Consider the following 56,995-nt stretch of genomic DNA (forward strand, 5'->3'; position numbering starts at 1 on the left):
AGACGAGCGTGACCGAGCGCGAACAGGCGCTCGCCCAGCAGTCGGCCGAAGCGCGCGCCGAGCGTCTGGCACGCGCGCGCGCCCGCGTCGAGCTGTTCGGACTCAACGGCGCGGCGCGCCCGGGCGCGCCTGGCGCGAACGGCGCCGCGGCCGGCAACCACTTTTCAACATCCACGCCGCAGCCGGCGCGGCCGCGCGTCGAGCTGTTCGGCGCGGGCTCGGCCCCGGCCACGCGGCATCCCGGCCATGACAACGCCCGGACAGTAGAGGAGGCGTGAACGCTGTGCAAAAAATCAAGGTTCTGTGCGTCGACGATTCGGCGCTGATCCGCAGCCTGATGACCGAGATCATCAACAGTCAGCCGGATATGACCGTCGTTGCGACCGCGCCCGACCCGCTCGTGGCGCGCGAGCTGATCAAGCAGCACAACCCCGACGTGCTCACGCTCGACGTGGAAATGCCGCGCATGGACGGTCTCGATTTCCTCGAGAAGCTCATGCGCCTGCGGCCGATGCCGGTCGTGATGGTCTCGTCGCTGACCGAACGCGGCAATGAAATCACGCTGCGCGCGCTGGAACTGGGCGCGGTCGATTTCGTGACGAAGCCGAAGGTCGGCATCCGCGACGGCATGCTCGACTACGCCGAAAAGCTCGCCGACAAGGTGCGCGCCGCCGCGCGCGCCCGCGTGCGTCCGGCCGCGCCCGCGCGTGCTGCCGCCGCGCCGGCCGCCGGTCATCCGGCCGCCGCGCATGGCGCCGCGCACGCACCGGCCGCCGCCGCGCCGATGATCAACAACCCGCTCGTCTCGACCGAAAAGCTGATCATCGTCGGCGCATCGACGGGCGGCACCGAAGCGATCCGCGAAGTGCTGCAGCCGCTGCCGCCCGACGCGCCCGCCGTGCTGATCGCGCAGCACATGCCGCCGGGTTTCACGAAGTCGTTCGCACAGCGCCTGAACGGGCTGTGCCGCATCACGGTGAAGGAAGCGGAGCACGGCGAACGCGTGCTGCCCGGGCATGCCTACATCGCGCCGGGCCACGCTCACCTGTTGCTCGCGCGTAGTGGTGCGAACTACATCGCGCATCTGTCCGACGACCCGCCGGTGAACCGGCATCGTCCGTCGGTGGATGTGCTGTTCCGCTCGGCCGCGCAACACGCGGGCAAGAACGCGATCGGCGTGATTCTGACGGGCATGGGCCGCGACGGCGCGCAAGGCCTGCTGGAAATGCGCAAGGCCGGCGCGTTCACGCTCGCGCAGGACGAAGCGAGCTGCATCGTGTTCGGCATGCCGCGTGAAGCAATCGCGCTCGGCGCCGCCGACGAGATCGCTTCGCTCGCCGACATGAGCCGCCGCGTGATGACGCGTCTCGCTTCGATGGGCGATCGCGTCCAGCGCGTGTAATATGCCGGCCTCGCGGGGCGCGTACTTTTTACGAGAGATCGTGGGGCTTTGTAAGGCTTGCGCGATCGATCACGATTAATTTATCTGGATAGGCACTGCGCTTGTCTGGATAATTGCCCAGGTTTTAGCCTGGAGGAATGGAACCGAGATGGACAAGGGAATGAAGATTCTGGTGGTGGACGACTTTCCGACGATGCGCCGGATCGTCCGCAACCTGCTCAAGGAACTGGGCTATGCGAACGTCGACGAAGCCGAAGACGGCGCAGCGGGCCTCGCGCGCCTGCGCGGCGGCAACTACGAGTTCGTGATTTCCGACTGGAACATGCCGAACCTCGACGGTCTGGCGATGCTCAAGGAAATCCGCGCCGACGCCTCGCTCTCGCACCTGCCGGTGCTGATGGTGACGGCCGAGTCGAAGAAGGAAAACATCATTGCCGCAGCCCAGGCGGGCGCGAGCGGCTACGTCGTCAAGCCGTTCACGGCGGCGACGCTCGACGAGAAGCTCAACAAGATTCTCGAAAAGATGGCGAAGACCGGGAGCTGACGTGAACGAGCCCATTGATGCGGCGCATGAAGGCGCCGCGGAGTCGGGCGATCTCGCGACGGACCGCATCCTCGCGCGCATCGGCCAGCTGACGCGCACGCTGCGCGATTCGATGCGCGAGCTCGGTCTCGACAAGCACGTGGAGCGCGCCGCCGAGGCGGTGCCCGACGCGCGCGACCGGCTGCGCTACGTCGCCAACATGACGGAGCAGGCCGCCGAACGCGTGCTGTCGGCCATCGAGCTCGCCAAGCCGCTGCAGGAAAAGGTCGAAGCCGACGCGAAGGAACTGTCGTCGCGCTGGGCGACGTGGTACGACGCGCCGATCGGCCGCGAGGAAGTGCGCTCGCTGATGGACGACACGCGTCAGTTCCTCGACGGCGTGCCGGAAGTCACCACGGCCACGAATCAGCAACTGCTCGAAATCATGCTCGCGCAGGATTTCCAGGATCTGACCGGTCAGGTGATCAAGAAGATCATGGACGTGGTCTACGTGATCGAGCAGCAGCTGCTGACGGTGCTGGTCGAAAACATCGCGCCCGAGCGGCGCGAGCAGTTCGCGGCGACCGCCGCGCTGCTGGCCGAGGCGCAAGCGCAGGCGAGCAGCACGGGCAGCCCGGAAGGCCTGCTCAACGGTCCGCAGATCAACCCGGAAGGCAAGACCGACGTCGTCCAGGATCAGGCTCAGGTCGACGATCTGCTGGCGAGTCTCGGGTTCTAAGGCGGACAGCCGGGCGCGGGCGCGGGCGGGACGCCGCGTCGGTCGGCGAGCGCGGGTTTGCCGCGCCGCACCTGGCGAAATTGCCGAGTGTCGGGTGTCATCGTCGACAGGCATACTTGACGGTGAACGCTGTTGTCCCGCCGCGGCGCACGCCGTGGCGGCGTCAGGCAGCGCAGCCAGCCGCTTCCCGTTCCGCCGCCGCCCTCGCTTGAGCTTGTTCGACCGGGCGCGCGCGGCGCCGTGTGCGGGAGCGTGCCACCGAGAGAGGGAGGGCCGCCTTGTATCCGCTTGCCTCGTCCGTCGCGTTCGCCGCGACCCGCCGTGCCGGTTCGCCCGGCGCGCACCTGCCTGCTGATCCGTCCGTTTCCGGTTCCTTCGCGGATTCTGGTTCCAGATTGGGTTGGGCTGCTCCGGTTTCTGTTTCGCTTCCTGTCTCGCTGTTTTCTTCGGTTTTTTCCCCGCTTTCCCCCCGGTTTTCCGCTTCGATATTGGCTGCGTTGCAGCGCGCCGTGGCCACGCTCGTCTGCGCGGCCGGGCTGCTGGGTATCGCCCAGCCGGCCAGCGCCGCGCTCGGCGGTGCGCCGATGACGACGCCGGCCGGCGCGACCGTCGGCGCGCCCAGCACCGCGAACACGGCGGTGTCCACCGTGAAGCGCCAGGCCGTGCAGGCGAGCGCGGCGGCTTCGTCCAGTGTGTCGGCGAGCACGTCCACCGGTACGTCCACCAGCGCCAGCTCGACCGCCTACACGGTGCGCGAAACCACGCTCGCCAACGGCACCGTCGTGCGCGAGTACCTTTCCTCGGCGGGCACGGTGTTCGGCGTCGCGTGGAACGGGCCGCAGCCGCCCGATCTCGCGTCGCTGCTCGGCAGCTACTTCCCGCAATACGTCGCCGGCGTGAAGGCCAATCGCGCGGCGGGCGTGCGCGGGCCGGGCGCGGTCGACAGCAGCGGCCTCGTGGTCCACTCGGGCGGCCACATGGGCGCGTTCTCGGGCGAGGCGTGGCTGCCGCAGGCGCTGCCGTCGGGCGTCAGCGCCTCCGACATTCAATGACGAACGGGAGACGACGCGTGTTCACCATCGGCTTCTCCAATCTCATTCCCCGCGCACTGCACGTCCTCGACGCGCTGCGCGCTCTGCGTACCTTGAGCGCCGGTCCGGCCCTCGCGCGCGGCGGCCTGCTGGCGGCGTGTTTCGCGCTCAGTGCGGGCCTCGCGGCCTGCGGCGGTGGCGGCGGTTCGGACAACAGCAGTTCGAGCAGCAACAGCGCCAGCGACACCTCGAAACTGCCCGCCGGCCCCACGCAGCAGCCGATCGCGGTCGGCGCGGCCAATACCGTCGGCGTGACGGTGAATGCGGGTGTCACCGGCAACATGCCGAACATTCCCACCATCAGCGTGACGCTGTGCGTGGCGGGCACGAGCACCTGTCAGACCATCAGCAATGTTCAGGTCGATACGGCGTCGTACGGGCTGCGCATCGCCGCTTCCGCGCTCAACAGCACGATGACCGGCGCGCTGCCGCTCACGACGGCCTCGGGCGGCACGCTCGCCGAGTGCACGGCCTTCGCGGACGGCTACACCTGGGGCACGGTGCGCAACGCCGACGTGAAGATCGGCGGCGAAACGGCCAGCAACATCCCGGTCCAGGTGGTCGGCGACCTCAGCACGAGCAGCGTGCCGCAAGCCTGCGCGAGCTACGGCGCCGCGCAGAACTCGCCGCAGGAGCTGGGCGCGAACGGGCTGATCGGCATCGGCGTGGCGCCGTGGGACTGCGGCTCGCGCTGCGCGACCAACGTCAACAACACGAGCAGCTACTACAGCTGCCCGAACGGCAGCAATTGCAGCACCGTCGCGGTCGCCACGGGCGCGCAGGTCGCCAATCCCGTCGCGCATTTCGCCACCGACAACAACGGCGTGATCCTGCAGATGCAGCCCGTCTCGCTGAACGGCCAGGCCAGCGCGACCGGCACGCTGGTGTTCGGCATCGGCACGCAGTCGAACAACACGATGAGCGCCAGCCAGACCTTCGCGACCGATCAGTGGGGCGACGTGGTCGGCAGCTACAAGGGGCGCTCGCTCGCGGCCTTCCTCGACTCCGGTTCGAACGGGCTGTTCTTCAACGACAGTTCGATCGGGCAGTGCGGTGGCAATCTCGGCACTTTCTATTGCCCGTCGACGCCGCTCGCGCTCTCGGCGACGCTGACCGATCTCAACAACAAGACGGCCACCGTGAACTTCAACGTGGTGAGCGCGCAGGTGCTGCTCGGCAACGGCACGAACTACGTGGCGAACGACCTCGGCGGCGAGTTCGGCTCGAACGCGAACCTCGACCTCGGCCTGCCGTTCTTCTACGGCCGCTACGTCTATTACGGCTTCGACAAGACCGCCACGGGCGGCACGCAGACGCCTTACTTCGCGTTCTGAGCGTGCCTGGCGTCCTGCGTCCTGCGCCGCCGCTGGCGGGGCGGCGCAGGGCGCGGGCGGCTGTGGCGCTCGCCCGTGTTCGCGCCCTCATTGCATCGTTTTCCCGCCGTTTGGCCGCCGTTTTCTCACCATTTGGCGGCCATTTTCCCGCCGCCGCCGCGACATCCGCGCGTCACGAATCCGCCATCCTCGCGCCGATCCGGCCCGCCTCGCGCCGGTTCCGGCCTTCCATCCAGTGAAATACCCCGGTTTCCCCGCCTTACTCCGTCAATCGCCGCTTGCCCCGCGCGGCAATAATCGCTCTCACTGAAAAAGGCTGTGCGCCGTCACCGTTGGGGTGGCGGGCCGCGTGCGGCGCCGACCGGAGCATCCGTGGCAGAGGACAGCGACCTCGAAAAAACCGAATCAGCCACTCCCAAGCGCCTCGAAAAGGCGCGTGAGGAGGGGCAGGTCGCGCGTTCGCGGGAGCTGGCTACGTTCGCGCTGCTGTCGGCGGGGTTCTTCGGCATCTGGATGCTCTCGGGCACCATCGGCGAGCATCTGCAGGCGATGCTGCGCGGCTCGCTGACGTTCAACCACGCCGACGCATTCGAGACCAGACGCATGCTCATCGGCGCCGGTGTGGCCGCGCGCGAGGGCCTCTACGCGCTGTTCCCGGTGCTCGCGCTGACCGGCGTGGCCGCCTTGCTCGCGCCGATGGCGCTCGGCGGCTGGCTCTTTTCCACCAAGTCGCTCGAAATGAAGTTCGACCGGCTGAACCCGATCTCGGGCCTCGGCCGCATCTTCTCGATCAACGGCCCGATCCAGCTCGGCATGTCGCTCGTGAAGACGATCATGGTCGGCGCGATCGGCGGTTCGGCCGTGTGGAACCGGCGCGACGAGATTCTCGGCCTCGCGATGCAGCCCGCGCCGCGCGCGTTCGCCGACGCCTTCCACCTGATCGCCGTGTGCTGCGGCACGACTGTCGCGGGCATGTTCGTGGTGGCCGCCATCGACGTGCCGTATCAGCTCTGGTCGTATCACCGCAAGCTGCGCATGACGAAGGAAGAAGTGAAGCGCGAGCATCGCGAGAACGAAGGCGATCCGCACGTGAAGGGCCGGATTCGCCAGCAGCAGCGCGCGATGGCGCGCCGCCGCATGATGGCGCAGATTCCGAAGGCCGACGTGGTGGTCACCAACCCGACCCACTTCGCGGTCGCGATCCAGTACACCGACGGCGAGATGCGCGCCCCGAAGGTCATCGCCAAGGGCGTGAACCTCGTGGCCGCGCGCATCCGCGAACTGGCGACCGAGCACAACGTGCCGCTGCTCGAAGCGCCGCCGCTCGCTCGCGCGCTCTATCACAACGTCGATCTCAATCGCGAGATTCCCGGCCCGCTCTACGGCGCGGTTGCACAGGTGCTCGCGTGGGTCTATCAGCTCAAGCGCTTCCGCGAACACGGCGGCGACGTGCCGATGGCGCCGACCGATCTCGACGTGCCGGCGGACCTCGACAAGGGCCCCGTCAGCGACGACGACGCCGCCGAAGAAGCCGACGACGCGCTCTCGCCCGAAGGCGCCACCGACGCGTCGCGCGACGGCAACACCACCGCATCGAACCCCGCAGGCCGCGCCGATACCGCGCGCGGCGGCAATGAAGGAGCAACAGAATGAACGCCCGCACCGGTTTCCTCGCGCGGCGCCCGGAGGTGCTGCAAGGCACGAATCTGCGCGCGCTGGCGGGGCCGATCCTGATCTGCATGATCCTCGGCATGATGATTCTGCCGTTGCCGCCGTTCCTGCTGGATCTGCTGTTCACCTTCAACATCGCGCTCTCGGTGATGGTGCTGCTCGTCAGCATGTACACCATGAAACCGCTCGATTTCGCGGCGTTCCCGAGCGTGCTGCTGTTCTCCACGCTGCTGCGCCTGTCGCTGAACGTGGCGTCGACGCGCGTCGTGCTGCTCGAAGGCCACACCGGCCCCGGCGCGGCCGGCCAGGTGATCGAGTCGTTCGGCCACTTCCTCGTCGGCGGCAACTTCGCCGTGGGTATCGTGGTGTTCGTGATCCTGATGGTGATCAACTTTATGGTGATCACGAAGGGCGCGGGCCGTATCGCGGAAGTGTCGGCGCGCTTCACGCTCGACGCGATGCCCGGCAAGCAGATGGCGATCGACGCCGACCTGAACGCCGGTCTCATCAACGAAGAAGCCGCCCGCAAGCGCCGTACGGAAATCTCCCAGGAAGCCGAGTTCTACGGCTCGATGGACGGTGCGAGCAAGTTCGTGCGCGGCGATGCGATCGCCGGTCTGCTGATCATGGCGATCAACATCATCGGCGGCCTGATCGTCGGCGTGGTGCAGCACGGCATGCCGCTCGCGGCGGCGGGCGAGACCTACACGCTGCTGACCATCGGTGACGGCCTCGTCGCGCAGATTCCGTCGCTCGTGATCTCGACGGCCGCGGGTGTGATCGTCTCGCGCGTGGCGACCAACGAAGACATCGGCACGCAGCTCACGGGCCAGCTGTTCACCAACCCGCGCGTGCTGATGATCACGGGCTCGATCATCCTGATGATGGGCCTGATTCCCGGCATGCCGCACTTCGCGTTCTTGCTGCTGGGCGCGGGCGCGATCCAGCTCGGCCGCGTGCTGAAGAAGAACGCCGAGGCGAAGAAGGCGAGCAGCGTGCTCGCGGACATCGCGCCGGCCGCCGTCGCGCCGGTCGAGAACACGGAGGCGAGCTGGGACGACGTCACGCTCATCGACACGCTCGGCCTCGAAGTGGGCTATCGCATCATTCCGCTCGTCGACCGCAACACCGACGGCGAACTGCTCAAGCGCATCAAGAGCATCCGCAAGAAGTTCGCGCAGGAAATCGGCTTTTTGCCGCCGGTCATCCATATTCGCGACAACCTCGAACTGCGTCCGAACGCCTACCGCATCGCGCTCAAGGGCGTGGAAGTGGGCACCGGCGAGGCGTTCCCGGGCCAGTGGCTCGCGATCAATCCGGGTCAGGTGAGCGCGGTGCTGCCGGGCATGCCGACCACCGATCCGGCGTTCGGCCTGCCCGCGATCTGGATCGATTCGAACATGCGCGAACAGGCACAGGTGTTCGGCTACACGGTGGTCGATTCGAGCACGGTGGTGGCGACCCACCTGAATCACCTCGTGGTGATGCACGCCGCCGAACTGCTTGGCCGCCGCGAAGTGCAGTCGCTGATCGAACGCGTGCAGAAGGACACGCCTTCGCTCGTCGACGACCTCGTGCCGAAGGTGATGTCGGTCACGACGCTGCAGAAGGTGCTGCAAAACCTGCTCGAAGAAGGCGTGCCGATTCGCGACATGCGCACGATCATGGAGTCGCTTTCGGAGCACACGCCGCGCCTGTCCGACGCGCACGATCTCACGGCGGCGGTGCGCATCTCGCTGGGCCGGGCGATCACGCAGCAGTGGTTCCCGGGCAGCGGCGACATGCAGGTGATGGGGCTCGACGCGAATCTGGAACGCGTGCTCTCGCAGACGCTGACCTCGGGCCCGAATCCGGGCCTGGAGCCGGGCCTCGCGCACACGCTGCTCACGCAGACCGAAGCGGCGATGCAGCGTCAGCAGGCGATGGGGCTCTCGCCGGTGCTGCTGGTGCAGCATGCGCTGCGTCCGATGCTCTCGCGCTTCCTGCGCCGCAGCCTGCCGCAGCTCAAGGTGCTCTCGTACGCCGAAGTGCCGGATACGCGCAACGTGCGCGTGGTGAACGTGGTGGGCACGAACTGAGGCTGAGTTGCGGTGGATTTTTTGAAAGCCCGCTGGGAGGTTCCGGCGGGCTTTTTTGCATTCGGACGCGGTGTTTCAGCGCAGACGCGTGTGCGCCTTGCGATACGCTTCGCGCGCCTCGCGCCTGCCGACGGCAATCACGAGCACGACGAGTTCGCCCTCGATCACGCGATAAACAAGCCGGTAACCCGACGCCACGAGCTTGATCTTGTAGCAATCGGGCAGGCCGGCGAGACGCGCCGATTCCACGTGCGGCGCGCGCAGGCGTTCCGCGAGTTTCTTGCGGAATTGCTCACGCACGGTGGCGTCGAGATGCTCCCATTCCTTGAGCGCGGACCTGAAAAACTTCAGCTCGTAGGGCTTCGAGTCATAGGTCTTCAAGTTTGACGCTCACGATTTCGTCGCCGCTGCGCGACTGGACGAGTTCGGCCAGCTCGACGTCTTCGAGCCGGTCGCAGATGGCCTCCCACTCGCTCGCGGGGATCAGGTAAGCCACCGGCTTGTTGCGGTTCAGGATGGCGACGGGGCCGTCGGCTTTCTCGATTGCAGCCATGGGATTCATCTTCAGCTCGCTGATGCCTATCGATGCTCTTGCCAGAATGCTTTCCATCGTACGGACTCCTCTTGCGCGGCGAACAAAGCGACTTCGGCGCCCAGTGACACCGATCAATCGACCTGATTATAGGTCAACTGGTTAGTCGCTTATTTGGTCGATACGGCCGCGCCGCGACTACGCGCCGCGCAACCCAGGCCACGAGCGTCCCACGCCTTGCCGCGCCATGCGCCGTTCGATCCGCGCGCCGCCGCCCGGCACCGTGCGCGCGCCCCATCCCCCGAATTACCCACATTTCCCCGTCCTGATCCACCGATCGTGAAGGGCTCACCTTCGAAATAATTCCAACATCGGAGAAGGGCATGCGCGGCGCGCGGCCCGCAGCGCTCCACAGCAATCGACCGGCGGCGCCAGGCCGCTCACCTCAATCAGGGGCTTAGCTTGAACATTCGCAAATTCATCGGTGGCAACAGCCGCGACGCTTTGCGCCTCGTGCGCGAAGCGCTCGGTGCGGACGCCGTCGTGCTGTCGAACCGCACGCTCGACGACGGTAGCGTCGAGATCGTCGCGCTCGCCGACAGCGACCTCGCGGCCATCGCGCCCGCCGAGGCTGCGGCTGGCTCGCCCCTGAGCGCGGCGTTCGGCGGTTTGCCCTTCGGCGGTTCGCAGCAAGGCTCGCAGTTGCAGGCGGCGCTGGGTCTCGCGCAAAAGCCTTCGCGTCCGGCGCTGCCTTCGGCTTCGTCGACTTCATCGGCACCGACGGCTTCGGCGGGCAATCCCTACGCGAGCGGCATGCCGGACGTGTTTTCGTCGGTGTTCGGCGCGAGCCCGGAAGTGGGCGCGGACCCGACGGCCGCAGCCGCCGACGACCACGCCGACGCCGATAACGGCGACGACGCCGGCGTCTCGCTCGCCCAATCGATTCAAGCCAAGACCGCGCCGAACGACACGCCCGAAAGCTCAGCGCAGCCGTTCGCCGCGTCGCGCGCCGCCGCCGGCCAGCACGCGCAGCAGTCGACGATGCCGCCGACCGCGCAGGCCATGCAGTCGATGCAATCGCAACACGCCACGCAGCCGTTCGGCACGCTGAAGGCCGCGCCCGCAAGCCAGGCTTCGGCGCGCGATGCCGCGTCGCTGCTCGAACAGGCGGTTTCGCAGTCGTTCCCGCAGTCGTTCCTCGAATCGAACGCGCCGCGCACGATGGCCGAGACGAATCCCTGGCTGATCGACCACGCGCGCCGCATCGCCAACCAGCAGAACGGCCAGGACACGCGCGCGCCGGGTCTGACGCCCGCCGCCGCGATGGCGCGCGGCTTCGGCACGACCGCCGATCCCGTGCATCCGGCCGACGTCGACGCCACGCAGCCCGAGTGGGCGCTCAAGGCGGCTCACGTCGCGGCGCGCCGTGCGGCCCGCAGCATCGGCCAGAGCGCCGACGCCGCCGGTCCGTGGCCCGACGAAGACGGCGCGAAGTCCGCGACCACGGCGGCGAACGTCAGCGAAGCGATTCGCGCGCGCATCGAGCAGGTCGTCAACGAAACCGTGATGAACGAACTGGCCTCCATGCGCGGCATGATGGAAGAACAGTTCGCGGGCCTGCTCTGGGGCGAGCGCCAGCGCCGCAGCCCGGTGCAGGGCGCGCTCACCAAGCAGCTGTTCGCGGCCGGTTTCTCGGCGCAGCTCGTCAAGATGATGATCGAGCGCCTGCCGGACGTGGAGACCGAAGAAGCCGGCATGGAATGGATGCAGTCGGTGCTCGAATCGAACCTGCCGGTGCTGGAGGACGAGGAAGCGCTGATGGAGCGCGGCGGCGTGTTCGCGCTGATGGGCCCGACGGGCGTCGGCAAGACCACGACCACGGCCAAGCTCGCCGCGCGCTGCGTGATGCGCTTCGGCGCCAGCAAGGTCGCGCTGCTCACGACCGACAGCTACCGTATCGGCGGCCACGAGCAGCTGCGCATCTTCGGCAAGATCCTCGGCGTTTCCGTGCACGCGGTGCGCGACGGCGCGGATCTGCAACTCGCGCTCACCGAACTCAAGAACAAGCACATCGTGCTGATCGACACGATCGGCATGAGCCAGCGCGACCGCGCCGTGGCCGACCAGATCGCCATGCTGTGCGGCGCGGGCCGTCCGGTCCGCCGCCTCCTGCTGCTCTCGGCGACCAACCACGGCGACACGCTCAACGAAGTCGTGCAGGCCTACCAGAGCGGCCCGGACAATTCGCCGCTCACCGGCTGCATTCTCACCAAGCTCGACGAGGCGACCAACCTCGGCAGCACGCTCGACACGGTCCTGCGCTACAAGCTGCCGGTGCATTACGTCTCGACGGGCCAGAAGGTGCCCGAGAACCTGTACGTGGCCACGCGCCGCTTCCTGATTCGCAGCGCCTTCTGCGTGCCGCGCGACCGCTCGCCGTTCGTGCCGCACGAGGACGACATTCCTGCATTGCTCTCCGCGCTGTCGAACCGTTCGAACGCGCAAGCACCCGAGGTCCGGTTTGGATAAGTTCGTGATCGATCAGGCCGAGGGCCTGCGGCGCCTGCTTGCGCGCGAAGGTTCGCGCGTGATCGCGGTGACGGGTGGACCCGGCGCGCCGGGACGCACGACCGCCGTGATCAATCTTGCGGCGGCGCTGACCGGCCATGGCAAGGACGTGCTCGTCATCGACGAATGTCTCGGGCAGCGCTCGGTCAGCGCGCTGCTCGGCGGCGTGCGCGGCGCGGGCAACTTCGCGGCGGTGATGCGCGGCGAGATGGGGCTCGACGAAGCCGCAGGGCGTCACGCGCTCGGCTTCCGCGTGCTGGCCGCCTCGCGCGAGCACCGCTCGCAGTACACCAGCGCGCAGCTGAACAAGGTGCTGACCGGTCCGGCCGACATCGTGCTCATCGATGCCGAGCTCGACGCCGAAGGCGCGCTCTCGCCGCTCGCGATGCATGCGCACGACGTGCTGATCGTCATGCGCGTCGCCGCGCAGGCGATCACCGATGCCTACGCATGCATGAAGCGGCTGCATTTCGCGCATGCGATCGGCCAGTTCCGCGTGCTCGCGAACCATGTCGCGAGCGCGACCGACGCGCATGCCGCGTTCGACAACCTCGCGGGCGTGGCCAGCCGCTACCTGACGGTCTCGCTCGAGAACGCCGGTTGCGTGGCCGCCGATCCGCACATGCCGCGCGCGGTGCAACTGTCGCGCTGCATCGTCGATGCGTTCCCCTCGACGGCCGCCGCGCGTGATTTCCGCCACGTGGCCGCCGAGCTGCCGCACTGGCCGATGCGTCCGGCGTTGTCGGCGCGCTCGACCACGGCGGCGGATTTCGCCGAAGCGGTGGCGTCGTCCGACGCCGAGGTCAAGGCGGCGCGCGCGAGCGCGGCGGCGGCTTCCGCTGCGGTGTCGGCGAATGCGTCGGCATCGGTATCGGCAGGACAGACCGGCACGGCGGGCGCAGCGCGCGCGCCGATCGTCGGGACCGCGCCCGCCGGCGTGGCCGCCGCCGCCGTTTCGGCGCTGGCGAGCGCACAGGCGGCAGGCGCGCAGGCAGCACAAACAACCGAATCATTCGTTTCGACCGTCACAGGCGTCCCATCCGCGCCCGCGCCGGCCCACGCCGGATGGCGGGCGGACCCGCCCGTGCAGCGCCCCGCGCCGCAGCACGCATGACGTGCGGCGGACGACAGGTGCAGCAAGGGAAAAGAGAAGCAGGAGAGCATGATGTATAACGCTCAAGGAAAAATTTCGCAGGCCGATGTCCTCGCGAAATACGCGCCGCTGGTCAGGCGTCTGGGTCTGCAGCTCGTGGCGAAGATGCCCGCGAGCGTGGATCTGGACGACCTCATCCAGGCCGGCATGATCGGTCTGATGGATGCGGCCAACCGCTACAAGGAAGACCAGGGCGCGCAGTTCGAGACTTACGCGAGCCAGCGGATTCGCGGCGCGATGCTCGACGAGCTGCGCAGCAACGACTGGCTGCCGCGCAGCCTGCGCCGCACCTCGCGCGAGGTGGAGAGCGCCGTGCATCAGGTGGAGCAGCGGCTCGGACGCTCGGCGAGCGAAACCGAGATCGCCGACCATCTGAGCATGCCGCTCGACGAGTATCAGTCGATGCTCCAGGATCTGCATGGCAGCCAGCTGATCTATTACGAAGACTTCGACCGTTCCGCCGAGGACGAGCCGTTCCTCGACCGCTATTGCGTCGATCATTCGGATCCGCTGTCGGCGCTGCTCGACGACAGCCTGCGCGGCGCGCTGGTCGAAGCGATCGAGCGTCTGCCCGAGCGCGAGAAGCTGCTCATGTCGCTCTACTACGAGCGCGGCATGAACCTGCGCGAGATAGGCGCGGTGATGGAAGTCAGCGAGTCGCGCGTGTGCCAGCTGCACAGCCAGGCGGTGGCGCGTCTGCGTACGCGTCTGCGCGAGATGTCCTGGGCCGGCACCGAGAATTGACGGCGGCGTAGTTCAGAGAGGTAAGAGCCGGAGTGCGAAAGCGCTCCGGTTTTTTTATGGGCGCGTGAATGACGGGCGCGTGAAAGAGTGAAGGCGCGAAGGCGCGCAGCGCACGCCGCACGGCAGCCCGAAAACAAAAAAGCCGAAGCAGACCGCTTCGGCTTTTTTCGTCGCTTCGCGCAGCGTCGTGCCGCGCGAATCCATCCAGGCTCAGAGGCCGAACGCAGGCAGTCTGCCGTCGGGGCCGTACAGCATCGACGCGCCCGTATTGGTCTCGCCGCGCAGGATCGCGAGTGCGCGACGGTTATGTTCCATGCGCGTGCGGATCATCATGCCGATGGTGAGGTTCTGGCGGCGTGCGCGCTCGGTCGAGCCCTTGAGCAGCGCCCATTGGCCCGCGAGACGCGTGTCGCCGTCGCAGGCCAGCTCGATGCCCTTGCGGCCGCCCGGCAGGCCGAGACCGGCCAGCTGCGCGTCGCGCACCTTTTCGAGACCGGCGAGGCGCTGCGTCAGCGTCGTCTTCTGCTCGACGATCTGCGGCAGCGAGTCCATGCCGTCGGTCGACGTGAGCGCCTTCTCCTCGAAGGCGAGCAGCGACGCGAAGGCCTCAACAGCGGCGTGTTCGTCGATCAGTGTGGCGAGCAGGGCGTCTTTCATCGGTACCACCAGTCAAAGCGGGTTGCGGGCCGGCGCCGGCGATCAGTTGCCCGTTGCCGGCTGCTTGATCAGGCCGCGCGCCGTGTCGAGAATGCCATCGGCGATCTTGCCGGTGTCGATCTGCAGCGTGCCGTTCTTGATAGCGTCCTTGATCGACTGGACGTGATCCATGTCGATGTCGGCGCTATCGTTCGACGGCGCCGAGCGCAGCGTCGAGGAAAGCGAGGAAAGGCTCACGTTGGCGTCGCCGCGCGTGCTGCCTGCCGTCGCGGTGTTCGCGGCCGGCGTGCTGCTGGCGGACGCCGTGTTGCTGGCGCCAATCGCGCTCGCGGTATCGCCTTGGCCGGTACGCGCCAGGCCGTCTTGCAGCGGACGCGCGTCGTTGCGATTGGAGGTGTCGATGTTCACGATGGGGCTTCCTGATCCGTATGCCTTTGATAACGGCGGGCGCGGCGCGAACTTTAGCGCAAATATCCCGACGTTACATGCTGTTACGTGTGCTGGCGCACATGGCCGGAGGTCCCGTTTTTCACCTTTCCGATCGCGATTTCGACCCTAAATCTGGATCTGCACGGTGGACGCGTCCTTGACGACGCCGCTGATGATTTGCCCGTTGGGCGTGCGCACGCGCACCATCTGGCCGGGCGCGGCGTTGTTGAGCACGCTGCCTTCAGAGGAAATCGTGAAATTCGTGCCCACGGCGATCACCTTGACCGTCTGGCCGATGACCACCGACGAGGCGCTGCGCAGCATGTCGGAGCGCAGCGGCAGGCCTTGCGTGATGCGCATGAGCGCGACCGCGCCGTTGGCCTGATCGGGATCGGTGATGATGGTCTGCGGCAGGCTCGCGAGGTCGCCGTCGCGCGGCACGTAGTCGGCGGCGGACAGCGCCTCGCCGGCGTTGATCTGGCGCGCGGCCACGTAATAGGTGACGTCGACCGCGACGCGGCCGACCACGTAGAGCGTCCACGGCTTCGCGCCGACACAGCGCACGCCGACGGTCGTGCGGCCCCACATGCGCGCGCCCGGCGGCATGAACGGTTCGAGCGCGGCGCAGGCCGCGAGGCCGCGCGGGAACACCGTCCCGACCGTCACGTTGACCTTGCCCGGCAAGCCCGCCGACTGCTGCTGCAGAAACGCGAGCGCGGTGGCGCGGATGCGCTCGCCGTCTTCCTGACCCGGGGGCACTTGCGCGGCTTGCGCCTGCGCCTGCGCGGCGGCGTTCATCGCGGCGGCGTTGCCGTTCGCGTTGACGGCGGCGCGCGGCGCGTAGCTCGCGCGCATGATCGCGCCGTTGGCGCGGGTGTTTGCGTTGGTATTCGCGCTGGTATTCGCGTAGGTGTTCGTTGCGTTGGCATTGACCGCTGGAACATTCGGCTGCACGACGCGCGGCGCGGCCTGCACGACCACGGGCGCGACCGCGCGTTGCGGCGTGCTCGCGGCGCCCGATGCGCCGACCGTGACGATGGTGGGCGCGTCGTTCTGCGCGGCGGCATTGCCGCGCTCGCCCGCGCCGGGAATCGTGATCATGCCGGGCTGCTGCGCCTCGGCTTCGGCGCGCGCTTGCGCGCTCGACCCGGCGTTATTGCGCGTGAGCAGCGCGGCGCGGTCGGCGTAAGCCTTCGCGTTGGCGGCCGGATCGGCGGCCCTGGCGGGCTGCGCGAGCATCGCGCTCATCTTCGCGGCATCGGAGCCCGCGCGGTCGCCGGGACCGGCGATATAGATCTGCTGGCCGGATGCCCCCGACGAAGCCGACGCATCGCTCTGCGCCCGCGCCGCCGTCGCGAAGGTCATTGCGCTGATCGCACTCATCGCGCCCAGCAAAGCCGCCGTGGCGGCCGCGAGGCGCTGCGAACGGCCGCGCGCGTGCCGGTGCGCCGTCGCGCGTCGCGCGTTCGGGTGGGCAGTCTGCGGCATCGTCGTTCTCCATCCATTGCATTGACACGCATCGCATTCTAGGCGTCGCTCCCCGCTCGCTAACGTCGAATAGAGGGGGGCTTTACCGGCTATTCGTCCGATTGGTTCTTGCGTCACCCGCCTACTATTCCTCTCCATGCGAAAAGGCCTGCGCGGCCGATCCACCGGACGGATGCGTGTTGCATGCCCGGCGCAGCCTTTCATTTCGTGTAACGGAGAACGCCCGATGCTGGACAAACTCGATGCCGAATTCGCCTTCGGACGCGAAGCGCTCGATGTGCGCGCGACGCGCCAGGCGCTGATCTCGTCGAACATCGCGAACGCGGACACGCCTGGCTACCAGGCGCGCGACGTCGACTTCTCGTCCTCGCTCGCCGGCGCGCTGCGCCAGGCTGGAGCGGGCACGTCGGGCGGCGGCGCGGCGGGCAACTTCCAGCCGCTCGTGATGGCGCAGCCCGCGGGCGTGACGACCGGCATGTCGATGGCGTCGACCGAAGCGGGCCATATGCCCGGCAACGCGAAGCTGGTCGCGACGGGCGGCCCGACCGAGGCGTATTCGAGCGCGGTGATGTACCGCAACCCGACGCAGCCCGCGCTCGACGGCAACACGGTCGACCTCGACACCGAACGCGTGCAGTTCGCGGACAACGCGCTGCACTTCGAGTCGGGCATGACCGTGCTGTCGAGCCAGATCAAGACGATGCTCTCGGCGATCCAGTCGGGCTCGTAACCCGGGCTCGCAAGCCACCAGCCGCACGCCAAGTAAGAACACACAGCAGCATTTTGTGAGGTCACCGAAACCATGCCATCCCTGATGAATATCTTCAGCGTTGCCGGGTCCGCCATGTCGGCGGAATCGCAGCGCCTGAACGTGACGGCGTCCAACCTCGCCAACGCGGACAGCACGACCGGCCCCGACGGCCAGCCCTACAAGGCCAAGCAGGTGGTGTTCGCGGTCGATCCGCTCGGCGGCGCGCGCAGCGCGTCCGGCCAGCAGGTGGGCGGCGTGAAGGTGACGGGCGTGATCGACGACCCGACGCCGATGAAGCAGAGCTACGACCCGGACAATCCCGCCGCCAACGCGGAAGGCTACGTGACGATGCCGAACGTGGACCCGGTGCAGGAGATGGTGAACATGATCTCGGCGTCGCGCTCGTATCAGGCCAACATCGAGACGCTGAACACCGCGAAGACGCTGATGCTCAAGACCCTCACCATCGGCACTTGAAGCGGCACTTGAAGCGGCACTTGAAGCGCCCCGTAATTCGGGCACGTAAAGAAGACCCCTGAACAGGCGTCCGGGGCCGCGGCGAAACGCGGCACGAGACTACACCACAGACCACACGCTACCCAGTTTAGCCGGGCGTATCCGAGGAGAACGCGTTGACTTCCAGCAGCACCACCATCGGCGGCAGCTCCGCCACCGTGTCGCAGTCCCTGCTCGACACCATGAACGGCACGTCGTCGACGTCGTCGTCGAGCAGCACGAGCGGCACCAGCGGCAGCGATCTGCAGAACACCTTCCTGCAACTGCTCGTCGCGCAGCTCAAGAACCAGGATCCGACCGATCCGATGGACAGCTCGCAGATGACCTCGCAGCTCGCCCAGATCAACACGGTCTCGGGCATCGCGAACCTGAACACCTCGCTGACGTCGCTGTCGACGCAGCTGTCGGCGGGCCAGAACGCCCAGGCCGCGCTGCTGATCGGCTCGACCGTGCTGGCTTCGGGCACGACCGCGACGGTGTCGAGCGGCTCGGCGCCGCAGCTCGGCGTGCAGCTCACGTCGGCGGCTTCGGACGTCAAGCTCACGATCACGAACTCCGCGGGCAAGGTCGTCAACACGCTCGACCTCGGCGCGCAGTCGGCCGGCACGGTGCCGATCACGTGGAACGGCACGGACGCGTCGGGCGCCACGGTCGCCGACGGCGACTACACGGTCACGGCCAGCGCGACGATCAACGGTCAGGCCGCCACGGCCACCGCGCTCGTGGCGAGCAAGGTCCAGGCCGTCATCCAGCAGCAGGACGGCACCGCGAGCCTGTCGCTCGCCAACGGCAAGACGGTCGCGCTTTCGAACGTGGCCGGCATTCTTTAAACGACAAAGCGGAGTAGAAACTCATGGGCTATCAGCAAGGTTTGAGCGGACTCGCCGCTTCGTCGAACGACCTCGACGTGATCGGCAACAACATCGCCAACGCCAACACGGTCGGCTTCAAGCAGAGCACGGCGCAGTTCGCGAACGTCTACGCGAACACCATCGCGACCTCGGTCAACACGCAGATCGGTCTCGGCGCGGCGCTCTCCGAAGTGCAGCAGAACTTCTCGCAGGGCACGATCACCACGACCGGCCAGGCGCTCGACGTCGCCATCAACGGCAACGGCTTCTTCCAGATGTCGAACAACGGCACGATCACGTACTCGCGTAACGGCGTGTTCCAGCTCAACAAGAGCGGCTACATCGTCGACGCGGCCGGCAACGACCTGATGGGCTACGCAGCCGACAGCACGGGCGTCGTCAACACGGCGCAGACGGTGCCGATCCAGGTCCCGACGACCAACATCGCGCCGGTCACGACCAGCAAGATCACCGCGCAGGTCAACCTGAACGCGCAGTCGACCACGCCGACCGCCACGCCGTTCTCCGAAACGGACTCGAACACGTACAACTACTCGACCTCGGTCACGGCGTACGACTCGCTCGGCGGCAAGCAGCAGGTCAACATGTACTTCGTGAAGAACGCGACGAGCGGCCAGTGGGACGTCTACGCGGGCACCACGGGCAACGCCTCGCTGGTCGGCTCGATGACGTACGACTCGTCGGGCAACCTGACGGGCACGACCGACTCCGCGGGCCTCGCGACCACGCTCGGCGAGCTCTCGCTGACGATCAACCCGACCGACGGCTCGGCGACCAACCAGAAGATCACGCTCGACGTCACCGGCTCGACGCAGTACGGCAGCGCCAACGGCGTGAACAATCTGGACCAGGACGGCTACCCGAGCGGCACGCTGTCGAACTTCTCGATCGGCGCCGACGGCTCGATCACGGGCAACTACTCGAACGGCCAGACGATGACGCTCGGCCAGATCGTGCTCGCGAACTTCAACAACCCGAACGGCCTGCAGAATCTCGGCGGCAACCAGTTCGCGGCGACCTCGGCTTCGGGCGTCGCGCAGGTGTCGGTGCCGGGCAGCACGAACCACGGCTCGCTCACGGGCGGCGCGGTGGAGTCGTCGAACGTCGACCTGACGAACCAGCTCGTCGACCTGATCACGGCACAGCGCAACTATCAGGCGAACGCACAAACCATCAAGACGCAGCAGACCGTCGACCAGACGCTGCTGCAGATGTAAGCGCGCCACGCCATTAACGCACCGGGCACATCATGGACCGACTGATCTATACCGCGATGACGGGCGCGAGCCAGGCGCTCGAGCAGCAAGCCGTCGTCGCGAACAACCTGGCGAACGTCTCGACCACGGGCTTTCGCGCGCAGCTCGCGAATTTCCGCTCCGTGCCGATGTCGTTCGGCGACGGCTCGACCGTCAACGACTCGACCACGCGCACCTTCGTGCTCTCGGCGACGCCTGGCTCCGACATGACGCCCGGTGCGATCTCGCGCACCGGCAATCCGCTCGATATCGCGGTGCAGGGCAACGGCTTCATCGCCGTGCAGACCGCCGACGGTAACGAAGCGTACACGCGCGCGGGCAACCTGCACGTCGACGAAAACGGCCAGCTCGTCACGGCCAACAACCTGCAGGTGATCGGCGGCGGCGGCCCGATCGCGGTGCCGCCGGGTTCGGCGGTCACGATCGGCTCGGACGGCACGGTCTCGGCGATCGCGCCGGGCAGCCCCGCGAGCGCCATCGCCATGATCGACCAGATCAAGTTCGTGAACCCGCCCGCGGGCTCGCTCACGCGCGGCGACGACGGTCTGTTTCACACCGGCGACGGCAATCCGGCCGACGCGGACCAGTCGGTCCAGATCGCGACGGAATCGCTCGAAGGCAGCAACGTCAATCCGGTGGCCGCGATGGTTTCGATGATCACCAACGCCCGGCAGTTCCAGATGCAGACGAAGCTCTTGCAGAACGCCGACCAGAACGAGCAGTCGGCGAACCAGCTGCTCAACTTCAGCTAAGACATTTAAAGGCTGCGTGCTCTATAGCAGACGCCGCGCCGGGAGAAATACACCGTGAACCGATCGCTCTACATTGCCGCCACCGGCATGAACGCCCAGCAGGCGCAGATGGACGTGATCTCGAACAACCTCGCGAACGTGAGCACCAATGGCTTCAAGGGCTCGCGCGCGGTGTTCGAGGACCTCATGTACCAGACGCTGCGTCAGCCGGGCGCGAACTCCACGCAGACCACCGAACTGCCCTCGGGCAGCCAGGTCGGCACCGGCGTGCAGCAGGTCGCGACCGAGCGTCTCTACACGCAGGGCAACCTGCAGCAGACCGGCAACTCGAAGGACGTGGCGATCAACGGCGCGGGCTTCTTCCAGGTGCAGATGCCCGACGGCACGACGCAGTACACGCGCGACGGCTCGTTTCAGACCAACTCGCAGGGCCAGCTCGTGACGTCGAGCGGCTACCAGGTGATGCCGGCGATCACGGTGCCCGCCAACGCGACCTCGCTGACCATCGGCAGCGACGGCGTGGTGACGATCACGACGCCGGGCTCGGCCAACGCGACGACCATCGGCTCGCTGCAGCTCGCCATGTTCATCAACCCGACCGGCCTGCAGTCGAACGGCCAGAACCTCGTGTCGGAAACGGCGTCCTCGGGCGCGCCCACGGTCACCACGCCGGGCCTGAACGGCTCGGGCTCGCTCAATCAGGGCTACGTGGAATCGTCGAACGTCAACGTCGTGCAGGAACTCGTCAACATGATCGAGACGCAGCGCGCGTACGAAATCAACAGCAAGGCGGTCACGACGTCCGACCAGATGCTGCAGACGCTGAGCCAGATGCAGGTCTGATGACCGCGGCATCGAAGTCAGGCAAACGGTAGCAACAGCAACACGGAATCGAAGTGGTGAGGAGCATGGGCCAGTCCGTTCAATTCAACTTTCGCGCAGGCGCGCGGCGTCAGGCGACTTACGTCGCCGTGGCGGCGGTCGCGCTCGCTGCGCTCTCGGGCTGCGCCTATATCCCCAACCGGCAGCCGATCGTGCAGCAGCCGATGACGGCGCTGCCGCCGGCGCCGCCCGTCAACAGCTCGCCGGGCTCGATCTACAACCCCGGCTACGTGGGCCGTCCGTTGTTCGAGGACCAGCGTCCGCGTAACACCGGCGACATCCTCACGATCGTCATCTCCGAAAACATCAACGCGACGAAGTCCTCGGGCGCGAACACCAAGCGCGGCGGCAGCACGGCCTTCAGCGTGCCGGTCGCGGGCTTCGCGCCGGGCTTCTTCTCGCGCGCGAACCTCTCGGCCACGGGCGCGAACCAGTTCGACGCGACCGGCGGCGCGAACGCCTCGAACACGTTCACGGGCGTGATCACCGTGACGGTCACGAACGTGCTGCCCAACGGCAACCTGGTGGTGTCGGGCGAAAAGCAGATGCTCATCAACCAGGGCAATGAATACGTGCGCTTCTCGGGCGTCGTGAATCCGAACACTGTTGCCGGAGACAACTCCGTGCTCTCGACCGACGTCGCCGACGCGAAGATCGAATACTCCGCGAAGGGCGTGATCGACGAAGCCGAGACGATGGGCTGGCTGCAACGCTTTTTCCTGAATGTCGCGCCATGGTGAAGATCCGTTTCCAACGCACGCGCCGCTCGCGCGTGAAAGACCTGCTGGCCGCCTTCGGCGTCGCGGCCGGTTTCGTGTTCGCGTGCGGCGCGCTGCTCGCCTACGCGACGCCCGCGCGCGCCGAGCGCGTCAAAGACCTCGTGACCTTCGCCGGCGTGCGCGACAACCCGCTGATCGGCTATGGCCTCGTGGTGGGTCTCGACGGCACGGGTGACCAGACCACCCAGGCGCCGTTCACGACGCAGACGCTTGCGAACATGCTCGCGAACCTCGGCATCTCGATCAACAACACGTCGAGCTCGTCGGGCTCCTCGCAGACGCTGAACAACATGCAGCTCAAGAACGTGGCGGCGGTGATCGTCACGGCGACGCTGCCGCCGTTCGCGCGCCCCGGCGAGCAGATCGACGTGACGGTGTCGTCGCTCGCGAACGCCAAGAGCATTCGCGGCGGCACGCTGCTGCTCACGCCGCTCAAGGGCGCGGACGGCCAGGTCTACGCGCTCGCGCAGGGCAACGTGGCGGTGGGCGGCGCGGGCGCGTCGGCCAACGGCAGCCGCGTGCAGGTGAACCAGCTCGCGGCCGGCCGCATCTCGGCGGGCGCGACGGTCGAGCGCGCGGTGCCCTCGCCGGTCGCGCAGCAGGGCGGCATCCTGCAGATGGAAGTCAACGACATGGACTACGACACGACGCAGCGCATCGTGGCGGCGGTCAACAACCTGTTCGGCGACGGCACGGCGGCAGCGGTCGACGGCCGCACGATCCAGGTGCGCGGCCCGAGCGATCCGGCCTCGCAGGTGGGTTTCATCGCGCAGATCCAGAATCTCGACGTGCGCCCGGCGCAGCCGGCGGCGAAGGTGATCCTCAACGCGCGCACCGGCTCGATCGTGATGAACCAGATGGTCACGCTCGAAAGCTGCGCGGTGGCGCACGGCAATCTTTCGGTGGTCGTGAACACGCAGACGGCGGTGAGCCAGCCGGGCGCGTTCTCGAACGGCCAGACCGTGGCGGCGCGGCAGTCCCAGATCCAGCTCAAGCAGGACAATGGATCGCTCAAACTCGTCACGGCGGGCGCGAATCTCGCGGAAGTCGTGAAGGCGCTCAATGCGCTTGGCGCAACGCCGGCGGATCTGATGTCGATCCTCCAGGCGATGAAGGCGGCGGGCGCATTGCGTGCCGACCTCGAAATTATCTAAGGATGTGAACAATGGATAACTCGAAACTCGGCGGCAGCGGCGGCCTCGACCTGACCAACCGTTTCGCGCTCGACGTGCAGGGCTTCGACGCCATGCGCGCCGCCGCGAACGCCTCGCCGCAGCAGGGCGTGAAGGCGGCCGCGAAGCAGTTCGACGCGGTCTTCACGCAGATGATGCTCAAGAGCATGCGCGACGCGACGCCCGACGACGGCCCGCTCGATTCGAAGGACGGCGCGCAGTTCACCTCGATGATGGATCAGCAGCTCGCGCAGCAGATGTCGAACAAGGGCGTCGGCGTCGCGAACGCGATGATCAAGCAGCTCATGCGCAGCATGGGCGGCCAGGCGGGCATGGACGGCGCGGGCGGATCGAGCGGCGCGGGCGGCATCGCCGGCGCGATGCAAGGTCTCTCGGGTGCGGGCGGCAGCGGCAGCGAAGGCAACCTCGCGATGCTCAACGCACTCGGCCGCGCGTACGGCAACGCCGCCGCCAATGGCGCGCTCGGCAAGGGCCAGGGCTGGGACGCGAACAGCGCGCTCACCCCGGCGATGCGTGGCAACGGCGACGACAAGGTCGACGCCTTCGTCAACAAGCTCGCCACCGGCGCGCAGCAGGCGAGCGCGGCGACCGGCATTCCGGCGCGTTTCATCGTCGGCCAGGCCGCGCTGGAGTCGGGCTGGGGCAAGCGCGAGATCATGAAGGCGGACGGCAGCACGAGCCACAACGTGTTCGGCATCAAGGCGACCAAGGACTGGACCGGCAAGACCGTCACGACCATGACGACCGAATACGTGCACGGCAAGCCGCAGCGCGTGGCCGAGAAGTTCCGCGCCTACGACTCGTACGAAGACGCGATGACCGATTACGCGAGCATGCTCAAGAACAATCCGCGCTACGCGTCGGTGATCAACGGCTCGCACAGCGCCGAGAGCTTCGCGCACGGCATGCAGCGCGCCGGTTACGCGACCGATCCGCACTACGCGAAGAAGCTGCTGTCGATCATGCAGCAGATGGTCTGATCGGCGCCGATCGGCTTCGATTTACGGTTTTACAGCGCGCGCGGGCGGCGTACTCAGCCCGCATCGACTGCAACGCGCCGCGCGTCGCGCGGCCGCGTTTGCCTACGTCGCCCTGCTTTTTTGGGGACTTGCCGGGTCTTGCCCGAACGGCGCGCGTTGGCGTCATGCAAACGTTCCCTCGCCGACGAAGCGCGCCGGATGCGCGCACGTTGCGCGACGATCCGCGCGTCAGCGCGGGCGAAGTGTGCGCCGCAACACAGTTTTTTTACGGCCAAGCCCTAAATTTCCGCGTCAGCCTGCCGCTAATGCAGGCGAGATCGAAAAGATTCAAGGGCGGCAGAACCGCCCGGACGGCGCGCAGCGGGCAGTCCGTCGCGCGCCGGCATGTCCACGAAATTCCGGCAGGCCGATGAATACCGTTCATTCGAATCAACAGGAAGCCTCCGAGGGCGAAGGCACCGACTTTGGCCGGCGTAATCCGCTGGAAGTCGGGGTGCAGTTGCGCAACCTCGCCAACCGGGGCGATTTCCTCACCTTGCAATACCGCGGCGGCCAGCTGGTCACGCGCATCCTCGACGTCAACACGCGCGAGCGCACCTTCACGTTCGACTGGGGCGCGCTGCCCGAGCAGAACCGCGAGGTGCTGGCGGCGCAGGAATGTCAGTTCCATGCCTCGCCCGACGGCGTGCGCGTCGAGTTTTCCACGGGCGCGCCGCGCGAGACCGAGTTCGAAGGGCGGCCCGCGTTCGAAGCCGGCTTCCCCGAGGTGCTCTTTTACGTGCAGCGGCGCGAGTATTTCCGCGTCGATACGCCCGTGCTCGAACCGTGCCTGTGCCGCGGCGCGCTGCCGGCGGACGGCCTGCGCTTCCAGTTCGAGGTGCACGACCTGTCGCTCGGCGGCATCGGTCTGCGCACGACCGACCCGCGCGCTGCCGAGTTCCAGATGGGCCTGACGATCCGCGACGTGGAGCTCGATCTGCGCTCGCAAGGCACGCTGCGCGTCGATCTGGCGCTGGCCGTGCTGCGCTTCGTCGATCTGCCGAACGGCGACCGCCGCTATCACCTCGGCTTCCGTTTCGAGGCGCTGCCCGGCGCGGCGGAAAACAGCCTGCAACGCTACATCACGCAACTTGAGATGAAGCGGCGCGCGTTCCAGCGCGCCTGATGCGTCGGCGGCGCGCCGGAGTCTCCGCGCGCGCCGCCTTCGTATCGCCGCGGCAGTGCGGCGGCAGTATCGGGATACACCGTTAAAAAGGGCCTCGAACGAGGTCTGAAAGAGCGCCTCGACGGCGCCTGCGCTCGACGTGGCGATCCACGGCAAGCACGTTTGCGCCAGTCGTTTCGGACTGCCGCACGTTGTTGCACGCCGCCGCCGCGCATGCCTCGCGCATCGTCCTGCCCACGCGCGCTTCGCGAGCGTTCCGGGCAAACGTTTTCTGCGCGAAATTCCCGATCCTTACGCTTAATTTTCGCCTCGCGCTGCCGTTATAAAAGGGGTTCACCCACGCGGCCCGAGCGATCAATCCGACGACGGCCGTTCATGAGGATCATGCATGTCCAACATTTTCTCGATCGGCCTGAGCGGCTTGCAGTCGGCCCAGATCGGTATCGCCACGGCTGGCGAGAACATCAGCAATTCGTCCACCGCGGGCTACAACGTGGAAAAGGCGGTGTTCACCGAGGCGAACGGGCAAAATTCGGGCAGCGGCTACATCGGCGCCGGCGTCAACACGGCCACGGTGCAGCGCGCCTATAGCCAGTACATCACGACGTCGCTGAACAACGCGCAGTCGACCAACAGCGCGCTGACGGCTTCGTACACGCTCGCCACCCAGCTGTCGAACCTCGTGGGCAGCCCGACCTCGGGCATCGCATCGTCGATCACGTCGTTCTTCTCGGGTCTGCAGGACGTGTCGAACTCGCCGGACAGCACGGCGACGCGCCAGACCGCGCTGTCCGACGCGCAGTCGCTCGCCGACCAGATCAACGCCGCCGGCGAGCAGTACGACTCGCTGCGCCAGAGCGTGAACACGCAGCTGACGAACGCCGTTTCGCAGATCAACACCTACACGCAGCAGATCGCGCAGCTCAACACGCAGATCGCCACGGCGAGCGCGTCGGGCCAGCAGCCGAACCAGCTGCTCGACCAGCGCGACCTCGCGGTGTCGAATCTTTCGCAGCTCGTGGGCGTTCAGGTCGTGCAGAACAGCAGCGGCTACAGCCTGTTCCTCGGCAACGGCCAGCCGCTCGTGGTGAGCGGCCAGAACTACAACCTGACGACGCAGCCGTCGAGCACCAATCCGACCGAGATGACGGTGGCCTGGCAAGGCCTGCCGGGCTCGACCACCGCCGCGCAGCCGCTCACCAGCGCGGCGCTGCAAGGCGGCACGGTCGGCGGCCTCGTGTCGTTCATGCAGGGCACGCTCGATCCGGCCGAAGCGCAGCTCGGCGCGATCGCGACCAGCTTCGCCGCGCAGGTCAACGCGCAGAACGCGCTCGGCCTCACGCAAGGCGGCGCGGCGGGCGGCGACCTCTTCACGGTCGGCGCGCCGGTCGTCACGGGCAACCTGAACAACACCGGCACCGCGACGGTCTCGGCCTCGCTCACGAACCCCACGAGCCCGCCGACCGACAACTTCACGGTTTCGTATTCGAGCGGCACGTGGACGCTGACCGACACCACGACCAACACGGTCGTGGGTTCGTCGACCACGCAGCCGAGCACGACCAGCCCGCTCACGGGCGGCGGCGTGTCCGTCAGCATGACGGGCACGATGGCGAACGGCGATTCGTACTCGATCAATCCGACGGCGGGCGCGCTCGACACCTTCGCGGTGGCGACCAGCGATCCCTCGGCGATCGCGGCGGCTTCGCCCGTGCTGGTCTCGGCGCCCACCACGAACACCGGCACGGCCGTGGTCACGCAAGGCGCGGTGACCTCGGGCTACACGATTTCCTCGACGCCGACCACGCTCACCTACGACTCGTCGACGGGCTCGCTCTCGGGCTTCCCGGCGAACTCGACGATCACGGTGACGGTGCCGGGCTCCAGCACGCCGACGACCTACACGATCGACGCGACGGGCACGACCACGGTGCCGTACGACTCGACCACGGGCGCGACCATCGCGATCGCGTCGAGCACGGGCACCGACATGAACAACGTGAGCTTCACGCTCACGGGCGCGCCCGCAAACGGCGACACCTTCACGATCGCGCAGAACTCCGGCGCGGCGCAGGACGGCCGCAACGCGCTGGCGATCGCGAACCTGACCTCGGGCACGTCGTTTACGAACTCGCAGACGCTGACCAACGCGTACTCGAACTACGTGAACTCGATCGGCAACACGGCCAGCCAGTTGAAGGCGTCGAGCACGTCGCAGACCTCGCTCGTCACGCAGCTCACCTCGCAGCAGCAGTCGGTGCAGGGCGTGAACCTCGACGAAGAAGCGGCCAACCTGCTGCAGTACCAGCAGCTCTATCAGGCCAACAGCAAGGTGATCCAGACGGCGGCGTCGCTGTTCCAGACCCTGATCGGCATTTTCCAGTGAGGCGCTGAGCCATGCGTATCGCGACTTCCCAGATTTACAGCTCCAGCGTGTCGACGATGGAGAACCAGCAGTCCCAGTTGCTCAACGTGCAGCAGCAGATTTCGACCGGTATCGCCATCGCGAATCCGGCCGACAATCCGCTCGGCGCGGCGCAGGCCGTGCAGCTCTCGGCCACGGGCGCGACGCTCTCGCAGTACGCGTCGAACCAGACCACCGCGCTGTCGACGCTGCAGCTCGAAGACTCCACGCTGACGAGCATCACGAGCACGCTGCACAGCATCAACCAGCAGCTTCAGTCGGCGGTGAACGGCTCGCTCAACGACTCCGACCGCCAGGCGCTCGCGCAGCAGCTGCAAGGCGAACGCAACCAGCTGCTGACGCTCGCCAACACCACGGACGGCCAGGGCAACTATCTGTTCTCGGGCTTCCAGAGCACCACGGCGGTGTTCGCGAACAAGAGCGGCGGCGGCGTGACCTACAACGGCGACGGCGGCCAGCGCACGATCCAGGTGGCCGGTTCGCGCACGATCGCGGTCAGCGACACGGGTTCGTCGGTGTTCCAGAGCGTGTCGGCGGTCGGTTCGTCGGCGGTGACGCGCGGCAACACGGCGAACACGGGCACGGGTGTGATCGGCGGCGTCACGGTGACCGACACCACGCAGGCGACCAACAATCACAGTCTGTCGATCCAGTTCAGCGACGCGAGCGGCTCGCTCACGTATTCGGTGATGGACAACTCGACCTCGCCCGCGACGGCGCTCTCGTCGAACCAGCCCTACACGGACGGCCAGGCGATCGCGCTCGGCAGCGGCATGAACGTGACGGTCACGGGCACGCCCGCGAACGGCGACTCGTTCTCGATCACGCCAGCGACGGATCCGCAGAACAGCGACATGTTCCTCAGCATCGACAACGCGATCGCCGCGCTGCAGACGCCGGTCAACGGCGACGTCGCCGCGAAGGCCACGCAGACGAACGCGCTGACGACCGCGCTCACCTCGATCGGCAACTCGCTGTCGAGCGTGATCACGACGCAGGCTTCGGTGGGCGGCCGCGAGCAGGAAGTGAAGGCGCTGCAGGCCGTCACGTCGACCAACTCGCTGCAGACGACGTCGAACCTCAGCGATCTCACGGACACCGACATGACCGCGGCGATCTCGCTGTACGAGCAGATCTCGAACGCGCTGTCGGCCTCGCAGAAGAGTTTCGCGGCCACGCAGAATCTCTCGCTGTTCCAGTACATCAACCCATAAGACACGCGGGTTCGGAAACGCAAAACGGCGGTGCGCGAGAAGCGCACCGCCGTTTTCTTTTGTGTTCTTTGTGTTTTTTGTGCGGCGCGCGGATTCAGGCCGCGGGCTTGAGCGCGGCCGCCACACGGCCCATCTGTTCCAGCCCGCCGTCGATCAGGCGCGCGAAGTAGGGAATCATGTTGGGTGTCATCGCCATGATCAGCAGCAGGCCGACGAGCATGGTGATCGCAAAGCCGATCTGGAAGATACCGATCTGCGGCGCGGCGCGGTTGAGAATGCCGAGCGAGAGATTGGTGATGAGCAGCGCCACCACCACGGGCAGCGACAGCAGCAGGCCCGCGTTGAACACCGTCGCGCCCCACTCCGCGAGCAGCCGGTAGCCGTTGCCGGACAGCACGTTGGCCGAGATCGGCACGCTCGTGAAGGTCTGCATGAGCGCGGCGATCATCTGCAGATGGCCGTCGAAGGCGAGGAACGCGAGCATCGCCATCATGTTGAGCCACGACGACAGCGCGGGCGTGGTGCTGTTGGCCTGCGGATCGAAGAACGAGGCGAAGCCGAGGCCCATGCCGAGACCCATCAGGTCGCCGGCCGCCGTCACGATGGCGAACACCATCTGCATCGTGAAGCCGAGCGCGATGCCGATCAGGAACTGGTTGACCAGAATCCACACGCCTTCGGCCGAGAACACCGTGGTTTGCGGCATCGGCCCGAGCGTGGGCGCGACGATCAGCGTGATGAAGGCGCCGAGGCCGATCTTCACGCGCATCGGCACCGAGCGGTTGCCCACGATCGGCGCCACCGCGATCAGCGCGAGGATGCGCGTGAACGGCCAGAGAAACGCGGTGAGCCAGCCGTTGAGCTGCGCGTAGGTGACGGTGAACATCGTGAAGTATGCGCGGCGGCGCCCGGCGGGGCGCGCCTCAGCCCGCGAGCGACGGAATGCTCGTGAACATGTGGCGCATGTAGTCGAGCATGGTGGTGAGCATCCACGGGCCGGCGATCACCAGCGTGACCGCGATCGCGATGAGCTTCGGAATGAACGAGAGCGTGCTTTCGTTGATCTGCGTGGCGGCCTGGAACAGGCTCACGATCAGACCCACGGCGAGCGAGACGAGCAGCAGCGGCGCGGCCAGCAGCAGGGCGACGTACATCGCCTGATGCGAGAGCGTCATGACCATTTCGGGCGTCATCGTCGGGTCCTCAGGTGAAGCTCTGCGCGAGCGAGCCGATCAGCAGTTGCCAGCCGTCCACGAGCACGAACAGCATGAGCTTGAAGGGCAGCGAGATCGTCGCGGGCGAGACCATCATCATACCCATCGACATCAGCACGCTCGCCACCACCATGTCGATGATGAGAAACGGAATGAACACCGTGAAGCCGATCTGGAAGCCGGTTTTCAGCTCGCTCGTGATGAACGAGGGCACCAGCAGCGTGAGCGGCACGTCCTCGGGGCCCTGCATCGGCGGCGCGTGCGCGATGCGCGCGAACAGCGCGAGATCGGACTCGCGGGTCTGGCGCAGCATGAAGGTCTTGAACGGCGCGACGCCGCGCGTGACCGCTTCCTCCATCGGCAGCGTGCCGGCGGAGAAGGGCTTGTAGCCGTCGTTGTAGGCCTTGTCGATGACCGGCGACATCACGAACAGCGTCAGGAACAGCGCGAGGCCCACGAGCACCTGGTTCGGCGGCGTGGTGGTCGTGCCGAGCGCCTGGCGCAGCAGCGAGAGCACGATGATGATGCGCGTGAAGCTCGTCATCATCAGCACCATCGCGGGCAGGAACGTCAGCATCGTGAGCAGCAGCATCGTCTGCACGCTCAGCGAGTAGGTCGTTCCGCCGGCGGCGCCGGGGCTCGTGGTGAAGGCCGGCAGGCCTTGCGGGCCGGCGGCGGCTTGCGCGTGCGCCAGATGCGGCAGCATCAGCGCCACGGCGCCCGCGCCGAATGCGAGCGCGACGGGCAGCGCCGCGCGCGAGAACTTTACGGAAGTCATGAGGGAGGACGAGGGCGCGTCGTGAAGGGTACGGCCGTGCATTTACTGCGCTCCGCCGTCGTGACGCTTGAAACGTTTGCCGGCTTCGTGTTTCAGCGCGTCACGAAAGCGCTGTCCGAAGCTGCCTTGCAGGGCGGGGCCGCCCGCTGCCGCATTGGCTGCATTGGCTGCGTGGGCTGCATTCGCGGCGGGCAATTCGCCTGCGGGCATCGTGTGCAGGAGGCGCACGCTGCCGGGCGCCGCGCCGAGCACGAGCCAGGTGTCGCCGATCTCGACCACGGCCACGCGCTCCTTGCCGCCGAGCGAAGCGCCGCCGACGGTTTTGACGAGCGCGTTCTTCGGGCCGTGCTGCAAACCGAGACGCCGCGCGAGCCACGCGCAGCCGAACACCACCGCGATCACCAGCGCGAGTCCGAACACCGTTTGCAGCAGCGCGCCGAAACCGAGCGCCGGCACCGCGCTGCCCGCGACGACCGCCGAAGCGTTCGAGGCGTTCTGCGCCGCCTGCGTCGCCTTGTTCACGGCCTGCAGATCGGCGGCGTTGGCCGCGCCGGCTGCACTCGCCGCGCCCGAAAGGGCCAGCGCGAGCGCGAGGTGGAACGTCCGGCGCGCGCGAACGAAGCGCGCTGCGGGCACGGCGGCCGGTTTCATCGATTCAGCTTCCGGATCCGTTCGGACGGCGTGATGATGTCGGTCAGACGGATACCGAACTTGTCGTTCACCACCACCACTTCGCCCTGGGCGATCAGGCAGCCGTTCACGAGCACGTCCATCGGTTCGCCGGCGAGGCCGTCGAGTTCCACGACCGAACCTTGCGCGAGTTGCAGCAGGTTGCGGATCGCGATCTTGGTGCGGCCGAGTTCGACGGTCATCTGGACGGGAATGTCCAGAATCATGTCGATGTCGTTGCGCGTCGAGTTCTGGTCGACCTTCGAGAGCGGCTGGAACACGGCGGCGGGCGCTGCGGCCGGCACGTCGTTGCTGTTCTGCTCGGCCATCGCGGCCGCCCAGTCGTCCAGCGACGCCTCATCGGTGCCCGAACCCGGCACATCGGCCGCGGCTTCCTGACCCGCTTCGAGCACGGGTTCTTCGCCTTGCGTGGCGTTCACGTCACTCATATCCACCTTCCTTCATCGTGTCGGCTGCGCTGATCATCTTCTGGACCCGCAACGCGTATTGACCATTGAAAATTCCGTAGCCGCATTCCATCACCGGCACGCCGTCGACCTTCGCGACGATGTGCTCGGGAATGTTGACCGGCAGGACATCGCCCTTCTTCATGTTCAGGATCTGCTCGAACGTGATGGGCACCTGCGCGAGATCGGCGGTGAGCTCCACTTCGGCGGCCTGCACCTGCTGCGAGAGCACGCGCACCCAGCGGCGGTCCACGTCGAGCACTTCGCCTTGCAGCGGCGAGGCGAGCACGTCGCGGATCGGCTCGATCATCGAGTACGGCATGCAGATGTGCAGCGTGCCGCCCGTTGCGCCGAATTCGATCGAGAACTGCGTGACGATCACGATCTCGTTGGGCGTCGCGACGTTGGCGAACTGCGTGTGCATTTCCGAGCGCACGTATTCGAAGCTCAGCGGGCGCACGCTTTTCCACGCCGTCGTGTAGTGCTCGAAGACGAGGTTCAGCAGGCGCTGGATGATGCGCTGCTCGGTCTGCGTGAAGTCGCGGCCTTCCACACGCGTGTGGAAGCGGCCGTCGCCGCCGAACAGGTTGTCGACCACGAAGAACACGAGGTTCGGGTCGAACACGAACAGCGAGGTGCCGCGCAGCGGCTTCACATGCACGAGGTTCAGGTTCGTCGGGATCGGCAGGTTGCGGGTGAACTCGCTGTACTTCTGCACGCGCACCGGGCCGACGGAAATCTCGGCGGTGCGGCGCATGAAGTTGAATACACCCACGCGCAACAGCCGCGCGAAACGCTCGTTGATGATTTCGAGGCCGGGCATCCGGCCGCGCACGATGCGTTCCTGCGTCGCGATGTTGTAGGGCCGCACGCCCTGCTTTTCGGACGAGCTGGAGTCGCTGTCGACTTCGCCGGTGACGCCCTTGAGGAGGGCATCGACCTCCTCCTGCGACATGAACTCGTCGTGACCACCCATGCTCATGATGCGAGGCTCCCGGATATCTGCGCGCTGTGCATGGCGTTACTGCACGACGAATTCGGTGAACAGCACGTCTTCGACCTTGGCGGGCTCGCCGTGCGGGTCGGAGGGCTTCGAGATCAGCGCGGCCAGCTCGGTGGCGAGTTCGCGCTTGCCGTCGAGCGGCGCGAGGTCCGACGGATGCTTGTTCGAGAGTGCGAGCAGCACGCGGCTGCGGATTTCCGGCATATGCGAGACGAGCGCGTCCTGGGTCGCCTGGCTGTCGAGCTTGAGCGTGAGGCCGATGCGCAGATAGTGCGTGTCGCCGTCGTCGGACTGCAGGTTCACCGTCATCGGTTCGAGCGCGTAGTAGACCGGCAGCGGCGGCGGCGGCGGTGCGCTCGCCGTGGCGGCGGCCGGATGGCGCGACATGAAGAACCACACGCCCGCGCCGGCGGCGCCAGCGGCAAGGATCGCGATGATCACAATGAGGAGGATGCGCTTGAGCGGTCCGGGTTTCGCGCCCTGGGGCGCAGCTTGATCTTTTGCGGTCGTGGTCGCCATGTCGGTCGTAAGCCTGGGTGGTGCGGTGTTGGGGCCGAGTGTGGGGCCGTCGGGTCGGGAGAACGTCCGGCGCTTCGCGCAATTCGCGCGCCGCGTGCGTCATCAATCCCGGCAGCCTGCATTGTTCCGGCTTTTGCCTTACAGCGAAGGGAGGAATAGACGGGGGATTTCCGGCTATCTCGTGGTTTTGTCGCGGGTGCGGCGCGCGTGCCCGAAAGCGCCGATGCGCGCGGCATCGCGGGCGCCGGGGCGCGCTCGCATCATGTTGGAGAGCGATGCCCGACGATCGGCGCGTGATGGGGTTCGATCAGAGGCGATCGAGCGTGGAAGCGTGAAAGACCGGCGGGCCCGGCGTGTAAAAAACGGCCGGCGGCACTGCGTGCGCCGCTGGCCGTGCCGATGAGCGCTTCTAACCGCGCATGACCCCGCGTGAGCCCGCATGACCGCCGATGACGGTCTCTGGCCGCGCCGCCGGGTTTTATGGCACTCAGGCGAACGTATCGATCAGGCCGACCGTGCGCGTGGTGGGCGCCGAGGTGGTGCTGCCGATCGCGTCGTCGGCGCTGCTGCCGGACGCGAGGCTGCTGCCGCCCGAACGCGACGAGCGCGAGCCGCTGCCCGAGCCGTTGCCGCTGTCCTGTTGCGCCTGCTGGTTCATCTGACGCGAGAAGCCGTCGCTGACGCTCGCGCTGCCGAGGCCGATGCCGTTTTCCTGCATCTGCTCGCGCAGCTTCGGCAGGGCCGCTTCGACGGCCTCGCGCACCTGCTGGTGCTGCGAGACGAAAAGGGCGTGCGCGTGGTTCTCCGAGACTTGCAGCACCACTTGCAGCGGGCCGAGATCCTTCGGGTTGAGCGTGAGTTCCGCCGAGCTCTGGTGCGCGCTCGACAGGAACACGACCTTCTGGCTGAGCGCGTCTTCCCAGTCGCTCGTGCCCACCTGCGGCGCGAGCGTGGCCGAAGCCGCGGCGGCTGCCGCCGGATTGGTCGTGGTCGCCGCCGCCTGGGTGGCCTGCGCCTGAGCCGCCGCCGCTGCGGCGGCCTGGGTGGCCGCGAGCGCGTCGGTGGCCGCGTTCGTGGCGGGTTGCTGCATCGGCGCGGCCTGCTGGGCGGCCGCTGCCGTGAGCGCCGTGGCGGCGGTCTGCGTGGCCGCGTCGGCGGTGAGCGGCGTGGCGGTCTTGGCGTCGCCGGTCGCGGCGGTCTTGTCGTCGAGGGCGGTGCTCAGGCCTTTCGCCTTCGCCTGCGCGCCCAGATGCGCCGCGAAGCCGTTGGCGATCGCCTGGCCCGTCGCGGTGGCGTCCTGCGCGGTCGCGCCGCCATGCGCCGAGAGCGTGGCCGCGCCGCTGCGCAGCTTCTGCAGCGCGGCGGTGAGCGCGTCGCCGACCGACTTCGGATCGGTGGTCGCGGTGGCGGTGGTGCCGTCCGCGGCGGTCGCGGCCGTGCCCGCCGCGGCGGCGGCCATGCTTGCGAGCGTCGCGTCGGTGGCCTGCGCCGAGCCGTCGCCGGAGCCGTCGTCCTGTGCCTGCTGGCCCGCCTGCTGCGCGGCCTGCTGGGCTTGCTGCGCCTGCGCGGCGGCCTGGGCGCCCGCGGCATCGGCTTGCTGCTGGTTGGTGCGGGCGTCGTCGCCGCGATGGTCGGTCTTCGAGGTGCCGCGCGTGCTGCTCGACGAGCTGCTGCCCGAAGCCGATTGCGACGACTGCGACGATTGCGAGGACGACGACTGGCTCGCCTGCGACGATTGCGACGACGAAGCGTTCTGCGACGCGTTCGAGTTGTTCGACGCGTTGGCGTTGTTGTACGCCTGCGCCGCGCTCGACTGCGCGTATTGCTGCGCCGTGGGCTGGTTCAGCGCGGTCTGCGCGGCGATGCTCTGCTGGAGCGTCTGCGCGAAGCCCTGGCTGGCCTGATCAGCCTGGCTGCCTGCGGAGGCGGCGCCACTCGAGGTGGGGTCGACGGCTCCGAAGAGTGAACTGACTGCGGAAAGAAGCGACATCGTGTCTGCCCCGGATAACGTAACGGTGTGGATCGCGGTGGATCGTTGTGCGAATTATGGGTACGGCGGGTCTGGCGCGCGTGGCGCGTCAGGAATGCTGCGACGCCCGCATGCGCAGCGCGCGGGCGGCGAATTCGTCGGAATCGCGCTGCTCGCGTTTGGCTTCCACGCGCGCCTGCACGGCGTCCTGGCGCGATTGCAGCACCTCGTAGGAACCGAGCTTCTGCTTGGTGCGCAGCCATTCGGGCTTGGCCGCCTCGACGCGCTGCGTCGCCTGGTCGAGCATGCGGCGCTGCTGTTCGATGGCGGCGTCGAGTGTGTCGATGAACGCCTGGAAATTGCGCACGTTGCCCGCCGCCATGCCCGCGCGCGCCGACTCGGTGAAGCGCGTATGGTACTCGTCGCGGTAGTCGATCAGCGACTTCAGCTGCTTCTCGATCTCCACGCGCTCGCGCTGCACGCGCCCGAGCTTCTGCGTGGCGGCGTCGACATCGTCCTGCGCGAGGCCGATCAGCGTCTGCAATGCGGTTTGCCGGGTCATGCCTTATTCCCCTGTCCAATGAGCGCAGCAAGCATATCGACGCTCTGATCGTAAGTCGCGCTCTCGCGAAAGCCTTGCTGGAGAAAGGCTTCGATGCGCGGATAAAGGGCGATGGCGCGGTCGAGCACGGCGTCGCGCCCGTTCACGTACGCGCCCACGTTGATGAGGTCGCGGTTGCGCTGGTAGCGCGAAAGCATCTGCTTGAACGCACGCGTCTGGTTCAGATGCTGGTCGTCGATCAGCGCGGTCATCGCGCGGCTGATCGAGGCCTCGATGTCGATGGCCGGATAGTGCCCGGCTTCGGCGAGCGCGCGCGACAGCACGATGTGGCCGTCCAGAATCGCGCGCGCCGAGTCGGCGATCGGGTCCTGCTGGTCGTCGCCTTCGGTGAGCACGGTGTAGAACGCCGTGATCGAGCCGCCGCCTTCGGGGCCGTTGCCGGTGCGCTCGACGAGCGCGGGCAGCTTGGCGAACACCGAGGGCGGATAGCCCTTGGTCGCGGGCGGCTCGCCGATCGCCAGCGCGATCTCGCGCTGCGCCATCGCGTAACGCGTGAGCGAGTCCATCAGCAGCAGCACGTGCTTGCCCTGATCGCGGAAATATTCGGCCAGCGAGGTCGTGTACGCGGCGGCCTGCATGCGCAGCAGCGGCGAGACGTCCGCGGGCGCGGCCACCACGACAGAGCGCGCGAGACCTTCCGCACCGAGGATCTGCTCGATGAATTCCTTCACTTCGCGGCCGCGCTCGCCGATCAGGCCGATCACGATGACTTCCGCGCTGGTGGCGCGCGCCATGGTGCCGAGCAGCACCGATTTACCGACGCCCGAGCCCGCGAACAGGCCCATGCGCTGGCCGCGCCCGACCGTCAGCAGCGCGTTGATCGCGCGCACGCCCACGTCGAGCACCTTGTGGATCGGCTCGCGGTGCAGCGGGTTGATGACGGGCGCGGTGAGCGGCGCGTCGGCTTCCGTGTCGATCGGGCCGAAACCGTCGAGCGGCTTGCCCGAGGCGTCAACCACGCGGCCCAGCATGCCCCAGCCGACCGGCAGGCGCTTGGCGCCCGCCATCGGGTCGGCGATCGGCGCGCTTTCGAGCGGCCACACGCGCGCGCCCGGCAGCAGGCCGGAGACTTCGGTGGTCGGCATCAGGAACAGCTTGTCGCCGGAGAAGCCGACCACTTCGGCTTCGGCCATCGGCAGCGAGCTGCCCGGCGGCAGTTCGATCACGACTTCCGCGCCCACGGCGAGGCGCAGGCCCACGGCTTCGAGCACGAGGCCCGCGGCGCGCGTGAGGCGGCCGCAGCCGCGCAGCGGCAGGGCGATCGCGTTGCGCTCGCGCACGCTGTTCAGGCGCGCTCTCCAGCTCGCGTGGTGCGGGTTGGCCGGGTCGAAATTCGCGGGCGGCGTGTAGGGCTCGGGCTCGGGAGCCTTGATCGCCGGGGCTGCCGCCGCCGCTGCGGTGGGTGCTGCGGTGGGTGCGCTTGATGCGGTTACTGCGGGCGGCTCGGCGAGACGCTCAGCCGCCGCGCCCATGTCGTCGGCGAAATGCGGGACCGAAAAATTCGGTGCCGGAAAATGCGGCAGATCGGGCAGCGTGAAATCGGGGTCGTCGTCGATCCGCACGCCATCGGCCTGGGTGGCGTCGTGCACGCCGGGGCCGAACGAGGCCAGCGCCAGTTCCTGTTCGAGCGGCGTGAGGCCGCCCGTGTGGATCGCCTGATGGACGGTCTGATGGAGCGACGAATTCACCATGGCCGCGCCTTCCCGAGCGCCGCCGCGACGCGCTCCCAGCGCGTGCCGATGTCGGCGTCCGTCTCGCCGGTGGCGGCCTGCGCGCGGCAGCCGCCGCGTTCGAGCGAGGCGTCGGTGCGCACGGTCCAGCCGCGCGCCTGCAAATCTTCAAGCAGATAGGCCTCGACCACCGGCAGGTCGGCCGGGCTCACCACCAGTTGCGGCGAACCGGCCAGTTGCGGCTCGTGCGCGAGCACTTCGCGCGCCGCGGCGAGCAGCGCCGTCGGGTCGTGCTGCACGTGCTGGCGGACCACCTGCTGGGCGATGTCGAGCGCCAGCTCGACGAGCGTTTCGGCCACGCCCGCTTCGGCGGTCGTGAGCGCGTCGGAGAAACGTTGCGCGATCGCCGAAATCTGCGCCGCGACGGCGCGCGCCTCGCCGAGTCCCTGTTCGAAACCCTGCTTCTGGCCCTGGTCGTAACCGGCCTGATAGCCGAGCGCCTGGCCCGCGACGTGGCCGGACGTGAGACCGGCCTGATGCGCGTTGTCGCGGATGCGCTGCAGCTCCGCCTCGAACGCCGCCGTCTCGTCCGGGGTGGGCGGAGGCGGGGGCGGGGGAGGCGGATCGAAGCACGCCATCTCCCAGCGCTGATACGCCGAGAGATTGCGGTGCAACGGTTGTGAGGCTTCGTCAGACATAAGCGTCTTCTGCCTTGCCGCCGATCACGATCTGGCCGCCTTCGGCGAGGTTGCGCACGATCTGCAGGATACGCCGCTGCTGCGCTTCGACTTCCGAAACGCGCACGGGGCCGCGCGCGTCCAGGTCTTCGGCGAGCAGTTCCGCGGCGCGCTGCGACATGTTCGCGAGGAACTTCTGGCGCAGCGCGGGCGGGGCGCCCTTGAGCGAGATGATGAGCGATTCGGACTCGACTTCCTTGAGCAGCAGCTGAATCGCGCGGTCTTCGAGATCCAGCAGGTTCTCGAACACGAACATCTGGTCGATGATCTTCTGGGCGAGTTCGGCGTCGTACTGGCGGACCGTTTCGATCACGCCTTCCTCGTGCTGGCTCGTCATGAAGTTCAGGATTTCGGCGGCCGTGCGGATGCCGCCCATCGGGCTGCGCTTGAGGTTGTCGCTGCCCGACAGCAGGCCCATCAGCACGTCGTCGAGTTCGCGCAGCGCCTGCGGCTGGATGCCGTCGAGCGTCGCGATACGCAGCAGCACGTCGTTACGCAGACGCTCCGTGAAGCACGAGGCGATTTCGGACGCCTGATCGCGGTCCAGGTGAACCAGAATCGTGGCGATGATCTGCGGGTGCTCGTTCTTGATGAGTTCCGCGACCGAGCCCGAGTCCATCCACTTGAGGCCTTCGATACCGCTCGTGTCGCCGCCTTGCAGAATGCGGTCGATCACCGCGCCGGCCTTGTCCTCGCCGAGCGCCTTGGTCAGCACGTTGCGGATGTAGTCGTTCGAGTCGAGCGAGAGCGCCGTGTGCTGCTCGGCTTCCTTGACGAACTCGTGCAGCACGGCGTCGATCTCTTCGCGCTTGACGTTCTTCAGCGCGGCCATCGCCGCACCGATCTTCTGCACTTCGCGCGGCCCGAGGAACTTGAAGACCTGAGAGGCCTCCTCCTCGCCGATCGACATGAGCAGCAGCGCGCTCTTGACAGCTCCTTCAGCGCTCATCGTTCACCCAGCTCTTGACAACGGTTGCGACAATCTTCGGATCCTGGCGCGCGATGCTGCGCGCGAATTCCAGGTTGCGTTCGAACTTCTGTTTATCGGATTCGAGGGCGGCCAGCTCGCTTTCGCTCTCGACCACGCCGCCCGTGCCTTCGATCTTCTCGACCTGCGGCAGGCCGTCGAGCAGCAGCGGTTCGGCGTCGCCCGCGAGCGCCGGGGCGGCCGCGGCGGGCGGCTCCGGCGGCGGGAAGGCGCGGCGCAGCGCCGGCTTCACCATCACGAAGTAGAGGAACAGAGCCACGGCGCCGATGCCGAGCCAGGTCGCGATCTGCTTGGCCAGCGCGATCATGTCCGGCTGGCGCCACCACGGCAGGTTGGCGTTCGGATCGACGTCGGTCTGGAAGGCGGCGTTGACCACGTTCACCGAGTCGCCGCGCTTCGTGTCGTAGCCCATCGCGTCCTTCACCAGCTGTTCGACCTGCGCGAGCTTCTGCGCGTCGAGCGGCTGCATGGTGGCGTGGCCCTTGGCGTCGACCTTCTGCTGATAGTTCACGATCACGGCCACCGAGAGGCGCTTGATGTCGCCCGGCGCCTGCTGGAAGTGACGCACCGTCTTGTCCAGCTCGTAGTTCGTGGTGGTGTCGCGGTGATCCGAGATCGGCGTCGTGGCGGCCGCGCCGCTCGCGCCCGCGGGCGCGTTGATCGGCGCCGAGGCCGGCTGCGGCGGCTGGTTCGAGAGCGCGCCCGGCACGCCGCCCGCACCCGACTGCTGCATGTCGGTGGCGATGTTCTGCTGCTGGCTGCGGATCGAGGCCTGCTGCGGGTTCGCGTTCGGGCCGTAGTTTTCCGAGGTCTGTTCGAGCTTCGAGAAGTCCACGTCGGCGCTGACCTGCGAGCGCGCGTTGCCCGAGCCGAACAGCGGCGCGAGGATCGCGTCGATGCGCGCCTGGGTGTCGTGCTCGATCTGGCGGACGTACTTGAGCTGCGAGGCGTCGAGGCCCGCGCTGGCGGCGCTTTGCGTCAGCAGGTTGCCGTCCTGGTCGACCACGGTGACGTTGCGCACCGGCAGGTCGGGTACGGCCGACGAGATCATGTGCGTGATCGCGGCCACCTGGCCCTCGTCGAGCACGCGGCCCGGATACAGGTTGACGAGCACCGACGCCGACGGCGCCTCGCGTTCGCGCACGAACACCGAGGGCTTCGGAATCGCCAGATGCACGCGCGCCGACTTGACGCTCTGGATCGACTGGATGGTCTGTTCGAGCTCGCCTTCGAGCGCGCGCTGGTAATTGACCTGCTCGGCGAACTGGCTGATGCCGAACTTCTGGTTGTCCATCAGTTCGAAGCCGACCGAACCGTTCTTCGGCAGGCCTTGCTGCGCGAGGCGCAGGCGCATTTCGTTGACCTGCTCGGACGGCACCAGAATGGCGCCGCCGCCGTCGGACAGCTTGTAGGGCACGTTGGCGGCCTGCAGCGCCGTGATGATCGAGCCGCCATCGCGGTCGGACAGGTTGCTGTAGAGCACCTTGTAGTCCGGCGCGCGCGACCACAGCACGAGGCCGGCGACCACGGCGATCAGCACGGCGACGGCGACGATGAGCGGCGCGCGCGGATTGCCGCGCACGCTGCGCAGCGACGACAGCGAACCGAGGCGCTGCGCGAAGCCGCCGCCAAGGTCCTCCGCGGCGCCGGATGCCGCGCCACCGGCGCCTGTGGCGGCGCCGCTGGTGGCGAGGCCCATGCGGGCGTCGGGGTTGATCAAAGAGTTGGCAGACGAATCCATGCGACGGGTTTCTCCGGGAGACTTGCACGTCCCTGCGGCGCGCGCGCGGCAGAGACTTTCACGACAGGGATTATCCGAGAGCCGTGGCAAGCCGATTGCGCGAATAGAGCCGGGTTTTCCCCCTAGTTTCGGGGCTGCTCAAAATGTCCGACTGCTAATATTTCTCGCAGACTCGGTGCCGTGTGTATGCGTGCCGGGTCCGGGGGCGTCGCCCCGCGCACCCGGACCGGGGTTGCGCGGGCCGCCGCCGCCGCGTAACTCTCTTTATCGTGGAGTCAACATGACGGTGCCAGTCAACCCACTCACGTCGGCGCTAGCGCAGATGCAGGCGATGGCCGCGCAGGCCGCGAGCAGCGCCACAGCGGCCGAAGGCGGCTCGGGTGCGGCGAGCGGCGGCGAGTTCGCCGCGGCGCTCAAGGCGTCGCTCGACAAGATCAGCGACGACCAGAAAAAGGCCGTCGGCGAGTCGCAGGCGTTCGAGCTGGGGGCGAGCAACGTGTCGCTCAACGACGTCATGGTCGACATGCAGAAGGCCAATATCGGCTTCCAGTTCGGTCTGCAGGTGCGCAACAAGCTCGTCGCGGCCTACACCGACATCATGCAGATTCAGGTCTAGGACGGCGCGCGCGAGCCCTGTCCGGGTCCCGCCCGACTGTAAGCCCATTAAAGCTTCTCCCTCAACGTTCCGATAACCCGGCTAGAACCCGGTTCGCGCGCCCACGGGCGGCGCACCCGGACGCACCGTATCCACAGCCGCACGTTTGAAGGAGAAGCGCCGATGTTTTCCCCTGCCCAATCTGGAGCCAACGCCTATGCACGCGTCGGAGTCGAAACGGGGATTATGGGCGCCAGTCCGCACAAGCTGATCGCGCTCCTGTACGAAGGTGCGCGCAAGGCGATTGCGCAAGCCCGCATGCATCTGCAGCAGGGCAACGTGGGGCCGCGTGGCGAGGCGATCGGCAAGGCCATCCGGATCGTCGAAAGCGGGCTTCAGCTGGCGTTGAACGTGGAGGCGGGCGGAGAAATCGCCCAGCGCCTGAACGCACTCTACAGTTACATGACGCGACGTTTGCTCGAAGCGAATATTCAACAGAGCGAGTCCATGCTGGTCGAAGTCGATGGCCTGCTGGCAACGCTCGAGGAAGCCTGGTTGGGGATTGCGCCGGCGGTGGAACAGATGGCCCAGCAGCAGCGGGCATCCGGGCCTTCGTCCGGCTCATTGACGAGATGAGTTCGAAAGCAGACTACTTCGCCCACTATGAAGCGATCGCGGCGGTGTCGGGGCAAATGCTCGACGCGGCACGCGGCGCACACTGGAACGATCTGATCGGCCTCCAGGAGGAATACCGTCACCTCGTCGAAGCGCTCAAGGACGCCGATCTCGGCGTCCGGCTCAGCACCACCGAGCGCGCGCGCAAGTACGAGCTGATCCGGCAGATCCTCGCCGACGACGCAGCGATCCGCGATCTCGCGAGTCCGTGCATGGCGCGCCTCTCGGCGCTCTTTCACGGCACCGCGCAGCCCGCGCGGGTCCTGCAGGAACTGTACGGCGCGCGCTAAACGCGAGCACGGCGACCGGCACGGCCGAGCGCGGGGCGGGTATCTCCACCGCGGCCCGCCGCCCGCCATGCGCCAGCCGCCGTCGGATCTGGAACCGTCCCCTGAAACCGGCTGACGGCGTCGGCGCCCCGGACCGGGAGCCGAACCCGGCCTCTGAACTGGCTCCACGCTCCGCATGAACGGAATCGATACGAGCGCCGCCGCGCTGATCGCGAGCCGCGTAGGCGCGCTGGGCCCGACCGGCGCGCAAGGCAGCGCGGGCACCGCGCAGGCGGGCGTTTCCGCGCTCGCGGGCGGCGTCACGGCGCTGCCCGACGCGCAGGCCGTCAACACGCCGCAGGCGTCGGCGCAAACCGAATTGTCGGCGGTCGCGCTCGCGCTCGACGCGATCATCCGCTCGGGCGGTGAGGCCACGCCCGCCGTGGTCGGGCGCGCGCCCGTCTGGGCCAATCCCGGAGCCGACCCAGGCGCGAATGGCGCCAACGCCACCAACACCAGCTTGCCGCTGCCGGGACTCGCGCAGGCCGAAGCCGCGCTCGAAAGCGCCTTGCTCGCCGATCTCGCCGCCACGGCGGAACTGGGCGCGGGCGGCGCGGCGACTGGCGCCAGCGCCGCGAACGGCGCGAATGCCGCGAACGGCGGCGATCCGACGCAAACCGCAGCAGGCACGGCTAACGCGCAAGGCGCACAGGGCGCCGCGCTCGCGGCTCAATCCGGCCCCGTGGCCGCGCTGACGGCTTCGCTCGCGCAGACCGTCGCGCAGAGCGGCCTGTTCTACGAATCTCACCTCGCGCAATGGCTGCAAGGCCAGCGCTCGCCCGCCGAACTCGCCGACGAACCGCAGAACCGGCTCGCGGGCTCGCAATTGCCGCTCGACTGGAACAGCGCCGCCGACGATATCGACGACGTGCTGTGGACCGACGTGCCCAGCGCCGCGCAGATGGCCGCGCGCGCCGCCGAAGCCGCTGGTCAGGCACGCGGCGCGAATGGGGCGAACGGCACGAATGGCGGGAACGGCGCGAACGGAGCGAACGGTGATGCAGGCAGCGCCGCCTCGCAGAACGGCGCGCGCGCGAATGCCCTGCTCGGCGACACGCTGCTGCCCGCCTTGCACACGCAGGCGGGATCGGCGGCGGGCGTGCATCAGGCGCTGCTGCCGGTCGTGCGTCAGCAGCTCGATCTGCTCGCGACCGGCGAATTCCGCTGGACCGGCGAGGCGTGGCCCGGCGTGCGCCTCGACTGGAGCATCCAGCAGGACGGCTACGACGCCCACGAAGTCCACAACCAGCGCGGCCCGCGCCGCAGCGCCGACGACGACACGCCGTGGCGCACGCGCCTGACGCTCGCGCTGCCGTCGCTCGGCACCGTCGACGCGGAACTCACGCTCACCGGATCGGCGCTCGCCGTGCGCGTTCAGGCCAGTCCCGGCGGCGCACAGCAGCTGACGGCGCACAGCGAGGTGCTGCGCGGGCGCATCGCGGCGCTCGGGCTCGCGCTGGCTGGATTGTCGATCCGCGAAATTGGCGGCGGGGTGCCGGGTGGCACGGGAGGCGCGGGGAGTGCCGAAGCCGCGCGCGCCGCCGATGCCTACGCGCATCACGCGGCGCAAGCCGAACACGCCGCGGCGTCCGCTTCCGGGGGGGCGGAAACGTACGCGCACGCATCCGCCGCAAGCGCTTCGGACACGCATCCGGCGTCGACCACCGACTGGGAACTGGGATGAGCCGCACCAACCGCAAGAGCGCCGCCGCGCTCGCCTACGACGACGCGGCCTCGCCCGACGCCGCGCCGCGCGTGGTCGCGAAGGGCTATGGCCTCGTCGCCGAAATGATCGTGCAGCGCGCGAAAGAGGCGGGCCTCTACGTGCACGAGGCGCCGGAAATGGTGTCGCTGCTGATGCAGGTCGATCTCGACTCGCAGGTGCCGCCGCAGCTTTATCAGGCGGTCGCGGAACTGCTCGCCTGGCTGCACGGCCTCGAAGTCGCGGGCCAGGCGCAGGCCGACGCCGCCGCGAAGGGGCAGGGATCGGGTGATCGCGCGGGCCGCAACACGCCCGATCCGAAGTCGCTGACGGTCAATCCGTTCCGCTTTCCGGCGCTGCCGGGCTGACGCGCGACGCACGCATCGCATCGCACGTATCGCCCGCACCGCACCGCGACAAAACTAGAACCGCAACATCACGCGGATCAGCGTATTGAACAGCTTGCCGTAGGGCGGCGCGATCAATCCGCGCGCGTTCAGGCGCGCCTGGGTGAACACGGGCTTCATCTTCGAGAAGGTCTGAAAACCTTCGTAGCCGTGATACGCGCCCATCCCGCTCGCGCCGACGCCGCCGAACGGCAGGCCCTCGGCGGCGATGTGCATCAGCGTTTCGTTCACCGACATGCCGCCCGCCACCGTCTCGTGCGTGACGCGATCGACCGTGCGCGCGTCGTCGGCGTAGAGATAGAGCGCCAGCGGACGCGGCCGCGCGTTCACGTAGCGCAGCGCCTCGTCGAGCGAGTCGTAAGGCACGATCGGCAGCAGCGGCCCGAAAATTTCCTCCTGCATCAACTGCGTGTCGTCGGGCGCGCCCGTCACGATCACGGGCGCGAACTGGCGCGTGGCGGCGTCGCGCGGGCCGAGCGGATGCAGTTGCGCGCCCGCGGCCTGGGCTTCGTCGGCGAGCCGTTCGAGACGCTCGAAATGGCGCGCCGAGATGATCGAGGTGTAGTCGCGGTTGCTCGCGAAATTCGGGTAGAGCGTCTCGAAGCGCGTGCGCGCGCGGGCGATGAAGGCCGCTTCGCTGCCGCGCGGCAGCAGCACGTAATCGGGCGCGATGCAGGTCTGCCCGGCGTTGAGCGTCTTGCCGAGCAGCAGGCTGTCGACGGCGTAGTCGAAGCGCGCCTGCGTGCCGATCAGCGCGGGCGACTTGCCGCCGAGTTCGAGCGTGACGGGCGTCAGATGATCGGCGGCGGCGCGCATCACCGCGTGGCCGATGCGCGTCGAGCCGGTGAACAGCAGATGGTCGAACGGCAGCGCGCTGAAGGCCGCGCCCACGGCCGCGTCGCCGTTGACGACCGCGACGTGGTCGGGCGCGAAGGCTTGGCCGATCAGATCGGCGAACAGCGCCGAGGTGCGCGGCGTCAGCTCCGACATCTTGATCAGCGCGCGGTTGCCCGCCGCGAGCGCGCAGACGAGCGGACTCGCGGCCAGCAGCAGCGGATAGTTCCACGGCACCACGATGCCCGCCACGCCGAGCGGCTGCGGCACCACTTTCGCGCGTCCCGGCGCGAGCCACTTGCCCGCGCGGCGGCGCTGCGGACGCATCCAGCGCTCGCCGTGCTTGAGCGCGGCATCGATTTCCTGCTTGAGCACCACGAATTCCGCGAGCGCGACCTCGGCTTTCGAGCGCTGGCCGAAGTCGGCGTTCATCGCGTCGGCGAGCGCGTCCTGATTCGCGAACAGCACCTCGCGCAGCGTGCGCAGATGGCGCGCGCGCGTGCTCCACGCGGGAAACGGCTCGCGCAGAAACGCCGCGCGCTGGGTGGCGAGCAGGGCGGCGAGCGTGTCCGGCGTGTGCTCGCCGCTTGCGGCGTGGCTCGTCGCCTCAGGCGCGGGCTGCGGGGCGAGGGTGTCGGGCAGATCCTGCTTCATGGTCGGTCCTTGGTGGAATGAGGCGCGTGGGCGCTCAAGCTCTTGTTATCGCGTCAGATAGTCGGCGGGCAGCGCGCGCTCGATCAGCGCGGCATGGTCGAAGCGCGCGGGCAGCGTGCCGAACACGCGGTCGCAGTCGGCGGCGTGCTCGTCCAGACGCGTGGCGATGAATGCGTCCGCGACGTCGGGCGGCCCGGCGCGCAGCAGCATGGCCTGCGCGATCAGCACGATCTGCTGCGCGATGCGCCGCGCGCTCGCCTCGCGCGTGCCGGGCGCGCCGTTGAGCAGCACCGCGAGCCGGTCGAGCGCGGCCACGAGCACCGGATGATCGGCGGCTTCGCGCCGCCACGCAAGAAAGAGCGCCTGAGCGGCGTCGGCCTCGCGTTCGAGCGCGCGCAGCACGTCGAGACACATCACGTTGCCCGAGCCTTCCCAGATCGAGTTGACGGGCGCCTCGCGGTAGAAACGCGCCATCGGCCCTTCCTCGACATAGCCGTTGCCGCCCCAGACTTCCATCGCCTCGCCCGTGAACGCGAGCGTGCGCTTGCAGACCCAGAACTTCGCGGCGGGCGTGATGATGCGCCGCCACGCGCGCGCTTCGAGCGCGTCGGCGCTTTCCTCGCCGGACTGCTGCGCCTGCGCGCTCTGCTCGAAGGCCTGCGCGAGGCGCATGAACAGCACGGTCGCGGCTTCGGATTCGAGCGCGAGGTCGGCGAGCACGTTCTGCATCAGCGGCTGCTGCGCGAGCAGACGCCCGAACGCGCTGCGGTGACGCGCGTGATGAATCGCCTGCACGAGCGCCGCGCGCATCAGCGCCGCGCTGCCGATCACGCAGTCGAGCCGCGTGAAGTTCGCCATTTCGATGATGGTCGGCACGCCGCGTCCTTCGTCGCCGATCATCACGCCTTCGGCGTCGAAGAATTCGACTTCGCTGCTCGCGTTCGAGCGGTTGCCGAGCTTCTCTTTCAGACGCTGCACGTTGATGGCGTTCTTCGTGCCGTCCGGCCGGAAACGCGGCACGAAGAAGCACGAGAGCGCGTCGTGGTCGGTCGTGCGCGCGAGCACGAGGTGCGCGTCGCATTGCGGCGCGGAGAAGAACCACTTGTGGCCGGTCAGCAGATAGCGCGCGCCGCGTCCGGTTTCGGCGCTGGCGGGACGGGCTTCCGTGCGGTTGCTGCGCACGTCGGAGCCGCCCTGTTTTTCGGTCATGCCCATGCCGATCATCATCGAGCGCTTCCGGGCGAGCGGCACGTCGCGCGCGTCGTGCTCGCGCGTGTAGAGCTTGTCGCGCAGCGTGTCGAACAGCGCCGACTCGCGTTGCAGCACCGGAATGCTCGCAAACGTCATGGTGAGCGGGCAGAGCGAGCCCGATTCGAGCTGCGCGTGCAGGAAATAGCCCGCGCAGCGCGCGGCCATCGCGCCGGGACGCGGCTCGGAGAACGGCAGCGCGTGCAGGCCTTCGGCGCGCAGCAGCGCGAGCAGGTCGTGCCAGGCGGGATGAAATTCGACGGCGTCGATGCGCTCGCCGCGCGCGTTGTGCGTATGCAGTTCGGGCGCGTGGCGGTTGGCGAGATCGGCGAGCGCCTGGACGTCGGCTTCGCCGAGCTTCGCGCCGTGACGCGCGAGCGTGTCGCGATGCCACTGCGCGCCGACGCGCGCGAGCGCTTCGCCGAGCGCGGCATCGGTCGAAAAAAGGTTGTAATCGGCGAGCGGCGGCGCCTGATTCGTGACTTCGTGCGTGGTGCCGGGGCGATGCGTGCGGGATGCCGAGTCGGCGGTGTCGGCGGTGTCGGTCACGCTGGCCGTAGGCGTCGGGGCGGTCTGGGTCATCGAGGCTGTCTCCATCGGCGGCGCGCGGCGCGCGCGGTGTCGTCGTGCGTGTTCTCACGCCTGGCTCGTGCGCAAGGCTCGCGCGCGATGCCGTCATGCTCGTTCGTGACGCGCACCGATGGCGGCCCGCCCACACGCGTCGTCCTTCGTGTCGTACTGCGCGACGCATGCGGCGGGCCGGGGCTTGGGCGCTCCAGCGCTCCCTGTGCTGCCGGCTGGAATCGTTTTAGGTTCCGCCGACGCCGGGCGCCGGACGGTCCTTCATGTTAGTCGGCAATGAGACATCGTGTAATGTCAGGATTAGAGGGAACGCTCTGGGATAAAAGCTGACCCGGTAGCCCGACACTTCCTACAATCGGCGACAACATGAAATAGAACGAGCGTGCAACAAGGGTGCCTCAAGCGCCGCCCGGCTGCAACGCGAGAAAACGAGACATGGAACGCGGCTGAGCGGCAGCGTCCGCTGCATGGGCTGGAGGCATGGCGCGAGCGCGCCGCGCCGGGCCAACAGGAGGAGACATGCAATACGACTACGTCATCGTAGGCGGCGGCTCGGGCGGCGCATCGCTGGCCGGACGCCTCGCCGAACGCTGTCCCGAAGCGAGCATCGCGCTGATCGAAGCCGGCCCGCACACCGAACGCAATCTCTTCGTCAACATGCCGATGGGCGTGGCGGCGCTCGTGCCGTTCCGCACGAAGAACAACTACGCGTACCAGACCGTGCCGCAGCCGGGCCTGAACGGCCGGCGCGGCTACCAGCCGCGCGGACGCGGCTTCGGCGGCTCCAGCGCCATCAACGCGATGATCTACACGCGCGGCCATCCGCTCGACTACGACGAATGGGCGCGGCTCGGCTGCACGGGCTGGGCGTGGGACGACGTGCTGCCGTATTTCCTGCGCGCCGAAGACAACTCGCGCGGCGCGAACGCGTGGCACGGCGCGGGCGGGCCGCTCGGCGTGTCCGATCTGCGCGATCGCAACGCGGTGGCGGAGCGATTTGTCCAGGCCGCGCGCGAAGCGGGCTTTCCCGCCAACGACGACTTCAACGGCGCGGACCAGGAAGGCGTGGGCTTCTATCAGGTCACGCAGCGCGGCGGCGAGCGCTGCACCGTGGCGCGCGCCTATCTATATAGCCAGCCGCGCCCGAATCTGCATCTGATCGCCGACGCGACCGTGCTGCGCGTGAGCTTCGACGGCGCGCGCGCGACCGGCGTGGAAATCGCGCGCGCGGGCCGCAGTGAACGTATCGAAGCGCGCGCCGAGGTGATCCTCGCGGCGGGCGCGTTCAACACGCCGCAACTGCTGATGTGCTCGGGCATCGGGCCGGCCGCGCATCTGCGCGAGCACGGCATCGCGGTGCGGCACGACGCGCCGGATGTCGGCCGCAATCTGATCGACCACATCGACTTCACCTACAACAAGCGCGTGCATTCGAGCGAGACCGTCGGCTATTCGCTGCGCGGCGCGGCGCAGATGGTGCCGGGCCTCGTGCGCTATCTGCGCGGACGGCGCGGCATGTTCACGACCAACGTGGCCGAGGCGGGCGGCTTTCTCAAGAGCCGCCCGGAACTGGATCGGCCCGATCTGCAACTGCACTTCTGCACCGCGCTCGTCGACGATCACAGCCGCCGCCTGCACTGGGGCCACGGGTATTCGCTGCACGTGTGCGTGCTGCGTCCGGCGAGCCGCGGCACCGTCACGCTCGCGAGCGCCGATGCGCGCGAGGCGCCGGTGATCGATCCGCGTTTTCTGTCCGACGCGCGCGACCTCGATCTGCTCGTCGACGGCGCGCGCATCGCGCGGCGCATTCTCGACGCGCCCGCGCTGCTGCGCCTGGGCGGACGCGAGCTTTACACGCTGGCGGGGCAGAGCGACGCCGAGCTGCGCGCGACGATCGCCGCGCACGCCGACACGATCTATCACCCGGTCGCCACCTGCCGCATGGGCGGCGACGCGCAATCGGTCGTCGATCCGCAGCTGCGTGTGCGCGGCGCGACGCACCTGCGCATCGCCGACGCCTCCGTCATGCCGACGCTGATCGGCGGCAACACCAACGCGCCGACCGTGATGATCGGCGAGCGCGCGGCCGATCTGATCGTCGCCGCCCGACGCGAAGGCGCGTCTTCCCACAACGCGAGCGTGCTTGCCTGACTCGCACATTCCTCCAGCCTCGCGCCGCTGCTTTTTCCGCTCGAATCCCGCTCGACGACGCACCCGCAAAGCGAGACGCACGACGTCTCGCTTTGCCTTTCGATTGACGAAAATTGCTTAAATGTCGGCTTATTCGTTAAAGATTGTGCGAACTTCGCGGTGTCCGCAATTTCGAGATTTCGGAGTCCCTATAATCGCGCGGCACCTTGGGCGTGTCAGTTGGCGCGTCCGCGAACTGGAGGAACCGCCTCGATGAGCATCAACGTATTTCAACTGCTGGAAACGGTCCTGAGCGACGACGTCGTCCGCAATCTGTCCGGCCGCTTCGGCCTCACGCCCGATCTCACGCGCAAGGTCACCGGCGCGATCGCGCCGGCGCTCGTCGCCGCCATCATGCATCGCGGCAGCACCGCCGACGGCGCGCGCAGCCTGTTCTCCACCATCATGTCGCCCGACGTGAACGCGAGCATCGGCAAGCAACTGCCCGAACTGCTGTCGAGCACCACGGGCCTGAGCCAGCTCGAAACGCTGGGCCGCGAGGTGGTCCAGAAGGCCGCGGGCGTGAACGTCGGCGCACTCGCCGACGCGGTCGCCGCCCAAACCGGCGCGGCGCAGTCCACGGCGTTCTCGCTGACCGGCGTGGTCGGCGCGGCGCTGATGGGCATTCTCAAGCAGCACTTCACCTCGTCGCAGGGTTTCGTCGGCCAACTGCCCACGCTGCTCGGCCATCAGCTTTCGTCGGTCAACGCGAGCCTCACCGACCGTCTCGCGAGCGCCGTCGGCCTCGGCACCGCGGGCGCGTTCGCGGGTTCGATCCTCACGCGCCTGAAAGACGTGTCGGCGCATCTCGATCATCCGCAGCCGCCGGTGCGTCCGGTGCCGGCCTCGCTGCCGCCGCAAACCATCGGCGACACCACGCCGCCCATCGAAGCGGAAAAGCGCAAGCACACGTGGCTCTGGTGGCTGATCGCCGCGCTCGCGCTGATCGTGGCGTTCCTCGCGCTGCGTTCGTGCCATCGCGAAGAACCGGCGCAGGACGATCAGGCGGCTTCCGCGCCCGCGGCGGTCGCGGCTTCGGAAGCGAGCGCGGCCGATAACGCGTCGGCGCCCGCGATCACCGCTGAAGCGTCGGCGGCCTCGGCGGCCAGCGCCGTCGCTGCCCCCGCGCCCACGCAGGACTCGCATCTGTCGTTCACGGTAGACAAGGCCGGCGTGCCGACGATCACGGCCACGGTCGGCACCGAAGCCGAGAAGGCGCACCTCGTCGACGCGCTCACGAAGCAGTTCGGCGAGGGCAAGTTCAACGCCAACGTGACGGTCGACGCCGCCACGAAACCGGCCGACTGGCTCGCGCACTTCGACGGCCTGCTGCCGCTGATGGCGCTGCCCGGCGCGGAAGTGAAGATCGACGGTTCGCACGTGGAACTGAGCGGCACGGCCGCCGACGCCAAGCTCGGCTGGCTCGACAAGCTCAAGGCGCTGTTCGGCTCGGGCTTCGACATCGGCGTGTTCAACGTGCAGAAGGCCGTGGCCGATGCCACGCAGTCGTTCCGCGACGCCGTGAAGGGCCTGTTCGGCGCCGACAGTTCGTGCGCGGCCGCCGATGTGGCGAAGGTGCTGAACCTGCAGGTGATCAACTTCAAGACCGCAAGCTCGGTGATTCCGGCCTCGGCCGCGCAGGATCTGCGCGACTCGGCCAAGGCGCTGAAGGCGTGCGCGAAGCAGGGCAAGCCGGTGCAGCTCGAAGTGGCGGGCTATTCGGATAACGTCGGCGTCCCGGCGAGCAACCTCGCGCTTTCGAAGCAGCGCGCGCAGGCAGTGCGCACCTTCCTGGTCGCGCAAGGCGTGGCGTCGGGCTCGCTGAAGGCCGAAGGTTACGGCGACGCCAGCCCGGTCGCCTCCAACGACACCGAAAGCGGCCGCTTCCATAACCGCCGCATCGAGTTCGTGGCGAAGTAAGTCACGGGCCGCGCAGTTCTCTGCAAAGCAAAAAGCCGTCCGGCGCGAGCCGGGCGGCTTTTTTCATGCGTGATCCCTACATATCAGCCCTGTGCGGCCGGCCGTTCGAGCCCGGGCGGCCCGACGAAATCGTCGAGGAAATTCGACGGCTTGCCGTATTCCTCGCGCGCCACTGCGAGCCACGCGCGCGCCGCGTGCGAGAGATAGCCGTTGCGCTTCCAGCCGATCGCCATGTCCCACGTGATGGTCGGCTCGGTGACCGGCAGGCAGGTGAAGCGCGCGGCGTCGAGCCGCCGCACATACGGCGCGGGCAGCAGCGCAATGCCGACGCCCGCGAGCACGAGCGCCGCCATCAGATCCCAGTGGCCGCTGCGGCCGACGATCTGCGGCGCGAAACCCGCCACGCGGCAGGCGCTCAGCACGACATCGTTGAGCGCGAGGCTTTCGCCGTAGAACACGAACGGCTCGTTCGCGAGTTCGGCGAGCGGCACGCTGAGCTTGTTGTCCCAGCGCGAACCGCGCTGCGCGACCAGCCACAGCACCTCGTGCGAGATCGGCAGCACGTCGATCTGATCGGGATCGACGGGCAGCAGCACGCCGCCCAGTTCGAGTTCGCCCGAAATCAGCGCGGCCTCGATCGCGCGCGAACCCTGCTCGAACAGCTTCAGCTCGATCTTCGGATAGCGCTGGCGGAACGCCGCGATCGCGGGCGTGAACAACGAGCCGCCCATCGGCGGAATGCCGATGGTGAGTTCGCCGCGCCCGAGCGTGCCCAGATCGGCGAGTTCGGCCTGCAACTGCGCCTGCGCGGCGAGCACGTCCTGGCCGCGCTGATAGACGATGCGCCCGGCGTCGGTGAGCACCATCTGGCGCGCGTCGCGCAGCAGCAGCTGGGTGCCGGTTTCGTCCTCGAGCGCTTTCACCATCTTGCTGATGGTCGGCTGGGTGACGTGCATCTGCTCGGCGGCGGCGGTGAAGCTCTGCTGCCGCACCACCTCGATGAAATAACGCAGTGCGCGCAATTCCACGGTCATGCCTCCTTATACGCTGCGTAATCGCACAAATCTGGTGCATTCCATATTCGAATGATCCAGATGATCGTAAGTCATTATATTTATGCTGCGCTGCACCCTATACTGACTTCCATTCCGATGTCACTTAGGGTTTGCCATGACTGCTCCGACCACTTCCGCACGCGCCCCGCAATCCGGCGGTTTCGCCCGCGTTGGCCGGATCGCGGCGCAGTCCGCGCTGCTCGCCGGCGTCTGGTTCGTCGCCGATCAGCTTGCGCGCGCCGTGCATCTGCCGGTGCCGGGCGGCGTGGTGGGCCTCGTGCTGCTGCTCGTGCTGCTGTTCTGCGGCGGCGTGACGCCGCGCTGGGTCAAGGCAGGCGCCGACTGGCTGCTCTCCGACATGCTGCTGTTCTTCATCCCGGCCGCCGTGGCGGCGGTGCAGTACGGCGGCCTGTTCCGCGCCGACGGCTGGCGTCTCGCGCTGGTCGTGGTCGGCGGCACGCTGATGGTGATGGTGGCCGTCGCGTTCGCCGTCGAACAGGCCGCGCGGCTCGAACGCCGCCTCGCGCTGCGCCGCGTGCGTCATGTTCGCCAGGTGCGCGATTCGCGCCATCTGGCGCGCGCCTGAGCGTTGCCCCCGAGTCTGATTTCGCCCGTCTCCCAAGGATGATTCCGTCATGAACACGTTCTACGCCTCACTGTTCGCCGACGATGCCTCCCGGCTGATCGCCGCGGGCTGCTTCATCCTCACCGTCGCACTCTATTTCGCCTCGAAAGCACTCTACGCGCGCGTGCGCTCGCCGTGGCTCACGCCGCTGCTGGCGGTGCCGGTCGTGCTGGGCGCGATCGTGCTGCTGCTGCACATTCCGTATCCGGTCTATTTTCAGGACACGCGCTGGCTGATGTGGCTGCTCGGCCCGGCCACGGTGGCGTTCGCGGTGCCGATCTACGAATACCGCGCGCTGCTCAAGCGCCACTGGATCTCGCTCGCGGTGGGCGTGACGGTCGGCATCATGGTGGCGGTGGGCGGCTCGCTCGCGCTCGCCAAGCTGCTGCATCTCTCGCCCGAACTGCAACGCAGCCTGATGACGCGCTCGATTTCCACGCCGTTCGCGCTCGCTGTCTCCGACAAGATCCACGCGCCGCGCGACCTCACTGCGCTGTTCGTGATCGCCACCGGCCTGTGCGGCATGCTGTTCGGCGAACTGGTGCTCGGGCTTGTGCCGCTGCGCACGCGGCTCGCGCGCGGCGCGCTGTTCGGTGCTGCGGCGCACGGCGTGGGAACCGCGAAGGCGCGCGAACTGGGCCGCGAGGAAGGCGTGGTCGCCAGCCTGACGATGATGATCGCGGGCGTGGTGATGGTGCTGCTCGCGCCCGCGCTGGGTTTTCTGCCGATCTGAGGGACGGCGGGCGCGCACCGGGCCGCGCAGCGGGCATCCGCACTCCGCTGCTTTTTCGACCTTTCGCTGACCTGCGCCCGGGCCGCGTCGTCGCGACGCAAGCGCACCGCGATCCATGATTCTGAGACGGGGCTAACATCGCGAGATTTCCCGCATTTCCCGCGGGCCGTCCTCGCTGCGCGCCATGTCCCCGATCTCCGTCATCATTCCCTGTTTCAACGGCGCCGCCACGCTCGCGCGCGCGCTCGACAGCTGCCTCGCGCAGCCCGAAGCCACGCAGATTCTCGTCGTCGACGACGGTTCCAGCGATGCTTCCGCGTCGATCGTGCGCGTCTACGCCTTGCGCGATGCGCGCGTGCGGCTGCTGCAGATGCCGGGCAATGGCGGTCCTGCCCGCGCTCGCAACTGGGCGGCGCTGAACGCCAACGCGCCGCTCATCGCCTTTCTCGACGCCGACGACGAATACCTGCCCGGCGCACTGGCCGCCGCGGGCGCGCATCTCGACGCGCATCCGCGCGAAGCGGTCATCCGGCTCGATGTCGATTACGCGGGCTTTCCCGCGCGCCTCACGCAGCATCCCCAGTTCGCGCAATTCGCGGCCGTGCTCAGCAACACCGTGCCGAGCAGTCTCGTGATCCGCCGCAACGTGCTGCTCGCGCTCGGCGGCTTTCCCACCGACGAGGTCTTCCGCCGCCACGGCGGCGAGGACGGCGCGCTCTCGTGGACGCTGCGCGACATCTTCGGCCAGCGCCGCCTGATCGACGCGCGGCGCGTGCGCATGCACTGGCACGCGGGCATCCACGCGGAACGCTTTCTTGAGATTCAACTCGGCTTCACGGATCAGGACCCGGCCGCCGTCGAGGCTACGCTGCGCGCCTCGCGCGCCTATCTCGACAACGCCAGCGCGAGCGTGCAGCAGTTGCGCTCGCTGGAGATCTCGCCGGGCGCAGCCGCACGCTGAACCGGGCGGGAAACGTTCCTGCGTTCCCGATACGCCGCCGTCATCTCGATTTGCTACAATCACGCCTCGTCTTCGAGGAGCGTTGCGACGGATGTCACCCATCCGCCAGGCTCGAAGGCGCTCAATACGGTCGCTTCCCGGTTTCATGCCGCAGTCGCACCGCACTGAAAAACGGCGCTCACGTCTTTAATTTCTAGTCACTTTTAGAAAGGAGGGCGTGATGAACGCCGCAATTCCGCAAGATCAAGCCAAGGATTTCATCGTTGCCGACATGTCGCTTGCTGCCTGGGGCCGCAAGGAACTCGACATCGCCGAAACCGAAATGCCCGGCCTCGTGCAAACGCGCGAGGAATACAAGGCGCAGCAGCCGCTGAAGGGCGCGCGCATCGCCGGTTCGCTGCACATGACGATCCAGACGGGCGTGCTGATCGAAACGCTGACAGCACTGGGCGCCGACGTGCGCTGGGCCTCGTGCAACATCTTCTCGACGCAGGACCATGCCGCTGCCGCGATCGCGCAGGGCGGCGTGCCGGTGTTCGCGTTCAAGGGCGAATCGCTCGACGAATACTGGGAGTTCTCGCACCGCATCTTCGAATGGCCGAACGGCGAGTTCGCCAACATGATTCTGGACGACGGCGGCGACGCAACGCTGCTGCTGATCCTCGGCTCGAAGGCTGAAAAAGACCGCTCGGTGATTTCGAAGCCGACGAACGAGGAAGAAGTCGCGCTGTACAAGTCGATCGCGGCTCACCTCGACGTCGATCCGGTGTGGTACTCGACGCGTCTCGCGCACATCCAGGGCGTGACCGAAGAAACCACCACGGGCGTGCACCGCCTGTACCAGATGGAAAAGGAAGGCCGTCTGCCGTTCCCGGCCATCAACGTCAACGACTCGGTCACGAAGTCGAAGTTCG

Annotated in this window: 53 protein-coding genes, 2 pseudogenes and 1 riboswitch (2 of these 56 only partly in view); of the genes and pseudogenes, 34 read left to right on the forward strand and 21 right to left on the reverse strand. The window is 67.9% G+C overall.

Annotated elements, in window-relative coordinates; translation table 11 throughout:
* The 8 genes from cheD to flhA all read left to right on the forward strand — a co-directional run.
* A protein-coding gene (gene cheD, locus U4Y88_RS27270; RefSeq protein WP_321787600.1) for a chemoreceptor glutamine deamidase CheD crosses the window boundary here: on the forward strand, window positions 1-278 show its 3' end. It extends 526 nt beyond the left edge of the window; the window shows 278 of its 804 coding nt (coding positions 527-804); the start codon falls outside the window, past its left edge; the stop codon is at window positions 276-278.
* A gap of 5 nt (window positions 279-283) precedes the next feature.
* On the forward strand, window positions 284-1,402 hold the full coding sequence (locus tag U4Y88_RS27275; RefSeq protein WP_224015700.1) for a protein-glutamate methylesterase/protein-glutamine glutaminase: 1,119 nt from the start codon (window positions 284-286) through the stop codon (window positions 1,400-1,402).
* Window positions 1,403-1,550: 148 nt separating this feature from the next.
* Window positions 1,551-1,946, forward strand: a complete 396-nt coding sequence (cheY, locus tag U4Y88_RS27280; protein ID WP_065065604.1) for a chemotaxis response regulator CheY — start codon at window positions 1,551-1,553, stop codon at window positions 1,944-1,946.
* Between the two features lies 1 nt (window position 1,947).
* A complete protein-coding gene (cheZ, locus tag U4Y88_RS27285) occupies window positions 1,948-2,664 on the forward strand; it encodes a protein phosphatase CheZ (protein WP_224015637.1) in 717 nt (238 codons plus the stop codon).
* Between the two features lie 509 nt (window positions 2,665-3,173).
* Complete coding sequence (locus U4Y88_RS27290; RefSeq protein ID WP_321787602.1) at window positions 3,174-3,716, forward strand: DUF2844 domain-containing protein; 543 nt, start codon at window positions 3,174-3,176, stop codon at window positions 3,714-3,716.
* Between the two features lie 17 nt (window positions 3,717-3,733).
* The gene (locus U4Y88_RS27295) at window positions 3,734-5,089 is read left to right on the forward strand and encodes a DUF3443 domain-containing protein (RefSeq protein ID WP_321787604.1); all 1,356 of its coding nucleotides are present in this window, start codon (window positions 3,734-3,736) and stop codon (window positions 5,087-5,089) included.
* A gap of 372 nt (window positions 5,090-5,461) precedes the next feature.
* On the forward strand, window positions 5,462-6,742 hold the full coding sequence (flhB, locus tag U4Y88_RS27300; protein WP_321787606.1) for a flagellar biosynthesis protein FlhB: 1,281 nt from the start codon (window positions 5,462-5,464) through the stop codon (window positions 6,740-6,742).
* Window positions 6,739-8,838, forward strand: coding sequence for a flagellar biosynthesis protein FlhA (gene flhA, locus U4Y88_RS27305; RefSeq protein WP_224015645.1), 2,100 nt, complete (start codon window positions 6,739-6,741; stop codon window positions 8,836-8,838). The genes flhB and flhA overlap by 4 nt, the downstream gene beginning before the upstream one ends.
* A gap of 75 nt (window positions 8,839-8,913) precedes the next feature.
* Here flhA and U4Y88_RS27310 read toward each other — a convergent pair whose 3' ends face one another.
* On the reverse strand, window positions 8,914-9,219 hold the full coding sequence (locus U4Y88_RS27310; protein ID WP_321787608.1) for a type II toxin-antitoxin system RelE/ParE family toxin: 306 nt from the start codon (window positions 9,217-9,219) through the stop codon (window positions 8,914-8,916).
* Window positions 9,206-9,448 (reverse strand): type II toxin-antitoxin system prevent-host-death family antitoxin, encoded by a 243-nt coding sequence (locus U4Y88_RS27315; RefSeq protein WP_321787610.1) that lies wholly within the window; start codon window positions 9,446-9,448, stop codon window positions 9,206-9,208. The genes U4Y88_RS27310 and U4Y88_RS27315 overlap by 14 nt, the downstream gene beginning before the upstream one ends.
* Window positions 9,449-9,832: 384 nt before the next feature.
* Here U4Y88_RS27315 and flhF point away from each other — a divergent pair, with 384 nt between their 5' ends.
* The 3 genes and pseudogenes from flhF (at window position 9,833) to U4Y88_RS27330 (ending at window position 13,835) form a co-directional block, all read left to right on the forward strand.
* Window positions 9,833-11,899: a flagellar biosynthesis protein FlhF gene (flhF, locus tag U4Y88_RS27320; protein WP_321787612.1), complete on the forward strand. Its 2,067-nt coding sequence runs from the start codon at window positions 9,833-9,835 to the stop codon at window positions 11,897-11,899.
* A pseudogene (locus U4Y88_RS27325) lies at window positions 11,892-12,674 on the forward strand (MinD/ParA family ATP-binding protein); the annotation flags it as partial. The gene flhF and the pseudogene U4Y88_RS27325, both read left to right, overlap by 8 nt.
* Before the next feature lie 429 nt (window positions 12,675-13,103).
* Window positions 13,104-13,835, forward strand: coding sequence for an RNA polymerase sigma factor FliA (locus tag U4Y88_RS27330; protein WP_065065662.1), 732 nt, complete (start codon window positions 13,104-13,106; stop codon window positions 13,833-13,835).
* Window positions 13,836-14,045: 210 nt separating this feature from the next.
* Here U4Y88_RS27330 and U4Y88_RS27335 read toward each other — a convergent pair whose 3' ends face one another.
* From U4Y88_RS27335 to flgA, 3 genes are all read right to left on the reverse strand, one after another.
* Complete coding sequence (locus tag U4Y88_RS27335; RefSeq protein ID WP_224015655.1) at window positions 14,046-14,492, reverse strand: flagella synthesis protein FlgN; 447 nt, start codon at window positions 14,490-14,492, stop codon at window positions 14,046-14,048.
* Between the two features lie 42 nt (window positions 14,493-14,534).
* On the reverse strand, window positions 14,535-14,900 hold the full coding sequence (flgM, locus tag U4Y88_RS27340) for a flagellar biosynthesis anti-sigma factor FlgM (protein ID WP_321787614.1): 366 nt from the start codon (window positions 14,898-14,900) through the stop codon (window positions 14,535-14,537).
* A 147-nt stretch (window positions 14,901-15,047) separates the two neighbouring features.
* Window positions 15,048-16,409, reverse strand: coding sequence for a flagellar basal body P-ring formation chaperone FlgA (gene flgA, locus U4Y88_RS27345; RefSeq protein WP_224015659.1), 1,362 nt, complete (start codon window positions 16,407-16,409; stop codon window positions 15,048-15,050).
* Window positions 16,410-16,635: 226 nt separating this feature from the next.
* On the opposite strand from flgA, the gene U4Y88_RS27350 reads away from it, so the two are divergent.
* The 12 genes and pseudogenes from U4Y88_RS27350 (at window position 16,636) to flgL (ending at window position 29,194) form a co-directional block, all read left to right on the forward strand.
* Window positions 16,636-17,139, forward strand: coding sequence for a flagellar basal body protein (locus tag U4Y88_RS27350; protein ID WP_224015661.1), 504 nt, complete (start codon window positions 16,636-16,638; stop codon window positions 17,137-17,139).
* 72 nt (window positions 17,140-17,211) lie between these two features.
* Complete coding sequence (gene flgC / locus U4Y88_RS27355) at window positions 17,212-17,637, forward strand: flagellar basal body rod protein FlgC (protein ID WP_224015663.1); 426 nt, start codon at window positions 17,212-17,214, stop codon at window positions 17,635-17,637.
* 221 nt (window positions 17,638-17,858) lie between these two features.
* Entirely contained in the window at window positions 17,859-18,506 is a 648-nt protein-coding gene (locus U4Y88_RS27360; protein ID WP_321787689.1) for a flagellar hook assembly protein FlgD, read from the forward strand.
* A gap of 23 nt (window positions 18,507-18,529) precedes the next feature.
* Complete coding sequence (flgE, locus tag U4Y88_RS27365) at window positions 18,530-19,765, forward strand: flagellar hook protein FlgE (RefSeq protein ID WP_224015664.1); 1,236 nt, start codon at window positions 18,530-18,532, stop codon at window positions 19,763-19,765.
* 32 nt (window positions 19,766-19,797) lie between these two features.
* Window positions 19,798-20,556 (forward strand): flagellar basal-body rod protein FlgF, encoded by a 759-nt coding sequence (gene flgF, locus U4Y88_RS27370; protein WP_224015667.1) that lies wholly within the window; start codon window positions 19,798-19,800, stop codon window positions 20,554-20,556.
* A gap of 54 nt (window positions 20,557-20,610) precedes the next feature.
* Entirely contained in the window at window positions 20,611-21,399 is a 789-nt protein-coding gene (gene flgG, locus U4Y88_RS27375) for a flagellar basal-body rod protein FlgG (RefSeq protein WP_224015669.1), read from the forward strand.
* A 65-nt stretch (window positions 21,400-21,464) separates the two neighbouring features.
* Complete coding sequence (gene flgH, locus U4Y88_RS27380) at window positions 21,465-22,178, forward strand: flagellar basal body L-ring protein FlgH (protein WP_224015671.1); 714 nt, start codon at window positions 21,465-21,467, stop codon at window positions 22,176-22,178.
* Window positions 22,172-23,371, forward strand: a complete 1,200-nt coding sequence (locus U4Y88_RS27385; RefSeq protein WP_224015674.1) for a flagellar basal body P-ring protein FlgI — start codon at window positions 22,172-22,174, stop codon at window positions 23,369-23,371. Before flgH ends, U4Y88_RS27385 begins: the two co-directional genes overlap by 7 nt.
* 15 nt (window positions 23,372-23,386) lie before the next feature.
* Window positions 23,387-24,390, forward strand: a pseudogene (gene flgJ / locus U4Y88_RS27390) (flagellar assembly peptidoglycan hydrolase FlgJ).
* Window positions 24,391-24,799: 409 nt separating this feature from the next.
* Window positions 24,800-25,555 carry a flagellar brake protein gene (locus tag U4Y88_RS27395; RefSeq protein ID WP_224015678.1) on the forward strand — a complete coding sequence of 252 codons (756 nt, stop codon included), beginning with the start codon at window positions 24,800-24,802 and terminating at the stop codon, window positions 25,553-25,555.
* Between the two features lie 388 nt (window positions 25,556-25,943).
* On the forward strand, window positions 25,944-27,941 hold the full coding sequence (gene flgK, locus U4Y88_RS27400) for a flagellar hook-associated protein FlgK (RefSeq protein WP_224015680.1): 1,998 nt from the start codon (window positions 25,944-25,946) through the stop codon (window positions 27,939-27,941).
* A gap of 11 nt (window positions 27,942-27,952) precedes the next feature.
* Window positions 27,953-29,194, forward strand: a complete 1,242-nt coding sequence (gene flgL / locus U4Y88_RS27405) for a flagellar hook-associated protein FlgL (RefSeq protein WP_310632501.1) — start codon at window positions 27,953-27,955, stop codon at window positions 29,192-29,194.
* A 94-nt stretch (window positions 29,195-29,288) separates the two neighbouring features.
* On the opposite strand, the gene fliR is transcribed toward flgL, so the two are convergent.
* The 13 genes from fliR to fliF all read right to left on the reverse strand — a co-directional run bounded on the left by fliR (window position 29,289) and on the right by fliF (window position 41,571).
* A complete protein-coding gene (gene fliR / locus U4Y88_RS27410) occupies window positions 29,289-30,080 on the reverse strand; it encodes a flagellar biosynthetic protein FliR (RefSeq protein ID WP_224015683.1) in 792 nt (263 codons plus the stop codon).
* Window positions 30,081-30,117: 37 nt separating this feature from the next.
* Entirely contained in the window at window positions 30,118-30,387 is a 270-nt protein-coding gene (gene fliQ, locus U4Y88_RS27415; protein WP_224015686.1) for a flagellar biosynthesis protein FliQ, read from the reverse strand.
* Window positions 30,388-30,397: 10 nt separating this feature from the next.
* A complete protein-coding gene (gene fliP, locus U4Y88_RS27420) occupies window positions 30,398-31,186 on the reverse strand; it encodes a flagellar type III secretion system pore protein FliP (RefSeq protein WP_224015688.1) in 789 nt (262 codons plus the stop codon).
* Between the two features lie 42 nt (window positions 31,187-31,228).
* The gene (gene fliO, locus U4Y88_RS27425) at window positions 31,229-31,837 is read right to left on the reverse strand and encodes a flagellar biosynthetic protein FliO (RefSeq protein ID WP_321787616.1); all 609 of its coding nucleotides are present in this window, start codon (window positions 31,835-31,837) and stop codon (window positions 31,229-31,231) included.
* A complete protein-coding gene (gene fliN, locus U4Y88_RS27430; protein ID WP_321787618.1) occupies window positions 31,834-32,304 on the reverse strand; it encodes a flagellar motor switch protein FliN in 471 nt (156 codons plus the stop codon). The genes fliO and fliN overlap by 4 nt, the downstream gene beginning before the upstream one ends.
* On the reverse strand, window positions 32,297-33,298 hold the full coding sequence (gene fliM, locus U4Y88_RS27435; protein ID WP_224015703.1) for a flagellar motor switch protein FliM: 1,002 nt from the start codon (window positions 33,296-33,298) through the stop codon (window positions 32,297-32,299). The genes fliN and fliM overlap by 8 nt, the downstream gene beginning before the upstream one ends.
* A 45-nt stretch (window positions 33,299-33,343) precedes the next feature.
* Entirely contained in the window at window positions 33,344-33,844 is a 501-nt protein-coding gene (fliL, locus tag U4Y88_RS27440) for a flagellar basal body-associated protein FliL (RefSeq protein WP_224015695.1), read from the reverse strand.
* 487 nt (window positions 33,845-34,331) lie between these two features.
* Window positions 34,332-35,834 carry a flagellar hook-length control protein FliK gene (locus tag U4Y88_RS27445; protein WP_321787620.1) on the reverse strand — a complete coding sequence of 501 codons (1,503 nt, stop codon included), beginning with the start codon at window positions 35,832-35,834 and terminating at the stop codon, window positions 34,332-34,334.
* Between the two features lie 88 nt (window positions 35,835-35,922).
* Window positions 35,923-36,375 (reverse strand): flagellar export protein FliJ, encoded by a 453-nt coding sequence (fliJ, locus tag U4Y88_RS27450; protein WP_310632498.1) that lies wholly within the window; start codon window positions 36,373-36,375, stop codon window positions 35,923-35,925.
* Window positions 36,372-38,126, reverse strand: a complete 1,755-nt coding sequence (gene fliI, locus U4Y88_RS27455; protein WP_321787622.1) for a flagellar protein export ATPase FliI — start codon at window positions 38,124-38,126, stop codon at window positions 36,372-36,374. Before fliI ends, fliJ begins: the two co-directional genes overlap by 4 nt.
* Window positions 38,120-38,803, reverse strand: a complete 684-nt coding sequence (gene fliH, locus U4Y88_RS27460) for a flagellar assembly protein FliH (RefSeq protein WP_224015727.1) — start codon at window positions 38,801-38,803, stop codon at window positions 38,120-38,122. The genes fliI and fliH overlap by 7 nt, the downstream gene beginning before the upstream one ends.
* Window positions 38,796-39,791, reverse strand: coding sequence for a flagellar motor switch protein FliG (gene fliG, locus U4Y88_RS27465; protein ID WP_224015730.1), 996 nt, complete (start codon window positions 39,789-39,791; stop codon window positions 38,796-38,798). Before fliG ends, fliH begins: the two co-directional genes overlap by 8 nt.
* On the reverse strand, window positions 39,781-41,571 hold the full coding sequence (gene fliF / locus U4Y88_RS27470) for a flagellar basal-body MS-ring/collar protein FliF (protein WP_321787624.1): 1,791 nt from the start codon (window positions 41,569-41,571) through the stop codon (window positions 39,781-39,783). The genes fliG and fliF overlap by 11 nt, the downstream gene beginning before the upstream one ends.
* Before the next feature lie 280 nt (window positions 41,572-41,851).
* On the opposite strand from fliF, the gene fliE reads away from it, so the two are divergent.
* The 5 genes from fliE (at window position 41,852) to U4Y88_RS27495 (ending at window position 45,240) form a co-directional block, all read left to right on the forward strand.
* A complete protein-coding gene (gene fliE, locus U4Y88_RS27475; protein ID WP_224015734.1) occupies window positions 41,852-42,187 on the forward strand; it encodes a flagellar hook-basal body complex protein FliE in 336 nt (111 codons plus the stop codon).
* A 162-nt stretch (window positions 42,188-42,349) separates the two neighbouring features.
* Window positions 42,350-42,802, forward strand: coding sequence for a flagellar export chaperone FliS (fliS, locus tag U4Y88_RS27480; RefSeq protein ID WP_224015736.1), 453 nt, complete (start codon window positions 42,350-42,352; stop codon window positions 42,800-42,802).
* Window positions 42,799-43,131 (forward strand): flagellar protein FliT, encoded by a 333-nt coding sequence (locus U4Y88_RS27485; protein WP_224015739.1) that lies wholly within the window; start codon window positions 42,799-42,801, stop codon window positions 43,129-43,131. Before fliS ends, U4Y88_RS27485 begins: the two co-directional genes overlap by 4 nt.
* Before the next feature lie 175 nt (window positions 43,132-43,306).
* Window positions 43,307-44,854 (forward strand): flagellar hook-length control protein FliK, encoded by a 1,548-nt coding sequence (locus U4Y88_RS27490; RefSeq protein ID WP_321787626.1) that lies wholly within the window; start codon window positions 43,307-43,309, stop codon window positions 44,852-44,854.
* Window positions 44,851-45,240: an EscU/YscU/HrcU family type III secretion system export apparatus switch protein gene (locus tag U4Y88_RS27495; protein WP_321787628.1), complete on the forward strand. Its 390-nt coding sequence runs from the start codon at window positions 44,851-44,853 to the stop codon at window positions 45,238-45,240. Before U4Y88_RS27490 ends, U4Y88_RS27495 begins: the two co-directional genes overlap by 4 nt.
* 54 nt (window positions 45,241-45,294) lie before the next feature.
* Here U4Y88_RS27495 and U4Y88_RS27500 read toward each other — a convergent pair whose 3' ends face one another.
* Together U4Y88_RS27500 and U4Y88_RS27505 are read right to left on the reverse strand one after the other, a co-directional pair.
* A complete protein-coding gene (locus U4Y88_RS27500) occupies window positions 45,295-46,767 on the reverse strand; it encodes a coniferyl aldehyde dehydrogenase (RefSeq protein ID WP_224015746.1) in 1,473 nt (490 codons plus the stop codon).
* A gap of 45 nt (window positions 46,768-46,812) precedes the next feature.
* The gene (locus U4Y88_RS27505; RefSeq protein WP_321787630.1) at window positions 46,813-48,597 is read right to left on the reverse strand and encodes an isovaleryl-CoA dehydrogenase; all 1,785 of its coding nucleotides are present in this window, start codon (window positions 48,595-48,597) and stop codon (window positions 46,813-46,815) included.
* A gap of 519 nt (window positions 48,598-49,116) precedes the next feature.
* Between U4Y88_RS27505 and U4Y88_RS27510 the strand changes: the two genes are divergently transcribed.
* Window positions 49,117-50,748, forward strand: coding sequence for a GMC family oxidoreductase (locus U4Y88_RS27510; RefSeq protein WP_321787632.1), 1,632 nt, complete (start codon window positions 49,117-49,119; stop codon window positions 50,746-50,748).
* 252 nt (window positions 50,749-51,000) lie between these two features.
* Window positions 51,001-52,707, forward strand: a complete 1,707-nt coding sequence (locus U4Y88_RS27515) for an OmpA family protein (protein ID WP_321787634.1) — start codon at window positions 51,001-51,003, stop codon at window positions 52,705-52,707.
* 83 nt (window positions 52,708-52,790) lie between these two features.
* On the opposite strand, the gene U4Y88_RS27520 is transcribed toward U4Y88_RS27515, so the two are convergent.
* On the reverse strand, window positions 52,791-53,735 hold the full coding sequence (locus U4Y88_RS27520; RefSeq protein WP_224015754.1) for a LysR family transcriptional regulator: 945 nt from the start codon (window positions 53,733-53,735) through the stop codon (window positions 52,791-52,793).
* A gap of 142 nt (window positions 53,736-53,877) precedes the next feature.
* Between U4Y88_RS27520 and U4Y88_RS27525 the strand changes: the two genes are divergently transcribed.
* The 4 genes from U4Y88_RS27525 to ahcY form a co-directional block, all read left to right on the forward strand.
* Window positions 53,878-54,348 carry a CidA/LrgA family protein gene (locus tag U4Y88_RS27525; RefSeq protein ID WP_224015757.1) on the forward strand — a complete coding sequence of 157 codons (471 nt, stop codon included), beginning with the start codon at window positions 53,878-53,880 and terminating at the stop codon, window positions 54,346-54,348.
* A gap of 49 nt (window positions 54,349-54,397) precedes the next feature.
* Window positions 54,398-55,120 (forward strand): LrgB family protein, encoded by a 723-nt coding sequence (locus tag U4Y88_RS27530; protein WP_224015759.1) that lies wholly within the window; start codon window positions 54,398-54,400, stop codon window positions 55,118-55,120.
* Between the two features lie 184 nt (window positions 55,121-55,304).
* Window positions 55,305-56,081, forward strand: a complete 777-nt coding sequence (locus U4Y88_RS27535) for a glycosyltransferase family 2 protein (protein WP_321787636.1) — start codon at window positions 55,305-55,307, stop codon at window positions 56,079-56,081.
* Between the two features lie 68 nt (window positions 56,082-56,149).
* A riboswitch (S-adenosyl-L-homocysteine riboswitch) is annotated at window positions 56,150-56,268 on the forward strand.
* A 33-nt stretch (window positions 56,269-56,301) separates the two neighbouring features.
* Window positions 56,302-56,995, forward strand: the 5' portion of a protein-coding gene (ahcY, locus tag U4Y88_RS27540; RefSeq protein WP_224015764.1) for an adenosylhomocysteinase. The gene runs 725 nt beyond the window's last position; the window shows 694 of its 1,419 coding nt (coding positions 1-694); its start codon is at window positions 56,302-56,304; its stop codon lies off the right edge, out of view.

The organism is Paraburkholderia sp. J94 (assembly GCF_905220285.1).
Lineage (GTDB): Bacteria > Pseudomonadota > Gammaproteobacteria > Burkholderiales > Burkholderiaceae > Paraburkholderia > Paraburkholderia tropica_A.

Coding starts and splice junctions, on each gene's coding strand:
- cheY (WP_065065604.1), top strand. CDS start 1,551: ATGGACAAGGGAATGAAGATTCTGGTGGTGGACGACTTTCCGACGATG.
- flhA (WP_224015645.1), top strand. CDS start 6,739: ATGAACGCCCGCACCGGTTTCCTCGCGCGGCGCCCGGAGGTGCTGCAA.
- U4Y88_RS27315 (WP_321787610.1), bottom strand. CDS start 9,448: ATGGAAAGCATTCTGGCAAGAGCATCGATAGGCATCAGCGAGCTGAAG.
- U4Y88_RS27330 (WP_065065662.1), top strand. CDS start 13,104: ATGTATAACGCTCAAGGAAAAATTTCGCAGGCCGATGTCCTCGCGAAA.
- U4Y88_RS27335 (WP_224015655.1), bottom strand. CDS start 14,492: ATGAAAGACGCCCTGCTCGCCACACTGATCGACGAACACGCCGCTGTT.
- flgA (WP_224015659.1), bottom strand. CDS start 16,409: ATGCCGCAGACTGCCCACCCGAACGCGCGACGCGCGACGGCGCACCGG.
- U4Y88_RS27350 (WP_224015661.1), top strand. CDS start 16,636: ATGCTGGACAAACTCGATGCCGAATTCGCCTTCGGACGCGAAGCGCTC.
- flgC (WP_224015663.1), top strand. CDS start 17,212: ATGCCATCCCTGATGAATATCTTCAGCGTTGCCGGGTCCGCCATGTCG.
- U4Y88_RS27360 (WP_321787689.1), top strand. CDS start 17,859: ATGAACGGCACGTCGTCGACGTCGTCGTCGAGCAGCACGAGCGGCACC.
- flgE (WP_224015664.1), top strand. CDS start 18,530: ATGGGCTATCAGCAAGGTTTGAGCGGACTCGCCGCTTCGTCGAACGAC.
- flgF (WP_224015667.1), top strand. CDS start 19,798: ATGGACCGACTGATCTATACCGCGATGACGGGCGCGAGCCAGGCGCTC.
- flgH (WP_224015671.1), top strand. CDS start 21,465: ATGGGCCAGTCCGTTCAATTCAACTTTCGCGCAGGCGCGCGGCGTCAG.
- U4Y88_RS27385 (WP_224015674.1), top strand. CDS start 22,172: ATGGTGAAGATCCGTTTCCAACGCACGCGCCGCTCGCGCGTGAAAGAC.
- U4Y88_RS27395 (WP_224015678.1), top strand. CDS start 24,800: ATGAATACCGTTCATTCGAATCAACAGGAAGCCTCCGAGGGCGAAGGC.
- flgK (WP_224015680.1), top strand. CDS start 25,944: ATGTCCAACATTTTCTCGATCGGCCTGAGCGGCTTGCAGTCGGCCCAG.
- flgL (WP_310632501.1), top strand. CDS start 27,953: ATGCGTATCGCGACTTCCCAGATTTACAGCTCCAGCGTGTCGACGATG.
- fliR (WP_224015683.1), bottom strand. CDS start 30,080: ATGTTCACCGTCACCTACGCGCAGCTCAACGGCTGGCTCACCGCGTTT.
- fliQ (WP_224015686.1), bottom strand. CDS start 30,387: ATGACGCCCGAAATGGTCATGACGCTCTCGCATCAGGCGATGTACGTC.
- fliP (WP_224015688.1), bottom strand. CDS start 31,186: ATGACTTCCGTAAAGTTCTCGCGCGCGGCGCTGCCCGTCGCGCTCGCA.
- fliO (WP_321787616.1), bottom strand. CDS start 31,837: ATGAAACCGGCCGCCGTGCCCGCAGCGCGCTTCGTTCGCGCGCGCCGG.
- fliN (WP_321787618.1), bottom strand. CDS start 32,304: ATGAGTGACGTGAACGCCACGCAAGGCGAAGAACCCGTGCTCGAAGCG.
- fliM (WP_224015703.1), bottom strand. CDS start 33,298: ATGGGTGGTCACGACGAGTTCATGTCGCAGGAGGAGGTCGATGCCCTC.
- fliL (WP_224015695.1), bottom strand. CDS start 33,844: ATGGCGACCACGACCGCAAAAGATCAAGCTGCGCCCCAGGGCGCGAAA.
- U4Y88_RS27445 (WP_321787620.1), bottom strand. CDS start 35,834: ATGTCGCTTCTTTCCGCAGTCAGTTCACTCTTCGGAGCCGTCGACCCC.
- fliJ (WP_310632498.1), bottom strand. CDS start 36,375: ATGACCCGGCAAACCGCATTGCAGACGCTGATCGGCCTCGCGCAGGAC.
- fliI (WP_321787622.1), bottom strand. CDS start 38,126: ATGGTGAATTCGTCGCTCCATCAGACCGTCCATCAGGCGATCCACACG.
- fliH (WP_224015727.1), bottom strand. CDS start 38,803: ATGTCTGACGAAGCCTCACAACCGTTGCACCGCAATCTCTCGGCGTAT.
- fliG (WP_224015730.1), bottom strand. CDS start 39,791: ATGAGCGCTGAAGGAGCTGTCAAGAGCGCGCTGCTGCTCATGTCGATC.
- fliF (WP_321787624.1), bottom strand. CDS start 41,571: ATGGATTCGTCTGCCAACTCTTTGATCAACCCCGACGCCCGCATGGGC.
- fliE (WP_224015734.1), top strand. CDS start 41,852: ATGACGGTGCCAGTCAACCCACTCACGTCGGCGCTAGCGCAGATGCAG.
- fliS (WP_224015736.1), top strand. CDS start 42,350: ATGTTTTCCCCTGCCCAATCTGGAGCCAACGCCTATGCACGCGTCGGA.
- U4Y88_RS27485 (WP_224015739.1), top strand. CDS start 42,799: ATGAGTTCGAAAGCAGACTACTTCGCCCACTATGAAGCGATCGCGGCG.
- U4Y88_RS27490 (WP_321787626.1), top strand. CDS start 43,307: ATGAACGGAATCGATACGAGCGCCGCCGCGCTGATCGCGAGCCGCGTA.
- U4Y88_RS27495 (WP_321787628.1), top strand. CDS start 44,851: ATGAGCCGCACCAACCGCAAGAGCGCCGCCGCGCTCGCCTACGACGAC.
- U4Y88_RS27500 (WP_224015746.1), bottom strand. CDS start 46,767: ATGAAGCAGGATCTGCCCGACACCCTCGCCCCGCAGCCCGCGCCTGAG.
- U4Y88_RS27505 (WP_321787630.1), bottom strand. CDS start 48,597: ATGACCCAGACCGCCCCGACGCCTACGGCCAGCGTGACCGACACCGCC.
- U4Y88_RS27510 (WP_321787632.1), top strand. CDS start 49,117: ATGCAATACGACTACGTCATCGTAGGCGGCGGCTCGGGCGGCGCATCG.
- U4Y88_RS27515 (WP_321787634.1), top strand. CDS start 51,001: ATGAGCATCAACGTATTTCAACTGCTGGAAACGGTCCTGAGCGACGAC.
- U4Y88_RS27525 (WP_224015757.1), top strand. CDS start 53,878: ATGACTGCTCCGACCACTTCCGCACGCGCCCCGCAATCCGGCGGTTTC.
- U4Y88_RS27530 (WP_224015759.1), top strand. CDS start 54,398: ATGAACACGTTCTACGCCTCACTGTTCGCCGACGATGCCTCCCGGCTG.
- U4Y88_RS27535 (WP_321787636.1), top strand. CDS start 55,305: ATGTCCCCGATCTCCGTCATCATTCCCTGTTTCAACGGCGCCGCCACG.